Annotated in this window: 47 protein-coding genes and 1 pseudogene (1 of these 48 running past the window's edge); 28 read left to right on the top strand and 20 right to left on the bottom strand. The window is 74.5% G+C overall.

The window, feature by feature from the left end; translation table 11 throughout:
- Positions 1-149: the start of a hypothetical protein gene (locus AB0H28_RS20325; protein ID WP_358042166.1), read on the bottom strand. Its footprint begins 385 nt before the window's first position; 149 of the gene's 534 nt are visible here — the first part of the coding sequence; the start codon lies at positions 147-149; its stop codon lies off the left edge, out of view.
- Positions 150-336: 187 nt separating this feature from the next.
- On the opposite strand from AB0H28_RS20325, the gene AB0H28_RS20330 reads away from it, so the two are divergent.
- Positions 337-978: a class I SAM-dependent methyltransferase gene (locus AB0H28_RS20330; RefSeq protein WP_358042169.1), complete on the top strand. Its 642-nt coding sequence runs from the start codon at positions 337-339 to the stop codon at positions 976-978.
- Between the two features lie 9 nt (positions 979-987).
- Here AB0H28_RS20330 and AB0H28_RS20335 read toward each other — a convergent pair whose 3' ends face one another.
- Positions 988-1,935: a hypothetical protein gene (locus AB0H28_RS20335; protein WP_358042172.1), complete on the bottom strand. Its 948-nt coding sequence runs from the start codon at positions 1,933-1,935 to the stop codon at positions 988-990.
- Positions 1,932-2,528 (bottom strand): RNA polymerase sigma factor, encoded by a 597-nt coding sequence (locus AB0H28_RS20340; protein WP_358042296.1) that lies wholly within the window; start codon positions 2,526-2,528, stop codon positions 1,932-1,934. The genes AB0H28_RS20335 and AB0H28_RS20340 overlap by 4 nt, the downstream gene beginning before the upstream one ends.
- A 106-nt stretch (positions 2,529-2,634) precedes the next feature.
- Here AB0H28_RS20340 and AB0H28_RS20345 point away from each other — a divergent pair, with 106 nt between their 5' ends.
- From AB0H28_RS20345 to AB0H28_RS20355, 3 genes are all read left to right on the top strand, one after another.
- Positions 2,635-3,612, top strand: a complete 978-nt coding sequence (locus AB0H28_RS20345; protein ID WP_358042175.1) for an asparaginase — start codon at positions 2,635-2,637, stop codon at positions 3,610-3,612.
- 67 nt (positions 3,613-3,679) lie between these two features.
- On the top strand, positions 3,680-3,913 hold the full coding sequence (locus AB0H28_RS20350) for a DUF5522 domain-containing protein (RefSeq protein ID WP_358042178.1): 234 nt from the start codon (positions 3,680-3,682) through the stop codon (positions 3,911-3,913).
- 89 nt (positions 3,914-4,002) lie between these two features.
- Entirely contained in the window at positions 4,003-4,551 is a 549-nt protein-coding gene (locus tag AB0H28_RS20355; protein WP_358042181.1) for a hypothetical protein, read from the top strand.
- 6 nt (positions 4,552-4,557) lie between these two features.
- On the opposite strand, the gene AB0H28_RS20360 is transcribed toward AB0H28_RS20355, so the two are convergent.
- Positions 4,558-5,244, bottom strand: coding sequence for a metal-dependent transcriptional regulator (locus AB0H28_RS20360; protein ID WP_358042184.1), 687 nt, complete (start codon positions 5,242-5,244; stop codon positions 4,558-4,560).
- A 99-nt stretch (positions 5,245-5,343) separates the two neighbouring features.
- Between AB0H28_RS20360 and AB0H28_RS20365 the strand changes: the two genes are divergently transcribed.
- From AB0H28_RS20365 to AB0H28_RS20375, 3 genes are read left to right on the top strand one after another with little or no spacing between them, the layout of a single operon-like run.
- A complete protein-coding gene (locus tag AB0H28_RS20365; RefSeq protein WP_358042187.1) occupies positions 5,344-6,201 on the top strand; it encodes a sulfurtransferase in 858 nt (285 codons plus the stop codon).
- Between the two features lie 47 nt (positions 6,202-6,248).
- Complete coding sequence (locus AB0H28_RS20370) at positions 6,249-7,430, top strand: acetoin utilization protein AcuC (RefSeq protein ID WP_358042190.1); 1,182 nt, start codon at positions 6,249-6,251, stop codon at positions 7,428-7,430.
- Between the two features lie 25 nt (positions 7,431-7,455).
- On the top strand, positions 7,456-10,008 hold the full coding sequence (locus AB0H28_RS20375) for a GNAT family N-acetyltransferase (RefSeq protein ID WP_358042193.1): 2,553 nt from the start codon (positions 7,456-7,458) through the stop codon (positions 10,006-10,008).
- 70 nt (positions 10,009-10,078) lie between these two features.
- On the opposite strand, the gene AB0H28_RS20380 is transcribed toward AB0H28_RS20375, so the two are convergent.
- Together AB0H28_RS20380 and sigB are read right to left on the bottom strand one after the other, a co-directional pair.
- The gene (locus AB0H28_RS20380) at positions 10,079-10,486 is read right to left on the bottom strand and encodes a VOC family protein (RefSeq protein WP_358042196.1); all 408 of its coding nucleotides are present in this window, start codon (positions 10,484-10,486) and stop codon (positions 10,079-10,081) included.
- 86 nt (positions 10,487-10,572) lie between these two features.
- Positions 10,573-11,559 (bottom strand): RNA polymerase sigma factor SigB, encoded by a 987-nt coding sequence (gene sigB / locus AB0H28_RS20385; RefSeq protein ID WP_358042199.1) that lies wholly within the window; start codon positions 11,557-11,559, stop codon positions 10,573-10,575.
- 222 nt (positions 11,560-11,781) lie between these two features.
- Between sigB and AB0H28_RS20390 the strand changes: the two genes are divergently transcribed.
- Positions 11,782-12,570, top strand: a complete 789-nt coding sequence (locus AB0H28_RS20390; protein WP_358042202.1) for a sporulation protein — start codon at positions 11,782-11,784, stop codon at positions 12,568-12,570.
- Between the two features lie 12 nt (positions 12,571-12,582).
- Here AB0H28_RS20390 and dtd read toward each other — a convergent pair whose 3' ends face one another.
- Both dtd and AB0H28_RS20400 read right to left on the bottom strand, forming a co-directional pair.
- Complete coding sequence (gene dtd, locus AB0H28_RS20395) at positions 12,583-13,005, bottom strand: D-aminoacyl-tRNA deacylase (protein WP_358042205.1); 423 nt, start codon at positions 13,003-13,005, stop codon at positions 12,583-12,585.
- Positions 13,005-14,489 carry a methyltransferase gene (locus AB0H28_RS20400; protein WP_358042208.1) on the bottom strand — a complete coding sequence of 495 codons (1,485 nt, stop codon included), beginning with the start codon at positions 14,487-14,489 and terminating at the stop codon, positions 13,005-13,007. The genes dtd and AB0H28_RS20400 overlap by 1 nt, the downstream gene beginning before the upstream one ends.
- 117 nt (positions 14,490-14,606) lie before the next feature.
- On the opposite strand from AB0H28_RS20400, the gene AB0H28_RS20405 reads away from it, so the two are divergent.
- Positions 14,607-15,182: an HhH-GPD-type base excision DNA repair protein gene (locus tag AB0H28_RS20405; protein WP_358042211.1), complete on the top strand. Its 576-nt coding sequence runs from the start codon at positions 14,607-14,609 to the stop codon at positions 15,180-15,182.
- Positions 15,183-15,185: 3 nt separating this feature from the next.
- Positions 15,186-16,412: a low temperature requirement protein A gene (locus AB0H28_RS20410; protein ID WP_358042214.1), complete on the top strand. Its 1,227-nt coding sequence runs from the start codon at positions 15,186-15,188 to the stop codon at positions 16,410-16,412.
- 5 nt (positions 16,413-16,417) lie between these two features.
- Here AB0H28_RS20410 and AB0H28_RS20415 read toward each other — a convergent pair whose 3' ends face one another.
- Together AB0H28_RS20415 and AB0H28_RS20420 are read right to left on the bottom strand one after the other, a co-directional pair.
- Entirely contained in the window at positions 16,418-16,729 is a 312-nt protein-coding gene (locus AB0H28_RS20415; protein WP_358042217.1) for a hypothetical protein, read from the bottom strand.
- Positions 16,719-17,030: a hypothetical protein gene (locus AB0H28_RS20420; RefSeq protein WP_091070514.1), complete on the bottom strand. Its 312-nt coding sequence runs from the start codon at positions 17,028-17,030 to the stop codon at positions 16,719-16,721. Before AB0H28_RS20420 ends, AB0H28_RS20415 begins: the two co-directional genes overlap by 11 nt.
- 99 nt (positions 17,031-17,129) lie before the next feature.
- On the opposite strand from AB0H28_RS20420, the gene AB0H28_RS20425 reads away from it, so the two are divergent.
- Positions 17,130-17,486, top strand: coding sequence for a DUF3099 domain-containing protein (locus AB0H28_RS20425; protein WP_358042220.1), 357 nt, complete (start codon positions 17,130-17,132; stop codon positions 17,484-17,486).
- 81 nt (positions 17,487-17,567) lie between these two features.
- On the opposite strand, the gene AB0H28_RS20430 is transcribed toward AB0H28_RS20425, so the two are convergent.
- A complete protein-coding gene (locus tag AB0H28_RS20430; protein WP_358042223.1) occupies positions 17,568-18,464 on the bottom strand; it encodes a PfkB family carbohydrate kinase in 897 nt (298 codons plus the stop codon).
- Positions 18,461-19,387: a pseudouridine-5'-phosphate glycosidase gene (locus AB0H28_RS20435; RefSeq protein ID WP_358042226.1), complete on the bottom strand. Its 927-nt coding sequence runs from the start codon at positions 19,385-19,387 to the stop codon at positions 18,461-18,463. The genes AB0H28_RS20430 and AB0H28_RS20435 overlap by 4 nt, the downstream gene beginning before the upstream one ends.
- 87 nt (positions 19,388-19,474) lie before the next feature.
- Here AB0H28_RS20435 and AB0H28_RS20440 point away from each other — a divergent pair, with 87 nt between their 5' ends.
- The 3 genes from AB0H28_RS20440 (at position 19,475) to AB0H28_RS20450 (ending at position 22,250) form a co-directional block, all read left to right on the top strand.
- The gene (locus AB0H28_RS20440; RefSeq protein WP_091070524.1) at positions 19,475-19,693 is read left to right on the top strand and encodes a DUF3039 domain-containing protein; all 219 of its coding nucleotides are present in this window, start codon (positions 19,475-19,477) and stop codon (positions 19,691-19,693) included.
- A gap of 40 nt (positions 19,694-19,733) precedes the next feature.
- On the top strand, positions 19,734-20,384 hold the full coding sequence (locus tag AB0H28_RS20445; protein ID WP_358042230.1) for a TRIC cation channel family protein: 651 nt from the start codon (positions 19,734-19,736) through the stop codon (positions 20,382-20,384).
- Positions 20,385-20,498: 114 nt separating this feature from the next.
- Positions 20,499-22,250: a DEAD/DEAH box helicase gene (locus tag AB0H28_RS20450; RefSeq protein ID WP_358042233.1), complete on the top strand. Its 1,752-nt coding sequence runs from the start codon at positions 20,499-20,501 to the stop codon at positions 22,248-22,250.
- A gap of 142 nt (positions 22,251-22,392) precedes the next feature.
- Here the strand turns inward: AB0H28_RS20450 and AB0H28_RS20455 are convergent, their stop codons facing one another.
- Positions 22,393-22,626 (bottom strand): hypothetical protein, encoded by a 234-nt coding sequence (locus AB0H28_RS20455; RefSeq protein ID WP_091070720.1) that lies wholly within the window; start codon positions 22,624-22,626, stop codon positions 22,393-22,395.
- A gap of 248 nt (positions 22,627-22,874) precedes the next feature.
- Positions 22,875-24,470, bottom strand: coding sequence for an RNA polymerase sigma factor (locus AB0H28_RS20460; protein WP_358042236.1), 1,596 nt, complete (start codon positions 24,468-24,470; stop codon positions 22,875-22,877).
- A gap of 286 nt (positions 24,471-24,756) precedes the next feature.
- On the opposite strand from AB0H28_RS20460, the gene AB0H28_RS20465 reads away from it, so the two are divergent.
- Positions 24,757-25,578 (top strand): inositol monophosphatase family protein, encoded by an 822-nt coding sequence (locus AB0H28_RS20465; protein WP_358042239.1) that lies wholly within the window; start codon positions 24,757-24,759, stop codon positions 25,576-25,578.
- Between the two features lie 122 nt (positions 25,579-25,700).
- On the opposite strand, the gene AB0H28_RS20470 is transcribed toward AB0H28_RS20465, so the two are convergent.
- A complete protein-coding gene (locus tag AB0H28_RS20470; RefSeq protein WP_358042299.1) occupies positions 25,701-26,216 on the bottom strand; it encodes a LytR C-terminal domain-containing protein in 516 nt (171 codons plus the stop codon).
- Positions 26,217-26,654: 438 nt separating this feature from the next.
- Between AB0H28_RS20470 and AB0H28_RS20475 the strand changes: the two genes are divergently transcribed.
- Both AB0H28_RS20475 and AB0H28_RS20480 read left to right on the top strand, forming a co-directional pair.
- The gene (locus AB0H28_RS20475; RefSeq protein ID WP_013284790.1) at positions 26,655-26,951 is read left to right on the top strand and encodes a DUF4193 domain-containing protein; all 297 of its coding nucleotides are present in this window, start codon (positions 26,655-26,657) and stop codon (positions 26,949-26,951) included.
- A gap of 346 nt (positions 26,952-27,297) precedes the next feature.
- The gene (locus AB0H28_RS20480) at positions 27,298-28,026 is read left to right on the top strand and encodes a hypothetical protein (RefSeq protein ID WP_358042302.1); all 729 of its coding nucleotides are present in this window, start codon (positions 27,298-27,300) and stop codon (positions 28,024-28,026) included.
- Between the two features lie 166 nt (positions 28,027-28,192).
- Here AB0H28_RS20480 and AB0H28_RS20485 read toward each other — a convergent pair whose 3' ends face one another.
- Positions 28,193-28,684, bottom strand: a complete 492-nt coding sequence (locus AB0H28_RS20485; RefSeq protein WP_358042242.1) for a DUF3093 domain-containing protein — start codon at positions 28,682-28,684, stop codon at positions 28,193-28,195.
- A gap of 85 nt (positions 28,685-28,769) precedes the next feature.
- Here AB0H28_RS20485 and dut point away from each other — a divergent pair, with 85 nt between their 5' ends.
- The 4 genes from dut to AB0H28_RS20505 all read left to right on the top strand — a co-directional run bounded on the left by dut (position 28,770) and on the right by AB0H28_RS20505 (position 31,189).
- Positions 28,770-29,267, top strand: coding sequence for a dUTP diphosphatase (dut, locus tag AB0H28_RS20490; RefSeq protein WP_358042245.1), 498 nt, complete (start codon positions 28,770-28,772; stop codon positions 29,265-29,267).
- A gap of 25 nt (positions 29,268-29,292) precedes the next feature.
- Positions 29,293-29,913, top strand: coding sequence for a DUF3710 domain-containing protein (locus tag AB0H28_RS20495; RefSeq protein ID WP_358042248.1), 621 nt, complete (start codon positions 29,293-29,295; stop codon positions 29,911-29,913).
- A gap of 215 nt (positions 29,914-30,128) precedes the next feature.
- On the top strand, positions 30,129-30,509 hold the full coding sequence (locus tag AB0H28_RS20500) for an OB-fold nucleic acid binding domain-containing protein (protein WP_358042251.1): 381 nt from the start codon (positions 30,129-30,131) through the stop codon (positions 30,507-30,509).
- On the top strand, positions 30,506-31,189 hold the full coding sequence (locus AB0H28_RS20505) for a DUF3159 domain-containing protein (protein WP_358042253.1): 684 nt from the start codon (positions 30,506-30,508) through the stop codon (positions 31,187-31,189). Before AB0H28_RS20500 ends, AB0H28_RS20505 begins: the two co-directional genes overlap by 4 nt.
- A 13-nt stretch (positions 31,190-31,202) precedes the next feature.
- Here the strand turns inward: AB0H28_RS20505 and AB0H28_RS20510 are convergent, their stop codons facing one another.
- Together AB0H28_RS20510 and AB0H28_RS20515 are read right to left on the bottom strand one after the other, a co-directional pair.
- Positions 31,203-31,892 (bottom strand): TrkA family potassium uptake protein, encoded by a 690-nt coding sequence (locus tag AB0H28_RS20510; RefSeq protein WP_358042256.1) that lies wholly within the window; start codon positions 31,890-31,892, stop codon positions 31,203-31,205.
- A 2-nt stretch (positions 31,893-31,894) separates the two neighbouring features.
- Positions 31,895-32,560, bottom strand: a complete 666-nt coding sequence (locus tag AB0H28_RS20515; RefSeq protein WP_358042259.1) for a TrkA family potassium uptake protein — start codon at positions 32,558-32,560, stop codon at positions 31,895-31,897.
- 157 nt (positions 32,561-32,717) lie between these two features.
- Here AB0H28_RS20515 and AB0H28_RS20520 point away from each other — a divergent pair, with 157 nt between their 5' ends.
- From AB0H28_RS20520 to AB0H28_RS20540, 5 genes are all read left to right on the top strand, one after another.
- A complete protein-coding gene (locus AB0H28_RS20520) occupies positions 32,718-34,766 on the top strand; it encodes an APC family permease (RefSeq protein ID WP_358042262.1) in 2,049 nt (682 codons plus the stop codon).
- Positions 34,763-35,998, top strand: a complete 1,236-nt coding sequence (locus AB0H28_RS20525; protein ID WP_358042265.1) for a TRAM domain-containing protein — start codon at positions 34,763-34,765, stop codon at positions 35,996-35,998. The genes AB0H28_RS20520 and AB0H28_RS20525 overlap by 4 nt, the downstream gene beginning before the upstream one ends.
- Positions 35,999-36,061: 63 nt before the next feature.
- Complete coding sequence (locus AB0H28_RS20530; RefSeq protein WP_358042268.1) at positions 36,062-37,204, top strand: anhydro-N-acetylmuramic acid kinase; 1,143 nt, start codon at positions 36,062-36,064, stop codon at positions 37,202-37,204.
- A gap of 48 nt (positions 37,205-37,252) precedes the next feature.
- Positions 37,253-39,196, top strand: coding sequence for a 1-deoxy-D-xylulose-5-phosphate synthase (gene dxs, locus AB0H28_RS20535; RefSeq protein WP_358042271.1), 1,944 nt, complete (start codon positions 37,253-37,255; stop codon positions 39,194-39,196).
- A gap of 154 nt (positions 39,197-39,350) precedes the next feature.
- Positions 39,351-39,848 (top strand): GNAT family N-acetyltransferase, encoded by a 498-nt coding sequence (locus AB0H28_RS20540; RefSeq protein WP_358042274.1) that lies wholly within the window; start codon positions 39,351-39,353, stop codon positions 39,846-39,848.
- A gap of 90 nt (positions 39,849-39,938) precedes the next feature.
- On the opposite strand, the pseudogene AB0H28_RS20545 reads toward AB0H28_RS20540, so the two are convergent.
- Together AB0H28_RS20545 and AB0H28_RS20550 are read right to left on the bottom strand one after the other, a co-directional pair.
- Positions 39,939-40,112 (bottom strand): annotated as a pseudogene (locus AB0H28_RS20545) (undecaprenyl diphosphate synthase family protein); the annotation flags it as partial.
- An 86-nt stretch (positions 40,113-40,198) separates the two neighbouring features.
- Positions 40,199-41,389 carry a hypothetical protein gene (locus tag AB0H28_RS20550; RefSeq protein WP_358042277.1) on the bottom strand — a complete coding sequence of 397 codons (1,191 nt, stop codon included), beginning with the start codon at positions 41,387-41,389 and terminating at the stop codon, positions 40,199-40,201.
- Between the two features lie 156 nt (positions 41,390-41,545).
- Between AB0H28_RS20550 and AB0H28_RS20555 the strand changes: the two genes are divergently transcribed.
- Together AB0H28_RS20555 and AB0H28_RS20560 are read left to right on the top strand one after the other, a co-directional pair.
- Positions 41,546-43,465 carry a hypothetical protein gene (locus AB0H28_RS20555; RefSeq protein WP_358042279.1) on the top strand — a complete coding sequence of 640 codons (1,920 nt, stop codon included), beginning with the start codon at positions 41,546-41,548 and terminating at the stop codon, positions 43,463-43,465.
- Positions 43,423-45,216 carry a hypothetical protein gene (locus tag AB0H28_RS20560; protein WP_358042282.1) on the top strand — a complete coding sequence of 598 codons (1,794 nt, stop codon included), beginning with the start codon at positions 43,423-43,425 and terminating at the stop codon, positions 45,214-45,216. The genes AB0H28_RS20555 and AB0H28_RS20560 overlap by 43 nt, the downstream gene beginning before the upstream one ends.
- The last annotated feature ends 152 nt before the right edge of the window (positions 45,217-45,368 follow it).

Genomic DNA, 45,368 nt, shown 5'->3' on the forward strand with positions numbered 1-45,368 from the left:
GCGCCGGGCGCGAGCCGCGCCAGCAGGTCGGCCGGGAGCAGCGCGCAGGGGTCGCGAAGCTCGTCCGGCAGGGCTGTCTCGTCGGCGGCACAGCCGGCGGTGGCCAGGAGCGCACCGGTGACCACGAGCATTGCGGCCGATCTCGTCATCTGTCCTCCTTGGACGGTCGCGGGGGACCGTAGCAGCGCCCCGCCACCGCCCGGCGTCGCGGTCGCCCCCCGTCCACATCCCGCCCACCCGCCGTCGATCATGAAGTCGGCGGTGCGACGCGCCGACTCGGACAGCGCTAACTTCATGATCGACGAGGAGGCGGGGCGGGTGACTAGGGTCGTGGGCGTGACCGAAACGGGCTGGCTGACCGAGATCCGCACTGCCTACGACACCGTCGCCGAGGACTACGCCCGGGTGTTGCCGGGCGTAGTCGAGCCGCCGCTGGATCGGGCGGTGCTGACCGCGTACGCGGAGACCGTCGGGCCGGGCCGGCCGGTGCTGGAGGTCGGGTGCGGCACCGGCCGGGTCACCGCCCACCTGCACCACCTCGGCCTGGACATTGCCGGCGTCGACCTGTCACCCGGCATGGTGGCGGTGGCCCGGCGGACCTACCCGGAGCTGCGCTTCGAGGTCGGCTCGATGACGGAGCTGGCCGCGCCGGACGCGTCGCTGGCCGGGCTGGTCGCCTGGTACTCGCTCATCCACCTGCCACCGGAGCTGCTGCCCGGGGTGTTCGCCGGCTTCCGCCGCGCGCTCGCCCCCGGCGGTCACCTGCTGCTCGCCGTGAAGGCCGGCGACCGGCTCGACCGGCGAGAGCAGGCATACGGCCACCGGGTCGGTCTCGACGTGCACTGGCTGCCGCCGGAGCGGCTGGCCGGGCAGCTCGCCGCCGCCGGGCTGCCCGTGTGGGCCACTCTGATCCGCGAACCGGTCGGCACCGAGCGCCAGCGCCAGGCGTTCCTGCTCGCCCAGCGCCAGGCGGCCTGACCTGGTCCGTCAGCGGCGGCGCGGAGTCACCGATACCTGCTCGGCGATCGCGATCACCTGTGCCACGGTGAGCCGCAGCGGCGCCTGCAGGTTGACCACCGCCCCGCCCGGCACCTCGGTCTGCAGGAACCACATCTCCTCGGCGTGGACCAGTCGGGCGTCTCGCCCACCGACCGTGACCGGGCGCTCCTCCACCGCCCCCATCACGGTGTGCAGCAGGTCCGGGTCGCGGCCGGCCACCACCTGCACGGCGAGCGTGTCGTCGGGGGACGGGCCGCGCAGGGTGAGAATGGTGTCGTCCTTGAACGAGGCGACCCGCCACCCGCGGGGCGCGAGCCGCACCCGCAGGGGCACCGGCTGTGGCTCGTCGACGACGCCCCCGGCCAGCCGGAGCAGCGCCCCGTCCTCGGCGAACCGGCCGTGGCCGGTCAGCGACACCCACTGCCCCGACTTCCGCTTCCACGTCACGGTGAGTTGCCGTGGCCCGCCGGGGTTGTCGTCCTCGGACAGTTCGGCCGGGCGGCCGGCCACGGTCACCTGCCGGGACGTCCGCGTGTGGCGATCCGGGCGGTCGTCCCGGACGGAGAGCCAGACGTCGTCGGCGCCGCCGTCGGACAGGAACACGGCGAGGAACCGGCCCGGCTCGTAGCTGTACCGGGGTGGTTGCAGGGCCGCCGGTCGGGACCGCAGCGTCAGGGGGAACTCGGGCACGGCCACGGCCACCAGCGTGATCGGCTCCGCCGGGCGGTCGGTCGGACGCGCCGCGAGACCGACGCCCGCCGTGACCGCCACTGCCGCCGCGGCGGCTGCTACCAGGAAGGTCCGTCGCCGTGAAGTACGGCGCGCCGGAGCAGCGCCAAACTCGTCGAGGAGGCGCTCCCGCGCGTTGGTCAGCACCTCCACGGGCGCCTCCGGGGCGTCCGGCCCGTGCGTCCGCAGCAGCGTGATCTCGTTCATGTCGGCTCCTCCACGGTGAGCGCGAGTCGGGTCAACCGGCGAGCCCGGTGCAGGCGGGACCGGACCGTGCCGACCGGAACGTCGAGCACGGCCGCGATCTGCTCGTACGACAGCTCCGCCCAGGCGGTGAGCAGCAGCACGTCCCGGTCCCGCCGGTGCAGCGAGGCGAGCGCCGAGGCCAGGTCCCGGCGCAGGGCACGGGCGTCCAGCCGGTCGATCGACTCCTCGACCACCGGCGGCGTCGGCTCGGCGGCGGCGAACCGGGCCAGCGCCCGGTAGCGGCGTTCCTCGGAGCGCACGTGCCGGCGCAGCAGGTTCGTGGCGATCCCGAACAGCCACGGCCGCACCCCCACCTCGGGCCGGTAGGCGGCCCGTTGCCGGAACGCGACCAGGAACGTCTCGGCCAGCAGGTCGTCGGCCGGCTGGCCGATCCGGCGGGCCAGATAGCGGTGTACGGCGACGGCGTGCCGGTCGAACAACGGCGCGAACCGTTCCGGCGTGATGACGGACTCGCGGATCAGGTCGCCGTCCGGCGGCTCGTCGGGGAGCACGACCTCGGGCTGCCCCCGCTCGTGGGCGTCGGCCCGGTGCATCTTGGTCACATCCGTTCATGCCCGGTCGGCGCGGGCCGGTTCACGACGCGACCCGGGCCGGTCGTAGTGTCCCTCCCGCAGAGCCGGCGCGACGGGAGGCACCAGCGTGAGCATCGCCCTGTTCACCCTCGGCGGGACCATCGCGATGGCCGGCGCCGGCGTCGGGGGAGTGGTCGCCCGGCTCACCGGCGCCGACCTCACCGCCGCCGTACCCGGGCTCGCCGACATCCCGCTCGACGTGCGCGACGTGGCGGCGGTGCCCAGCGCCGCGCTCGCGTACCGGCAGATCCTCGACCTGGTGGACGCGGCGGCCGAGGCGGTCGACGGCGGGGCGACCGGCGTGGTGGTCACCCAGGGCACCGACACGCTGGAGGAGACCGCGTGGCTGGCCGACCTGGTCTGGCCGCACGCGGCGCCGCTGATCTTCACCGGCGCGATGCGCAACCCGACGCTGGCGGGCCCGGACGGGCCGGCGAACCTGCTCGCGGCGGCCCGGGTCGCGGCGGCGCCGGCCGCGCGGGACCTCGGCGTCCTCGCCGTGCTCAACGACGAGATCCACGCTGCGCGGTTCGTCCGCAAGACGCACAGCACGAGTACGGCCACGTTCGCCTCGCCCGACGCCGGGCCGCTCGGGCACGTGATCGAGGATCGGGTACGGTTGCTGACCCGGCCGCCCCGGCACGCGCCGCTGCCGACGGTGGACCGCGACCGGCTGGACGGCACCCGGGTGGCGTTGCACACGGTGACCCTCGACGACGACGTGGCGCTGCTCGACGCGCTCGCCGCCGGCCTCGACGGGCTGGTGGTGGCCGGGTTCGGGGTGGGGCACGTGCCGCCCGCGTTCGCCCCGGCGCTGGGCGAGCTGGCCGGGCGGATGCCGGTGGTGCTGACGTCGCGGACCGGGGCCGGGTCGGTGCTGCGGGACACCTACGGCGCCCTCGGCTCGGAGCGGGACCTGCGGAGGCGCGGGCTGGTCGACGGCGGGTTCCTCGGCCCGTACCGGGCGAAGGTGCTGCTGCGCCTGCTGCTCGCCGCCGGCGCCGATCCCGTCACGATCACCGATATGTTCACCCGCCACGGGTGAGCGGTGTGAGACAGGGCCCCCTCTATGCAGCAGGCGTTAAGAAGGGGCCCCTCCTTACACTTCAGCGGTGGGTGATGAGCTGGCGGACCGGGCGTTGACCGAGCCGCACCCGTCGCGGCTGCCGCCGCGGCATCCCGGGCGGGAACGGGTCCTGGCCGCGCACGCCGCCGCGCTCGCCGCCGGGGAAGCCGGTTACCTCGACCCGGAGACCGGGTTGTTCGTGCTCAGCGCCGGGTTCCTGGCCCGGCGCGGGACCTGCTGCGGGCGAGGCTGCCGGCACTGTCCGTACGTGACCGACTAGGGGCCTTCCGTCCCCGCGGCGCGCCCCGTACGGTGTCCGACGGAACTCCGGCGGGGCCCCCGCCCGCCGCCGATCGCGGAGGTTTCCCCGTGCGCGCCCGTACCTGGCTGGCCGTCCCGGCCGTCCTGCTCGTCACCGGCTGCGCCGAGGACACCTCGGAGGTCGAGGTGCCGGCGGTGCCGCCGCCGGTGGCCGAGGTCGCCGCCGCGTCCTCCGGTGGCGCCTGCCGGCTGCTCGACTTCGCGGTGATCGCCGAGCACACCGGCGGCACGTTCGACGTGGCCGCCGCCACCGACCGGGGCGACACCCACACCTGCGTGGTGCGCGCCCAGGCGGCGGCGCTGCCGGAGCTGACGCTGTCGGTGACCGACACGTCGATCGACGCGGCCACGTTCACCGCCGACGTGCAGCCGCGCGGCGCGGCGAAGGTCACCAAGCTAGGGAAGGTCGCCTACCGGCGCACGGTGTCGAAGACCGCGAAGGCGGGCCCGGTCGCCGAGGTGGGCTGGCTGGCCGGCGAGGACCGGCTGGCCAGCCTCCGCTGGACCACCCCGCCCGGCACCGCCGCGGCGGAGGCGGAGAAGGCGACCGCCAAACTTGTCGCCCTGGCCAAGGTGATCGACACCAGAAAGCTCTGACCGAGATCAGTGGGCCGCGACGAAGACGCGGGAGGCGACCTCGCGGGGCAGTCGCACCCGGTCGCCGGAGCGGTCGATGGAGACGCCGTCGCGCTCCTGCGCCACGGTGACGGTCGCGCCCGGGTCGACGCCGGCGGCGTGCAGCTGCCGGAGCACGTCCGCGTCGGTCTGCACGCTCTCGCAGATCCGCCGCACCACCACCGGGCCGGACAGGCCGGGGAAGGCCAGGTTGCGTTCGCCTTCGACGGGCTCGGTCGGGTGCTCGCCCGGGTCGCCCAACTCCTCCAGGCCCGGGATCGGGTTGCCGTAGGGCGAGCGGGACGGGCGGTTGAGCAGGTCGTAGACCCGCTTCTCGACCGCGTCGCTCATCACGTGCTCCCAGCGGCAGGCCTCCTCGTGGGCCTCCTCGTAGGGCATCCCGATCACGTTGACCAGCAACAGCTCGGCCAGCCGGTGCTTGCGCATCACCGAGACGGCGGTGTTGCGGCCCAGCGCGGTGAGGGTGAGGTGCCGGTCGCCCTCGACGGTGAGCAGGCCGTCGCGTTCCATCCGGGCGACGGTCTGGCTGACGGTCGGGCCGCTCTGCCGCAGCCGCTCCGCGATGCGGGCGCGCAGCGGCGGCACACCCTCCTCCTCCAGTTCGAGGATGGTGCGCAGGTACATCTCGGTGGTGTCAACCAGGTCGTGCTTCACGTCAGCGGCCTCCCGGCGTCCGATGCTACCCGTAACCACCGACGCCCGAGCGCAGGTGAACCCGGAGGTCGCCGCCGGCGATGGTGTTGACTGGGCGGCATGTCCGGAACCGCAGAGCTGCTGGTCGAGCCGGACCGGCTCGCCGCCGAGCTCGACCGCGCCGACCCGCCCGTGCTGCTCGACGTCCGGTGGCGGCTCGCCGGCCCGCCCGGCCGCGCCGACCACACCGCCGGCCACCTGCCCGGCGCCGTCTTCGTCGACCTGGACACCGAGCTGTGCGGGCCGCCCGGCGCCGCCGGGCGGCACCCGCTGCCCGACCCCGCCGCGTTGCAGGCCGCGCTGCGGGCCGCCGGCGTCCGCGCCGGTCACCCCGTGGTGGTGTACGACGGTGGCGACGGGATGTCCGCCGCCCGGGCCTGGTGGACGCTGCGCTGGGCCGGTCACCGGGCGGTGCGGGTGCTGCACGGCGGCTGGCCCGCCTGGACGGCCGCCGGGCTGCCGGTGGACACCACCGTGCCCACGCCTGCGCCCGGCGACGTGACGGTCACCCCGGGCGCGCTGCCGGTGCTCGACGCCGCGCGGGCCGCCCGGCTCGCCGCCGCCGACGCCGGGGTGCTGCTCGACGTGCGGGCCGCGCCGCGCTACCGGGGCGAGACCGAGCCGGTCGACCCGGTCGCCGGGCACGTTCCGGGCGCGGTCAACCTGCCCGCCCCGGCGTACGTGACGCAGGGCCGGTTCCCGGCGGTCGAGGCGCTGCGCGCGCGCTTCGCCGAGGCGGGGGTGCGGCCGGACGCGCCGGTCGGGGCGTACTGCGGTTCCGGGGTGACCGCCGCGCAGGCGGTGCTGGCGTTGCACCTGGCCGGCCGACCGGACGCCGCCCTGTACGTCGGGTCGTGGAGCGAGTGGGTGGCCGACCCGGACCGGCCGGTGGCGACCGGCGGCGCCCCGGGCCGGTGAGCGCGCGGCTGGTGGGCGCGTCCCGGCCCACGTGCGACGATGGCCGCATGGCCGACGACACGGTGGTGGTGTGGGATCCCGCCCTCCTCGCCTACGACATGGGGGACCATCCTCTCGACCCGGTCCGGGTCGAGTTGACCATGGCGCTCGCCCGCGAGCTGGGGGTGCTGGACCGGCCCGGGGTGCGCCTGGTCAAGCCCGAGCCGGCCGACGACGCGCTGCTGACCCGGGTGCACGACCCGGCCTACCTGGACGCGGTCCGCGCCGCGCCGCGCGACCCCCTGTTCGCCGGCTTCGGGCTGGGCACCTCGGACAATCCGGTCTTCGACGGGATGCACGAGTCCAGCGCGCTGATCGCCGGCGCCACCGTGGCCGCCGCCGAGGCGGTCTGGCGGGGCGAGGCCCGGCGCGCGGTGAACGTGGCCGGTGGCCTGCACCACGCCATGCCGGCCCGGGCCGCCGGCTTCTGCGTCTACAACGACCCGGCGGTGGCCATCGCCCGCCTGCTCGACCTCGGCGCCGAACGGATCGCGTACGTGGACGTGGACGTGCACCACGGCGACGGGGTGCAGGAGGTCTTCTACCGGGACCCGCGGGTGCTCACGGTCAGCCTGCACGAGACCCCGCTCGCACTCTTCCCGGGCACCGGGTTCCCCGACGAGACCGGCGGGCCGGGCGCGGAGGGCACCGCGGTCAACGTGCCGCTGCCCCCGGGCGTCGGCGACGCGGGCTGGCAGCGGGCGTTCCACGCGGTCGTGCCGTCGGTGCTGCGCGCGTTCCGGCCGCAGGTGCTCCTCACCCAGTGCGGGGCGGACGGGCACCGCGCCGACCCGCTGGCCGACCTGCACCTGTCCGTGGACGGGCAGCGGGCCACCTACCTGGCGCTGCGGGCGCTCGCCGACGAGCTGTGCGACGGCCGCTGGGTGGCCACCGGCGGCGGCGGGTACGCGCTGGTCGAGGTGGTGCCCCGGGCCTGGACGCACCTGCTCGCGGTGGCCACCGGCGAACCGCTCGACCCGGCCCTGCTCACGCCGCCGGCCTGGCGGGCGTTGGCCGCACGCCGACGGCCCGGGCCCGACGTCCCGCTGCGGATGACCGACGACGTCGACCCGTCCTACCAGCCGTGGCAGCCCAGCGGTGAGCCGAACGCGGTGGACCGGGCGGTCGCGGCCACCCGCAAGGCCGTGTTCCCGCTGCTCGGCCTCGACCCGCACGACCCGCGCGACTGAGCCGGCGGTGGGGGAGGACCGACCGGTGACCATCGTCGAGCAACCGGTGGACGTGCTGCTCAGCGACGGCGGCACCGTCCAGTTGCGGCAGATCCGCCCGGACGACGCGGCGGCGATCGTGGCGATGCACGCCCGCTTCTCCGAGCGCACCCGCTACCTGCGCTACTTCTCACCGTACCCGCGCATCCCGGAGCGGGACCTGAAGCGCTTCGTGACCGTCGACCACCGCGACCGGGAGGCGTTCGTGGTGCTGGCCGGCGAGCGGATCGTGGCCGTCGGCCGGTACGAGCGGCTCGGTCCCGCCTCCCCGGAGGCCGAGGTGGCGTTCGTGGTGGAGGACGCCTACCAGGGCCGGGGCATCGGCTCGGTGCTGCTGGAACACCTGGCGGACGCGGCCGGCCGGCACGGCATCGGCCACTTCGTCGCCGAGGTGTTGCCGGCGAACGGGACGATGCTGCGGGTGTTCGCCGACTTCGGCTACCAGGTCCAGCGCCAGTACGCCGACGGCGTGGTGCACCTGAGCTTCCCGATCGCGGCCACCGAGGCGACGCTCGAAGTGCAGCGCGGCCGGGAGCACCGCACCGAGGCGCGGTCGATCGCCCGGCTGCTCGCCCCGCGCGGCATCGCCGTCTACGGCGCCAGCACCACCGGCCAGGGCGTCGGCGCGGCGCTGCTCGGGCACCTGCGCGACGGCGGGTTCCCCGGCGCGATCGTGCCGGTGCATCCGAGCGCGGCGACGGTGGCCGGGCTGCCGGCGTACCCGTCGGCGGTCGACGCCGGCCTCGCCGTGGACCTGGCGGTGGTGGCGGTCGCGCCGGAGGCGGTGACCGCTGTGGTCCAGGACGCGGCGCGGGCCGGCGCGCACGGGCTGGTGGTGGTCTCGGCCGGGTTCGCCGAGTCCGGCCCGGCCGGCGCGGCGGCGCAGCGGGCCCTGGTCCGCGCCGCGCACCTGGCCGGCATGCGGGTGGTCGGCCCGAACTGTCTCGGTGTCGCCAACACCGACCCGGCGGTACGCCTCAACGCCACGCTCGCCCCGGTGCTGCCGGCGGCCGGGCGGGTGGGGGTGTTCAGCCAGTCCGGCGCGTTCGGGGTGGCGTTGCTGGCCGAGGCGTCGCGGCGCGGGCTCGGGCTGTCCAGTTTCGTGTCGGCCGGCAACCGGGCCGACGTGTCCGGCAACGACCTGCTGCAATATTGGCAGGACGACCCGGGCACCGACGTGATCACCCTCTACCTGGAGACGTTCGGCAACCCGCGTAAGTTCGCCCGGTTGGCCCGGCTGATCGGCCGGAGCAAGCCGGTGGTGGCGTTGGCGTCGCTGGCCCGGCCGCCGGGCGCGGGCGAGGCGCCGGCGCTGGACGCCGCCGCGGTCAGCGCGTTGTTCGCCCAGTCCGGGGTGATCCGGGTGGACACCGTGGCCGAGCTGCTCGACGTGGGCGTGCTGCTGGCCCACCAGCCGCTGCCGGCCGGGCGGCGGGTCGCCGTGGTGGGCAACTCGTCGGCGTTGACCGGGCTGGCCGCGACCGCCGGCGCGGGGCAGGGCCTGGTGGTCGCCGAGGGCTACCCGCACGACGTGGGGCCGACCGGCGGCGCCGCCGCGTACGCCGCCGCGCTGGCCGCCGCGGCGGCCGACGATCGGGTGGACGCCGTGGTGGCGGTCTTCGCCCCGCCGCTGCCCGGGCAGCTCACCGACCCGGAGGGCGACTTCGCGGCGGCACTGCCCGACGCGCGGGCCACCGGCAAGCCGGTGGTGGCGACGTTCCTCGCCGCTCGGGTGCCCGCCGGGGTGCCGGCCTATCCGAGCGTGGAGGAGGCGGTGCGGGCGCTGGCCCGGGTCACCCGGTACGCGGACTGGCTGCGCCGGCCGCCGGGCGTGCTGCCCGAGCTGGCCCGGGTCGACCGGTCGGCGGGGCGGGCCGCGCTGGGGCCGGACGGGGCGCCGGCCGCGCTGCTCGGCGCGTACGGGATCGACGTGGTGGAGTCGACGCCGGCCGGCTCGGTCGACGAGGTGGTGGCGGCGGCGGAGCGGCTCGGTTGGCCGGTGGCGCTGAAGGCGGCCGCCCCGGGGCTGCGGCACCGTCTCGACCTGGGTGCGGTCCGGCTCGACCTGGCCGACGCCGGCGCGCTGCGCCGCGCGTACGCCGAGCTGGCCCCGGTGTTCGGCCCGGAGGTGCTGGTCCAACCGATGGTCGCGCCCGGTGTGGCGTGCGTGGTGGAGCTGGTGGAGGATCCGGCGTTCGGGCCGGTGGTCGGGTTCGGCCTGGGCGGCGTGGCGACGGAGCTGCTCGGTGATCGGGCCTGGCGGGCGGTGCCGCTGACCGACCGGGACGCCGCCGAACTGGTCGACGAGCCGCGCGCCGCGCCGCTGCTGCGCGGGCACCGGGGCGCCGCCCCGGTGGACCGGGCGGCCCTGGTCGACCTGCTGCTGCGGGTCGGCCGGCTGGCCGACGAGCAGCCCCGGGTGCGGTCGCTGACGCTCAACCCGGTGCTGGCCCGCCCGGACGGCATCTCCGTGCTGCACGCCACCGTCCGCACCGGCACGGAAACGCCCCGCCCCGACACCGGCCCCCGCAGGTTGTAAGGAGGGGCCCCCTGTTAACGCCTCCGGTAGAGGAATGCGCCCTTCTTGGCAACGCTGCCGGGCGCAACGCTCACCCGCGGGCGGAGATCTGCTGCACGCTCCACTCGTTGCCGTCGGGATCGGCGAAGAACACGAAGCCGACGTTGTCCAGCGGGTGCGGCACCGGGCGCGGGTTGCGCCCGACCACCTGGATCTCGCTGACCTGCACGCCCCGCTGGATCAGCTCCGCGCGCGCCTGCGCCAGGTCGGCCACGACCAGTTGCAGCCCCTTGAGCGAGCCCGGCGGCATCTCCGGCACCACCCCCCGGCCGAGGACGATCGAGCATCCCGAGCCGGGGGGCGTGAGCTGCACGATCCGCCCCACGCCGCCCAGGTCGGTGTCGTGGTCGACGGCGAAGCCGACCCGCTCGGCGTAGAACTCCTTCGCGCGGTCCACGTCGGAGACCGGCACGACCACCACTTCCAGGGTCCAGTTCACCGCCTGAGCGTGGCCGACCCGGCGTGCCGGTTCAAGCGCGACAGGCCCCGGCGGAACCGCCGGGGCCTGTCGGGTGGGGCGTCGGCTCAGCAGGCGTACGCCTCCAGCCGGTTCGCCCGCTCCGGGTCGCGCAGCTTGAGCAGCGTCACCTTCTCGATCTGCCGGATCCGCTCCCGGGACAGCCCGAACTCGCGGCCCACCTCGTCGAGGGTGCGCTGGCGGCCGTCGTCCAGGCCGAAACGCAGCCGGATCACCGCCTGCTCCCGCTGGGAGAGGGTGGCCAGCACGATGCGCACCTCGTTGCGCAGCTCGCCGTTGGCGGCGGCGTCGCCGGGCTCGGTACGCGGGTCGACCGCGGCGACGAAGTCGCCGAGCGCGCTCTCGCCGTCCTCGCCGACCGCCTGGTCCAGGCTCACCGGCTCCCGGTCGTAGGAGATCAGCTCGATCACCTGGTATTCCGGGACCTCCAGCGCGGTCGCCACCTCGCTCACGGTGGGCTCGCGGCCGAGTGTCACCGACAGCTCGCGGCGCACCCGCACCATGCGGTTGACCTGCTCGACCATGTGCACCGGGATGCGGATGGTGCGGGCCGGGTCGGCCATGGCGCGGGTGATGGCCTGGCGGATCCACCAGGTGGCGTACGTGGAGAACTTGTAGCCCTTGGTGTAGTCGAACTTCTCGACCGCGCGGATCAGGCCGAGGTTGCCCTCCTGGATCAGGTCGAGGAAGGCCATGCCCCGCCCGGTGTAGCGCTTGGCGATGCTCACCACGAGCCGCAGGTTCGCCTCCAACAGGTGGTCCTTGGCGGCGCGGCCCTCGGCCGCGACCAGCGCCAGGTCCGCGCGCAGCTCGGCGGAGACCGGGGTGCAGGTGGCCAGCTTCTCGTCGGCGAAGAGGCCGGCCTCGATCCGTCGGCTCAGCTCGACCTCCTGCGCCGCGGTGAGCAGCTTGGTGCGGCCGATGCCGTTCAGGTACGCCCGGACCAGATCGGTGGAGACGCCGCGCTCGTCGGTGGCGTCCAGGTCCGTGAGGGTGACGTCCATGTCCTGGTGCTCGCTCATCTGCTGGGTCATCTCTGTCTCTCCCCGTGTCCTACGAGCCGTGGCGGCCCCGTGCCGCCGGCATGGTGGGCCGGTGACAAACAGCTTGGCGGTCGGGGCGTGAGACGGGAGTGAGGCGATCGGGGACCCGACACGAATCCGTGCCGAATTCCGGCCGCCGCTTGCCGCAGCCGGTTACCGTGCCAGCGAACCCCGGCCGGCCGTGGCCGGGCAGCGCGGGAATCGGGGAACCAGGTGGTCTTCAAGCGGCTCATGCAGGCGATGGGCGTGGGCGGTCCGTCGGTGGAGACGGTTCTGGCCAACCCGAACTGCCGGCCCGGCGGCCTGCTGGAGGGCCGCATCCAGGTGGTCGGCGGCGACCACCCGGCGGATGTGAGCTACGTCTCGCTCGGCCTGGTCACCCGGGTCGAGGTGGAGAGCGGCGACTCGGAGTACGACACCAACCAGGAGTTCGGCCAGGTCCGGGTGACCGGCGCGTTCCGGCTGGACCCGGGGCAGCGCCACGACGTCCCGTTTCGCTTCCAGGTGCCCTGGGAGACCCCGCTCACCGACCTGTACGGCCAGCACCTGCACGGCATGACCATGGGGCTGCGCACCGAGCTGGAGGTGGCCCGGGCGGTCGACTCCACCGACCTGGACGCCGTCGCGGTGCACCCGCTGCCGGCCCAGGAGCGGCTGCTGGAGGCGTTGCTGCGGCTGGGCTTCCGCTTCGCCCGCGCCGACGTCGAGCGCGGCCACCTCTACGGCGTACGCCAGCGGCTGCCGTTCTACCAGGAGATCGAGTTCTATCCGGCGCCGCAGTACGCCCGCGCCATGAACCAGCTCGAAGTCACCTTCGTCACCGACCCGCAGCAGGTGCAGGTGGTGCTGGAGATGGACAAGCGGGGCGGCCTGTTCACCGAGGGCCGGGACGCGTTCGGCCGGTTCGCCGTGGACCACGCCACGGCGGAGCGCACCGACTTCGCCGCCCAGCTCGACGGCTGGCTCCGCCAGTCGCTGTCCCGGCGCGGCCTGTTCTTCTAGCGGTCCGGTCCGCTAGAGGTCCAGCAGGAGGGTGCGGGGGCCGACGTTGACGCTCTCGACCAGCATGTGGGCGCGGAACCGGCCGGTCTCCACCTTCGCGCCCCGGGCCCGCAGCTGATCCACCACGGCCTCCACCAGGGGCTCGGCGACAGGCGCGGGGGCGGCGGCGGTCCAGGTCGGCCGCCGTCCCTTGCGGGCGTCGCCGTAGAGCGTGAACTGGCTGACCACGAGCAGCGGCGCCCCGGTGTCGGCGGCGCTGCGCTCGTCGTCCAGGATGCGCAGCTCGTGCAGCTTGCGGGCCATGGTGTCGGCCACCTGCGGGGTGTCGGTGTGGGTGACGCCGAGCAGCACCAGCAGCCCGTCGGCGATCTCGCCCACCACCGCGCCGTCGACGGTGACCGAGGCCCGGCCGACGGTCTGCACCAGCGCGCGCATCAGCCGGCCACCGGCTCGACCAGGCCACGCTCGACCAGATGCGCCACGATCGGGCCGGCCGCCTCGGCCAGCTCGTCGGGCGTCACGTCGTGCGCGGCGGCGAGCAGGGCGAGCAGGTCGCGCAGCGGCAGCCGCCCGTCCGCGCCGCCGACCAGGGCGAGCACCAGCGGGTCGATCTCCTCGGACCAGCGCAGCCCCCGCGGCATGGCCAGGACCTGCCGGTCCACCGCCCAGCCGTCGTCGCCCATGGTGGCCTCCTGGCGCAGTTGCAGCCCGTCGGCGGCCCGGTAGCGGGCGGCGAGCAGCCCGTCGGTGTCCCGGGCGCGCAGCCAGTCCTGCCGGTCGAACCATTCGCCGATCCGGTCGCCGAGCGGCGGCTCCACCCGCTGGCGCAGATCCTCGACCCGGACGCTCGGCCGGTCGTGCCCGGCGCGGCGCAGCGACACGATGCCGAACCCGACCGCCTCCACCTTGTGCGCGTCGAACCAGTCCAGCCACGCCTCCATCCGTCGCGGGTCGGCGCTCTCCCCGACGTCGGTGAGCCAGAGGTTCACGTACGCCATCGGGTCGGCCACCTCACGCTGGATCACCCAGGCGTCCAGCCCGGTGCCGGCGAACCAGCCGGTGACCCGCTCGGCCCAGTCCTCGCCGGTGACGTGCACCCAGTTCGCCAGGTACTGCATGGTCCCGCCGTCGGTGAGCAGGTGCGGCGCGGCGGCGGCGAGCTCGGAGCCGATCGCGTCGCCGACCCGCCCGGAGTCGCGGTAGACGTGCGTGGTGGTGCCCGGGCCGACCACGAACGGCGGGTTGCTGACGACCAGGTCGAAGCGGCGTCCGGCGACCGGGGCGACCAGATCGCCGCGGAGCAGTTCCCAGTCCTGCCCGTTGAGCGCGGCGGTGGTGGCGGCGAAGCGCAGCGCCCGTGCGGAGACGTCGGTGGCGGTGATCCGGCGGGCGTGGGTGCTCAGGTGCAGCGCCTGCACCCCGGAGCCGGTGCCGAGGTCCAGCGCGGTCTGCACCGGGCGGCGCACGGCGGCGCCGATCAGCGTCTGGGTGGCCCCGCCGATGCCGAGCACGTGCTCGGCGTGCAGCGGCCGGCCGGGCCGGGCGCTGGCCGGCACGTCGGCGAGCACCCACCAGTCGTCTGCGTAGGGCTCCAGGTCGACGCCGGCGCGCAGGCCGTCACCGTGCCGTTCGACGATGCCCCCGGCGAGCGCCTCGTCGACGCCCAGCGGGGCCAGCGCCGCGGCCACCACCGGCTCCGGCTCGGTCTGGTCGCAGATGAACACCCGGATCAGGGTGCCCAGGCGGTCGCGGTCCTCGGTGGCGCGCAGCGCGGCCCGGTGGTCGTTGCGGGCGACCCCGCCGGTGGCCTGCGAGCCGAGCCGGCCGGCGATGCCGTTGGCGGTGAAGTCGGCGAGCGTCAGGGCGGTGCGCAGCGCGTCGACCCCGGCGGGGGAGAGCAGCATGTCGTGACGGTCCACGTGGCCATCCTGCCTCGACCGCCGCCCGGTGCGGCGCGCACCCGCCGGATCCGGGCCGCGTCGTGCTCGTCGGGGAGTCGGCCCCGGGCCCGGCCGCCGGGGCGGCAGGATGGGGGCATGACGCTCTCCCTGCCCATCGACCCGCAGGCCAACGAGATGCTGGCGCGCAGCCCGCTGGCGCTGCTCCTCGGCATGGTGCTGGACCAGCAGGTGCCGATGGAGAAGGCGTTCTCCTCCCCGTACGTGCTGGCGCAGCGACTCGGCCACGAGCCGGACGCCCGGGAACTGGCCGGGTACGACCCGGAGGCGCTGGTGGAGCTGTTCGCCCGGCCGCCGGCGCTGCACCGCTTCCCGAAGGCGATGGCGGCCCGGGTGCAGGAGGTCTGCCGGGCGCTGGTGGACCGCTACGACGGCGACCCGGCCCGGCTCTGGTCGGAGGCGTCGGACGGTGGTGAGCTGCTGCGCCGGGTCGGCGCGCTGCCCGGGTTCGGCCGGCAGAAGGCGCAGATCTTCGTCGCGCTGCTGGGCAAGCGGTTCGGGGTCACCCCGGTGGGCTGGCGCGAGGCGGCCGGCGGCTACGGCGACGCGGACGCGTACCGGTCGGTGGCCGACGTGACCGACCCGGACTCACTGCGCCGGGTGCGTGAGTTCAAGCAGCGGATGAAGGCGGAGGCGAAGGCCGCGAAGGGCTGAGGAGTGGGCGAGCAGCGGGGCGGGGCGCTGCTGCGCACCATGTCCAGCCCCGAGCGGGCCACCTTCCTGGAGCTCTTCTTCGACCTGGTCTTCGTTTTCGCGCTGACCCGGGTCTCGCAGCGGCTGGTGGCCGACGTCGACGGCGGCGGCATGGCGGTCAACGCCGGCCGGACGCTGTTGCTCTTCCTGGTGCTCTGGCACGTCTGGGCCATCACCACCTGGGTGACCAGCCGGTACGAGCCGGAGCGGACGGCCATCCAGGCGGTGGTGGTCGGCGTCATGTTCGGCAGCCTGGTGCTCGGCGTGACGCTGCCCCGGGCGTTGGAGGAACGCGCGCCGGCGTTCGCGCTCGCGTACGTGGTGATGATGGTCGGGCGTCCGTTGGTGCTGATGGCGGCGCTGCGCGGGCATCCCCGGCGGATGGTGCCGGTGCGGCTGTTCGGTTGGGCGGTGGCGACCGCCCCGCTCTGGCTGGTCGGCGCGCTGGTGCCCGAGATGCGCCTGCCGCTGTGGGTGGCCGCGCTGGCGGTGGACTATCTGGGCGTGTTCCTGGGCTGGCCGCTGCCCCGGCTCGGCCGGTCCCGCCCCCGGACCTGGCTGGTCACCGGCGCGCACCTGGCCGAGCGGTACCAGCAGATCTTCCTCATCTCGCTCGGTGAGTCGATCCTGGTGATCGGGGTGTCCTACAGCGGCGAGGAGTTCTCCGGCCGGTCGGCTGCCGCGTTCGGGCTCGCGTTCCTGGTCACCGCGCTGCTCTGGCGGATCTACTTCCACCGGGCCGGGCACCTGCTCGGCGAGGCGCTGCGGCGGGCCGGCACACCGGGGCGGCTCGCCGAGTCGTCCGAGTGGACGCACCTGTTCATGGTGCTCGGCGTGCTCGTCTCGGCGGTCGGCTACGAGTTGGTCATCGCCCACCCGTACGACGCGGCCGATCCCCGCTGGCTGGTCTTCGTGGTGGGTGGCCCGGCGCTGTTCCTGGCCGCCCGGTCCCGCTTCGAGTACGAGATCTTCGGCCGGGTGTCCCGCTCCCGGCTGGTCGGGTTGGCGGCGTTGCTGCTGCTCGCGCCCGCGCTGACGGCCGGGCCGGCCCTGTTGGCGCTCGGCGCGGCGGCCGGCGTGCTGGCGCTGGTCGCGCTCGCCGACGCCCGGCACGCCTGGGGACGGCCGCCGGAGTCCTCCGCCTCGCCGCTCGGGCGGGAGGTCCTCGGCGAGGCCGGCCCCGAGGCGTGAGGGGCTCAGGCGGCGGTCGGCCGGGACAGCGACGCCAGCGCGCGGCGCACGTCGGCCAGCGAGACAGTGGTCGAGTCGTCCAGGTCGGCCAGCCCGGCCTCGATCCACTGCCGCATCAGCGTGGTCACGCCGATGCCGCGCGCGTCGGCGGCGGCGCGGACCCGGTCGTACGTCTCCAGCGGGAGGCGTACCGACCGGCTGACCATCGGCACGTCGGTGTCGGGGGTGGGCAGTTGGGCCGGCGACGTCTCGTCGATCAGGTCGGCGAACGCGTCGCCGCCGGCGTGGAACCGCTTGGTCGCCTCGTCACGGTGCATCGTGACCGCCTCCTCGTCGGCGTGACCTCCGCACCGCCTCGTCGTAGCGCTTGGCCTCGACGTCGCTCAGCTCGCGGGCGGAGAGGATGTCCCAGTCGTTGTCGGTGCCGTCGGCCTCGGCCAGCAGCACGGCGAGCCGCCGGCCGCGGTGGTCGGTGGCGTAGACCACCATGACGTCGTCACCGAGGTGCCGGATGACCCGGCGGTTGCTGTGCAGGGCCTCCCAGACTTCCCCGGGCGTGACGTCGTAGACCCGCAGGTTGGCCAGCGCCTCGTCGGTGAAGCTGAACCGGTTGGCCACACGGCGCAGCGTACCACGCCGGTAACACGTCGCCGGATTGTCGCCGATGGCCGGTGCGAAGTGACAGGATGGTGCGTATCCCCTCGTAGGAGGTCCAAGGTGAAGCATCAGGCCTACCAGCCGATCCTGATCACCGACGCCTCGCGCAGCCAGGACGACCAGCTCAACAGCCGGCAGAAGCGCTACGTGCTGATGATGGGCATCCGGGTCGCCTGCCTGGTCGCGGGCGCGATCCTGGTCGGCGTCCAGGCCCCGCTGCTGTGGCTGTGGCTGTCGCTGTGCGCGCTCGGCATGGTGCTGATCCCGTGGCTCGCGGTGCTGCTGGCGAACGACCGCCCGCCCAAGGAGGAGCACCGCCTGGCCAACCGGTTCCAGCCCCGCGGTCGGGACGTGACGCCGCCGATGGCGCTGTCCGCCGAGGAGCGCCCGCACAAGGTCATCGACGCCGAACCCTGACAGCCGCCACACCTCGCCCTGCCACCGGCAGCCGTGACCGCCGACCGTCGCCGCAGCGCCCCGTCGCCCGCCGCGTCGGGGTCACGCGCCGGGGCGGGCACCCACCGTGGTCACCGCCAGCGCGCCCAGATCGCCGGCCCGGGCCAGCGCCGCACCCGGCGACGCGCCGGCCAGCCAGGCGGTGAGCAGGCCGGCGGCGAACGCGTCCCCGGCCCCGGTGACGTCCACCACGGCCACCCCGGGCGCCGGTGCGGCCTCCACCCGGCCGCCGCGCTCCACCCAGACCGCCCCGGCCGCGCCCCGCTTGACCACCACCCGGTGCGCCACCGAGGTCAGCGCCCGGGCCTGCGCCGCCGGGTCCAGACCGCCGGCCAGCACCGTCGCCTCGTCCGTGTTGACCAGCAGCAGGTCGACGTCGCGTACCCAGGTCAGGAACGCCCCGCCGACGCGCCGCAACGGCGCCGCGGAGGCCGCGTCGACGCTGACGGTCAGCCCGCGCTCGCGGGCGGCGGCCAGCGCGCGCAGGCCCGCGCCGCGCGACCCGACGTCCAACAGGGTGTACGCGGACAGGTGCAGATGCCCGGCGTCGGGCGCGGCGGCCAGCGCGGCGTCAACGTGGCGCGCGGTCAGCCGCAGGTTCGCCCCCCGCTGGCTGACCATGGTGCGCTCCCCGTCGTGGGTGAGCACGATCACCGTGCCGGTCGGGTAGCCCTCGTGCCGCTCCACCGAGCAGTCCACGCCGATCCGGGTCAGCTCGGCGACCCGTTCCCGGCCGGTCTCGTCGTCGCCCACCGCGGCCACCAACGTCACGGCCGCGCCCTGCCCGGCCAGCCAGGCCGCCGTGTTGGCGGCCTGCCCGCCGCCGCTGAACCGGATGCCGGCCGCGGTGTCCGAACCGGTCGCGAGCGGTCCGGACAGCATGGCCACCACATCGGTGATCACGTCGCCGACGACGACCACGCGCGGAGCCCCGCTCATGGGGTACGCCGGGTCGCCGCGGCGACCGCGATCCGTGCCGCCAGCTCGGCGTTGCGCAGGATGATCCGGACGTTCACCGCCAGGCTGGCGCCCTCGGTGGCGGCGTGGAAGTGGGCCAGCAGGAACGGGGTCACCGCCTTGCCGGTGATCCGCTCGCGGGCCAGCGCGGCCAACCCGTCGGCGAGGGTGCGGTCGTGCAGCGCGGGATCGAGCTGCTCGTCGGCCGGCAGCGGGTTGGCCACGATCAGGCCGCCCCGGTGCACGCCCTGCGCGGCCCGGGCGGCCAGCACGTCGGCCACCCGCTGCGGCGAGTCCACCGACCAGTCCAGGTCGAAGCCGGCGTCGGTGAGATAGAAGCCGGGGAACCGGCGGGTGCGGTAGCCCACCACGCTCACCCCCAACGTCTCCAGCCGCTCCAGGGTGGCGCCGACGTCGAGGATCGACTTCACCCCGGCGCAGACCACCGCGATCGGGGTACGCGCCAGCGTGACCAGGTCGGCCGACTCGTCGAACGTCTGCGCCGCCTCCCGGTGCACCCCGCCGAGGCCGCCGGTGGCGAACACCGGAATCCCGGCCGCCGCCGCGACCGCGCTGGTGGCCGCGACCGTCGTGGCCCCGTCCGCGCCGGTGGCCGCGGCCGGGGCCAGATCGCGGACCGAGAGCTTGCTCACGCCGTCGATCGTGGCGAGCCGGGTCAGCTGGGCGTCGTCCAGCCCCACCCGCAGGTCGCCGGCGACCATGCCGACGGTGGCCGGCACCGCACCCGCGTCCCGGACCGCCTGCTCGATCTGCCGGGCCACCCGCAGGTTGTCCGGCCGCGGGAGGCCGTGCGAGACGATCGTGCTCTCCAGCGCCACGACCGGGCGGCCGTCGCGCAGGGCTTCGGCCACCTCACCACCGAGACTGATGCGAAAGTTGGTCACTTCCGTTACGTTACGGGCCGCCCGCCCGGAGGGCTGTGGTGGACCCGACCCGGCCGGCCTGCGAAACTGGAAAGCCGGAGGTGAGACGTGAGCACTGAGATTCTCGAACGCCCGGAGCAGAAGGACGCCGACACCGGCCCCGAGATGTTCCACTACGTACGCAAGGACAAGATCGCCGAGAGCGCGGTCATGGGCACGTACGTCATCGCGTTGTGCGGGGAGACCTTCCCGGTGACCAAGGCCGCCAAGCCCGGTTCCCCGGTCTGCCCCAAGTGCAAGGAGATCTACGAGTCCTGGGGCGAGTGATCGCGGGCGGCTCCGCCGCCCGCGCACGTAACCTGCGGCGGTGACCACCTCCACCGCCCTGCTCCTCGCCGACCTGACCGGCGTGGCGGTCTTCGCCGCCTCCGGCGCCTCCGCGGCGGTCGCCAAACGGCTCGACCTGTTCGGGGTGGTCCTCGTCGGCGTGGTCGCCGCACTCGGTGGCGGCATCCTCCGCGACCTGGTCATCGACGAGGTGCCCCCGCTGGCGTTCGCCGACTGGCGGTACGCGGTCACCGCCGCCGTCACCGCCGCCGCGGTCTTCCGGCTGCACCCCCAGCTCGCCCGGCTGCGCACCACGGTGTTGGTGCTCGACGCGGCCGGGCTGGCGCTGTTCACCGTGACCGGCACGCTCAAGGCGCTCGACGCCCACGTGCCGGCGGTCGGCGCCTGCATGATCGGCATGCTCACCGCGATCGGCGGCGGACTCGGCCGGGACCTGCTCACCGGCGAGATCCCGGTGGTGCTGCGCCGGGAGATCTACGCCGTGGCCGCGCTCGCCGGCTCCGTCATGGTCACGTTGCTGTCGGCGTACGGGCGGGCCACCACCGTGCCGCTGACCGGCGCCGCGCTCTTCGTCTTCGGGCTGCGTCTGATCTCGCTGCGTCGGCGCTGGTCGGCCCCGGTTCCGACGATGCGTCCGCCCCGCAGCGGCACCCGGGGAACGCTGCCCTGAGCCGTTCCGCACCGGGGTGGGCGGATGTGACCAGCGTGGCGTCGGGTGGGGCGGAACGCCCCCGCTGGTTATGCTGAGTCGGCCTTCGCGGCACGGATGCGCGAGGGCGTTTTCATGGGGAGAGGAGCACGCGTGCCACCGCGGTTGCCGGCGCTCGACACGTTCCCGCCCCTGCGTTCCTGGCAACGCAAGGCGATGGTGGAATACCTGCGTCGCCGGGCCGAGGACTTCACGGCGGTCGCCACACCCGGCGCCGGAAAGACCACGTTCGCCCTGCGGATCGCCGCCGAGCTGCTCGCCGACGGCACGGTCGAGGCGGTCACCGTGGTCGCGCCGACGGAGCACCTGAAGACCCAGTGGGCGCAGGCCGCGGCCCGGGTCGGCATCCAGCTCGACGCCGCGTTCCGCAACGCCGACCTGCACTCCGCCGCCGACTTCCACGGCGCGGTGGTCACCTACGCCCAGGTCGGCGTGGCGCCCCAGGTGCACCGGCGGCGCACCATGACCCGGCGGACGCTTGTCATCCTCGACGAGATCCACCACGCCGGCGACGCCCGGACCTGGGGCGACGGCGTGAAGGCGGCCTTCGAGCCCGCGGTACGCCGGCTGATGCTCACCGGCACGCCGTTCCGCTCCGACGACAACCCGATCCCGTTCGTCAGCTATGAGCGGGGCTCCGACGGCCTGCTGCGCTCCCGCGCCGACTCCGTCTACGGCTACGCCGACGCGCTGCGTGACGGCGTGGTCCGGCCGGTGCTGTTCCTGGCCTACTCCGGGGAGACCCGGTGGCGCACCAACGCCGGCGACGAGTTGGCCGCCCGGCTGGGCGAGCCGATGACGCAGGACCTGATCGCGCAGGCGTGGCGGACCGCGCTGGACCCGGCCGGTGACTGGATGCCGCAGGTGCTGCGCGCCGCCGACGCCCGGCTGACCGTGCTGCGGGCCAACGGCATGCCCGACGCGGGCGGCCTGGTCATCGCCAGCGACCAGCAGGTGGCCCGCGCGTACGCGAAGCTGCTGGAGCAGGTGACCGGCGAGAAGGCGGCCGTGGTGCTCTCCGACGACCAGGGGGCGTCCGCGCGGATCGCGACGTTCGCGGCGTCCGAGCGGCGCTGGCTGGTCGCGGTGCGGATGGTGTCCGAGGGCGTGGACATCCCCCGGCTGGCCGTCGGGGTCTACGCGACGAGCGCGAGCACCGCGCTCTACTTCGCGCAGGCGATCGGCCGGTTCGTCCGCGCCCGCCGCCCGGGCGAGACCGCCTCGGTGTTCCTGCCCAGCGTGCCGCACCTGCTCGGGCTGGCCAGCGAGATGGAGATCGAGCGGGATCACGTGCTCGGCAAGCCCAAGGACCGCGAGGGCTTCGACGACGACCTGCTGGAGCGCGCGCAACGCGACGACGGCGCCAGCGGCGAGCTGGAGAAGCGGTTCGCCGCGCTCTCCGCCACCGCCGAGCTGGATCAGGTGATCTTCGACGGCGCGTCGTTCGGCACCGCCGCCCAGGCCGGCACGCCGGAGGAGGAGGAATACCTCGGGCTGCCCGGTCTGCTCACCGCCGACCAGGTCTCCCTGCTGCTGACCAAGCGGCAGGCCGATCAGCTCGCCGCGCAGAAGCGCCGGGCCGCCCAGCGGGCCGCTGAGCCGGCCGCTGCCGCCACGGTGGCGGCACCCCCACCGCTGAGCGCGGCCCAGCGTCGGGTGGCGCTACGGCGCCAGCTGAACGCCCTGGTGGCCGCCCGGCATCACCGCACCGGTCAGCCGCACGGCAAGATCCACGCCGAGCTGCGCCGGATCTGCGGCGGCCCGCCCAGCGCCCAGGCGACGATCGAGCAGTTGGAAGAGCGCATCGCCACCGTGCAGACCCTGTAAGGAAGGGCCCCTTCTTAACGCCTCCGGTAGAGGCGGGGGCCCCGCTTAACATCGCCGGTGCGACAGGTACGAAAAACCGACCGGAGGCGCCCGTCTGGGCGTCTCCGGTCGGTTATGTCGCGTCGCGGATTGTTTGTCGGGCTCAGTTCGCCATCAGATCGGTGCCCCGCCAGCTGAACTCCGGGTCCGTCGCGTAGCGCACGGTGATCTTCACGAGATCCTCCGCGTACTTGTTCGCGTGGTGCCCACAGAACACCAGCTCACTCCCACCCGACAGGGTGATCCGGAGCTTTCCGGCAGCATTACAGCGGTCGCACCGTTCATCGGCGGCCGGGGGGCTCACCGTCTCGGGCGGCGGCGTGAGGGTCGGGGTCATCGCCTTCCTCCTCTGGTCGTCACCGATGAACACACTCGTCGGTCGTTGCTCACCTATCGTGCAACACCCATCTCGGGCCCTGCCTTCCCTGTGTGCCCGCGGGGGACCGAGGTCACACCTGGCGTGGAAGACAGTGTGCCGTGCACCAAGGGTGCCACGTCAACGATCACAAACGTGCAACCGACCGATCACCGATCTGTGTTCTACGGCTGGTGATCAAACCGACACGACTGGTTGACGTGCCCGGGTCAGTCCAGGTAGTCGCGGAGCACCTGGGAGCGCGAGGGGTGCCGCAACTTGGACATGGTCTTGGACTCGATCTGTCGGATGCGCTCCCGGGTCACGCCGTAAACCTGGCCGATCTCGTCCAGGGTGCGCGGCTGGCCGTCGGTGAGACCGAAGCGCAGGCGCACCACCCCCGCCTCACGCTCGGACAACGTCTGAAGAACCTGCTGGAGCTGGTCCTGGAGCAGCGAGAACGACACCGCGTCGACCGCCACGACGGCCTCGGAGTCCTCGATGAAGTCGCCGAGCTGACTGTCGCCCTCGTCGCCGATGGTCTGGTCGAGTGAGATGGGCTCCCGAGCGTACTGCTGGATCTCCAGCACCTTCTCGGGTGTGATGTCCATCTCCTTCGCCAGCTCCTCCGGAGTGGGCTCCCGGCCCAGATCCTGGAGCAGCTCGCGCTGGATCCGGCCGAGCTTGTTGATCACCTCGACCATGTGCACCGGGATGCGGATGGTGCGGGCCTGGTCGGCCATGGCGCGGGTGATGGCCTGGCGGATCCACCAGGTGGCGTACGTGGAGAACTTGTAGCCCTTGGTGTAGTCGAACTTCTCGACCGCGCGGATCAGGCCGAGGTTGCCCTCCTGGATCAGGTCGAGGAAGGCCATGCCCCGCCCGGTGTAGCGCTTGGCCAGCGAGACCACCAGCCGCAGGTTCGCCTCCAGCAGGTGGTTCTTGGCCCGCTCGCCGTCCCGGGAGATCCACAGCAGGTCGCGCTGCATGTCGCGGACCAGCTTCTCCTCGCCCTCGTCGGCGGCGCGCAGCCGCTCGGCGGCGTAGAGGCCGGCCTCGATCCGCTTGGCCAGCTCGACCTCCTGCTCGGCGTTGAGCAGCGGGACCTTGCCGATCTGCTTGAGGTAGGCCCGCACCGAGTCGGCGGACGCGGTCAGCTCGGCGTCCCGGCGCGCCTGCTTGAGCGCCTCGGACTCCTCGTCGTCCCACTCGAAGTCGCCGTCGGTGGCGGAGCTCGCCGCGTCGGCGGCGGCGGCCTGGGCCAGCTCGGCCGGTTCCTCGACCACCACGTCCTCGATCTCGGCGGCCAGCTCCTCCGGGTCGACCTCACCCTCGGCGCCGGCCTTCGCCGGCTTGGCGGCGGCCGTCTTGGCGGCCACGGTGGCCTTGGTGGCCCGAGTCGCCTTGGTGGCCTTCGCCGGGGCGGCGGCCTTGGCGGCCACCTCGGCGGTGGTGCCGGCGGCCTTGCGGGCCGTCGCCTTCCGCGGGGCCGGGGCGGGTGACTCCTCGGCGGCGGGCGCCTGCTTCGGGGCGGGCGCGGCGGCCTTCTTGGTGGTCTTGGCAGTGGTGGCTCGGGAGGCCGGGGTGGCGGACCGGGCCGCGGCGACCCGGCGGCGGGTGCTCGCGGAGCCGTCCACCACCACCGTCACGCCCGCCTCGGAGAGCGCGCGGAGGATCTTCTTGGCCTGGGCCGGGGTCACCTCAGCGGACTCGACGGTGCGCGCGAGCTGGGCCGACGTGAGCTGACCGCCGGCGCTCTGCGCGTGGGCGATCAGGGTGTCGGTGAGCGAGCGAACGTCGGCGCCGGTCTGGCGGGGTTCTGTCACGAATGACCTTCCGGAGGCGAAGAGCGAGCACGGCCGGGTCGTCCGGCGCAGCACGAACGGCCGTGCCGGGCGAGTCTTTGAGGAACCCCCGTGTCCCGGTCCGTCCGGTCGCTGGCGGTCCGTGGCGCGTGGGCAGGGTGAATTGTAACGCCGTCTGCCGCGATCATCCTGCGCCGCACGGCGTAACCGCGGCCGGGGACCGCGGATTCGGCGCAGATGTGGACTTTGTAAGGATGATACCCACGCGCGAACCGGGCGGTCCCGTTCGTGCCGGAAGGGGACGAACATGACCACCTCGGCACCCTCGCCGCGGGAACTGCTCACCATCGCCGTCGAGGTGGCGCGGGACGCCGCCGCCACCGCCCTCCGGATGCGGGCCGAGGGCGTGTCGGTGGCCGCGACCAAGAGCACGGTGACCGACGTGGTCACCGCCGCCGACCGGGCGGTGGAGCGGCAGGTGCTGGCCGCGCTGCGGGACCGGCGGCCCGGTGACGCGGTGCTGGGGGAGGAGTACGGCGCCGGGGAGACCGGCCCGGTCGCGGCGGACGGGGTGCGCTGGGTCGTCGACCCGATCGACGGCACCGTCAACTACCTCTACGGGCTGCCGTACTGCGCGGTCTCGCTCGCCGCCGAGGTGGCCGGCGAGGTCGTCGCCGGGGTGGTGCGCAACGTGTTCACCGGCGAGGAGTGGACCGCGACCGCGGGGGGCGGGGCCTGGCGCGACGGCCGGCGGCTGCGCGGCTCGACCGAGACCGACCTCGGGCAGGCACTGGTCGCCACCGGTTTCGGCTACGACGCCGGCCGCCGGTCCCACCAGGCCCGGGTGGTCACCGAGCTGATCCCGCACGTACGCGACATCCGCCGGATGGGCGCGGCCGCGCTCGACCTCTGCCTGGCCGCCGAGGGGCGGGTGGACGCCTACTTCGAGAAGGGGCTGGCCGCCTGGGACCTCGCCGCCGGCGGGCTGGTGGCCCGGGAGGCCGGGCTGCTGGTGACCGGGGTGGCCGGCCGGCCGGCCGGGCCGGATCTGGTGCTCGCCGCGCCACCGGCGCTGCACGGGCCGCTGCACACCCGCCTCACCGATCTGGACGCCTCCGGCGGGCCCTGACCCGCAGCCGCGCACGGCGGGGGTGGCGGGCCGCGGCGGCACCCGGACACGCGGCAGGGCGGCCACCCGGATCCCGGGCGACCGCCCTGTGCCGTCATCGGGCCGCCGGTCCGGCCCGCCGGTCACTTCTCGATCGGCATCGGGCAGGTCTGGGCCGGCGCCTCGGGCGCGCCCAGGTCGCCCAGCGACTGGTTGACCTCGGTGGTGGTGGCCAACTGCTGATAGGCGTTGCCGAGGACCACGTCGACCGTGTCGTCCTTGCGGGTGGGCTGGAACACCTGCTCGGCGTCGTTCAGGAAATAGGCCCGCAGCAGGTGGGCGGAGCCCACGCCCTTCGGCCCGAAGCGCAGCACCGCCACGCCGTCGACCGCCTTCGACTCGTTGCCCACCTTCTTGACCTGGAACTTCCGGTTGCGGAAGTCGTCCGCGACGCTCCCGGCCCGGCCGGCCTCGTCGGTGGCGTTGTAGACGTTGATCTTCACGTCCTTCTGCTCGCGTAGCCGCAGGTCGACCAGCGGCCAGCCGTCCGGACAGCCGGCCGCGGTGCCGGCCTTGCTCTGGCTGTCACGGACCACGGCCACGACCACGAAGACCAGGGCGATGACCGCCAGCAGTCCGACGACAACGAGTGCCCGCACTCGCGCAAAACTCATCCTGGGCGCTCCCCGGACAGTGATTGGGTGGCGGCGGCCGCCGCGGTCGGGCCGCGTCTGTCGACCGTCGGAGTACGCCGCTGAGGTTAACCCTTGTCCGGCTCCCGCGTGGAAACAGTCCGACATGCCGGCGCGCCACTGAGGGAACGGGTAGGACTACCCCTATCTTCGTGTCGCCTGAGTCACATTGGGAACAACTTCGGGCGCCGGGGCGTACATCTCTCCCGCGAGGGCGGTATACATGCCTCGCCCACAGGGGGGGTAAGGTTCCGCGCTCGCCGGGGGGTTCCGCTCCGGCGAAACCGGCCCAACGGTCGTCGGGTCGGGTGCCCGACACAGATGGTGGCCGGCCAGGGGAACCGAAACGGCGTCGTCCGGCGTTACAACCGGCAGCGACCATATCGATATTGGAGAGTGAAACCGATGGCCACCGACTACGACGCCCCGCGTCGCGACGAGGTCGACCTCGGCGAGGACAGCCTCGAGGAGCTCAAGGCCCGGCGGGTCGACTCACAGTCGGGCGCCGTGGACGTGGACGAGGCCGAAGTGGCCGAGAGCTTCGAGCTGCCCGGCGCCGATCTGGCCGACGAGGAGCTCACGGTCAAGGTGCTCCCGATGCAGCAGGACGAGTTCCGGTGCGCCCGCTGCTTCCTGGTCCACCACCGCAGCCAGCTGGCGGTCGAGCGCAACGGCGACCTGATCTGCCGAGAGTGCGTCTGATCCTTCAGCCGGGACACCGGCGGCGGCCTCCTCGACGAGGCCGCCGCTGTTCGAGCCGCCGTGCGCCGGCGGCGGGAAGCTGCTTGACTCGTACGGGCGGCTGACACGCCGCGCGGAGCAGGAGGGCGGACGGGTGAGCGAGCGCAGCGAGCGGGCCGGCGAGACCGGTCGGGCACCGGTCCCGGTAACGGGACGGACGCCGTCCACCCCGGACCCGGCCATCGACCCGAGCCGCGCCGACGCGGCCATCGACCCGAGCCGCGCCGACGCGGCCAACGACCCGAGCGACGCCGACGCTCCCCCGGCCCGGTCCGGCGGCGACGGGACCGGCGACGCCGGCGCGGAGCTGGGCGCCACGGTGGCCGCGCTGACCGCCGACGACATCGCGCCCGCCCGCCGCCGGCAACTACTGGTCCGGCTGGTCGGCCAGGCCCGGGCCCGCGGCGTCAGTGACCTGTTCAAGCCTCGGGCGGCGCTGCGCTGGATGACCGACACCGTCGCCGAGGTCGCACCGCACGTGCCGATCCGTGATCTGGCCACGCTACGCCGGCACTTCCCCGGCCTGGACGACGACGCGCTCGCCGACCGGCTGGTCCGCAACGCGTCCCGCGCCACCGTTGGCGTGGGCGCGGCCGGCGGCGGCGTTGCCGCGGTCGAGTGGGCGGTCACGCCGACCCTGCTCTCCGCCCCCGTCCTGCTGGCCGCCGAGACGGTCGCCGTGGTGGCGATCGAACTGAAGCTGATCGGGGAGCTGCACGAGCTGCACCGGATGCCGCTGCCCACCGGGGGCACCGCGCGTGCGGTGGCGCTGGTGCAGTCCTGGGCCGGTCAGCGGGGGATCAACCCGATGATGCCCGGTGTCGGGGTGAGCGCCGTGCTGGGCACCGCCGCCCGCCGGGAACTGCGGGACAGCCTGCTGCGCCGCTTCGGCCGCAACCTCACCACGCTCGGGCCGTTCCTGACCGGCGCGGCCGTCGCCGGCTACCTCAACCGGCGGGCCACCCGAACGCTGGGCGAGCAGCTTCGCAAGGACCTCCGGCACACCGCCCGGGGCCTCCCCGGCAAGCCGACCTGAGGTGGGCGCCGGCAGCCTGGGATCCGTGCCGGCCTGGGATCCGTGCCGGCCCGAGATCCGTGCCGGCCGCCAGCTCGGCGAGGTGGCGGTATCCGTCGGCATCGAACCCGCCACCTCGGCGTGATGGCGGGCACCGTGGGCGGTGGCCGTTGGGCCGTTGGGCGGGTCAGGCGGTGTCGCGGGCGGCCAGGAGCGCGGCTGCCAACTCCACCGGGCGTCGGGTGCTGACCACCCAGAACGGGGTCGGGTCCGCCGGGTCGTCCAGCACCACCTGGACGGCGCCGCCGATCCACGGGCGCTGCACCACGAAGGCCAACGGGTCGGCGCCGACCCCGAGCACCTCGCGTCGGCCGGCCGCGTCCAGCGGCACCGCGTCCGCGACGTGACGCACCGGCAGGCGGGCGTCGTCGACCAGCAGCTCGCCGTCGCGTACGGCCAGGCGGATCCGGCCCAGCCACACCAGGGCGGCGACCGTGGCGGGGATCAGCAGCAGGAACGGCAACCAGGCCCGGAACCCGGTCGCGCCCAGCCACAGTTCGGCGGCGAGCAGCCCGGCCACGGCCAGCCCCGCGGGCCAGGCCCACCAGGGCAGCCCCAGACGCTCCGCGTAGGGCGCGGGGACGGCCGTCGGGGCGGCCGGGGATGACGACTGACGCACACTGCGAGGGTACGGCGCGCGACCGGTCGGCCAACCGGCAGGATGGCAGGGTCACCCCGCAAGGACCGGACGGAAGAGGATGACCGTGACAGATGTCGTGCCCGTGCCCGTACGGCAGCTCGACCCGGAGCTGCCGCTGCCGGCGTACGCCCATCCCGGCGACGCCGGCGCGGACCTGGTGGCCGCCGCGGACGTGGAGCTGCCGCCCGGCGGGCGGGCCCTGGTGCCCACCGGCGTCGCGGTGGCCCTCCCGGCGGGGTACGTCGGGCTGGTCCACCCCCGGTCGGGGCTTGCCGCCAGGCTCGGCGTGACGGTGCTGAACGCGCCCGGTACGGTCGACGCCGGCTACCGGGGTGAGATCCTGGTCAACCTGATCAACCATGATCGGGACACGCCGGCGACGATCAGCCGGGGCGACCGGATCGCGCAGCTCGTCGTCCAGCGGGTGGCCCAGGCCGAGTTCCGGCCGGTGGCCGAGCTGCCCGCCTCGCGGCGCGGCGCCGCCGGCCACGGGTCCTCCGGCGGTCACGCCGGGCTGGTTCCGGCTCCGGCCGGCGGGCAGAACGAAGAGGTGGCAGGGTGAGTGCGAACAGCGGAGGGTGGACGCAGTGATCTTCTCCCGGAAGCGGGCCGACGAGGCGCGTGACAACGGCGCCGGCGCCGCCGAGCAGACCTCGGCGGCGCCGGCCCGCGGCCCGTACGACGTCAGCGAGGCGCCCGACGAGCCCCGGCTCGACCTGGGCAGCCTCCAGATCCCGGCGGTGCCGGACGTGGAGGTGCGGGTGCAGGCCGACCCGCAGGGCGTGATCCAGCAGGTGGTGCTGGTGCACGGGCAGAACGCGCTCCAGCTCGGGGTGTTCGCCGCGCCCCGCTCGGACGGCATCTGGGACGAGGTGCGGGCGGAGATCCGCACGTCGCTGGCGAACGACGGCGCCACCGCCGAGGAGGTCGACGGCGAGCGCGGCCCGGAGTTGCGGGCCCGGGTGCGTACCCCGGACGGCGTGACCGACCTGCGCTTCGTCGGCATCGACGGGCCGCGCTGGATGGTGCGCGGTGTCTTCCAGGGCCTGGCGGCCACCGACCCGGCCGCCGCCGGCCCGCTCTCGGCCTGCCTGGACGGCCTGGTGGTGGACCGTGGCCAGGAGGCCAAGCCGGTCCGGGAGCCGCTGCCGCTGCGGCTGCCCCGCGAGGTCGCCGAGCAGCAGGCCGCCGGTCCGCAGGAGATCTGAGCGACAGCGCCGGGCCCGGTCCCGTCGGTATGTGAACCGACGGGACCGGGCCCGCGGCGTGTCCGCCCCCGGCGCCGCCGGTCCGGGCGCGGGCCGGCGGGTCGGGCCCGTGCCGGTGGCCCGGCGCTCCCGCCTCCGGGGCCGATCGGCGTACGCTGGCCTGACGGTTCCGCCCCCCGCGGAGCCCCACCGGTGGAGAGGGTGACGCGGAGGTCATGACGACCGACCAGGGCCGGGTGTCGCTGCGGCGACTCCTGCGACGGCTCACCGCGAGCGAGGCCGAGATCGAGGCGCAGGAGCTGCGCCGGGAGAGCGCGGAGTCCGGTGGCACCCCGACCCACCAGTGCAACCGGGGTCAGGTGGTCTCGGTGGCCGGGCGGCTGCGCACGGTGGTCTACACGCCGCGCACCAACCTGCCCACGCTGGAGGCCGACCTCTACGACGGCAACGACGTGGTCACCCTGGTCTGGTTGGGCCGCCGGCACATCGCCGGGATCGAGCCGGGCCGGCACCTCACCGCACACGGCCGGGTGGCGGTGCGCGACGACCGCAAAGTGATCTACAACCCGTACTACGAGCTGGAGCCGCCGAAGTGACGACCGGACAGCAGCACACCCCGTCGGGGCTCGACCCGCAGGACGAGGAGCGGCTGCCCAGCATCGCCGAGCAGATGGCCGACCAGCTCGGCGGGTGGCGGGGCCTGGTCGAGTCGAGCATCCCGGTGGTGGTCTTCGTGATCGCCAACATGGTCGGCGAGCTGCGCCCCGCGCTGATCGCCGCCATCGCGGTGACGCTGCTGATCGCCGCGGTGCGGCTGGTCCAGCGCCGGCCGGTGCGGCACGCCGTCAACGGGTTGATCGGCATCGCCATCGGCGCGGGCATCGCCCTGAAGACCGGTAACGCCCGCGACTTCTACCTGCCGGGCATCATCCAGGGCATCGGCTTGGGGCTGGCGCTGCTGCTCTCGGCCGCGATCCGGCAGCCGCTGGTCGGCTGGCTCTGGTCGGTGCTGGTCGCCAAGGGCCGCTCCGAGTGGCGCGACGACCCGAAGCTGGTGCGCACGTTCACCCAGCTCACCGTGCTCTGGGGCGTGGTGTGGCTGGCCAAGGTCGGCGTGCAGGCCGGGCTCTACCTGGCCCACCAGGACACCGCGCTCGGCGTCGCCCGGCTGGCCCTGGGCTACCCGCCGTACGCGCTGCTGCTGCTGATCACGGTCTGGGTGGTGCGCCGGGTCACCCGGGAGGGTGCCGCCGCCACCCCGCTGCCCGGGGCCTGAGCCCCGCCGGCCGTCAGGTGCGCCCGCGCTGCCGTTCCGTGCTCTCCGGGCCGAGGATCACCGCGCGCACCTCGTCCTCCACCTCGGCGGTGCACACGAAGACCAGCTCGTCGCCGGCCTCGATCGGGTCGTCCGGGGTGGGCACCAGCACCCGCTTGCCGCGCAGGATCGCCACCAGCGCCGCGTCCCGGGGGATCGGCACCGCGTGGATCGGCTGCCCGACATAGGGCGCGGTCGGGGGCAGGGTGATCTCGACCAGGTTGGCCTCGCCCTGGCGGAACGTCATCAGCCGGACCAGGTCGCCGACGGTGACCGCCTCCTCGACCAGGGCCGCCATCACGCGCGGCTTGCTGACCGCGACGTCGACGCCCCACTGCTCGGTGAACAGCCACTCGTTCTCCGCCCGGTTGACCCGGGCGACCACCCGGGGCACCGCGAACTCGGTCTTGGCCAGCAGCGAGACCACCAGGTTGACCTTGTCGTCGCCGGTGGCCGCCACCACCACGTCGCAGCCGGCCACGTTCGCCTCCTCCAGGCTGGCCAGCTCGCAGGCGTCGGCCAGCACCCAGTCGGCGGTCGGCACCCGGTCGGGACGCAGCATCTTGGGCTGACGCTCGATCAGCATCACCTGGTGGCCGTTGTCGATCAGCTCCTGGGCGATCGAGCGGCCCACGTTGCCGGCGCCGGCGATGGCGATCCGCATGGCTACTGCCCCCCTTCCGGCGGTGCCGCCGCCACCGAGGTGACCGAGGCGGCGATGTCGTCGGTCACCAGCATGAAGACCTGGTCGCCCTCCTGCACCACGGTGGAGACGGTGGGCAGGGTGCCGATGCCGAACCGGGTCAGGTAGGCCACCCGCGCACCGGCGGACTCCTCGAGCTGGCGCAGCGGCCGGCCGATCCAGTCCTTGTGCACCGGCACCTCGACGATCGACACGGTGCTGGTCAGGTCGCGGAAGATCTCCACGTTCCCCTCGGGGACCAGGTGGCGCAGCATCCGGTCGGCGGTCCACCGGACCGTGGCCACGGTCGGGATGCCGAGGCGTTCGTAGACCTGGGCCCGGCGCTGGTCGTAGATCCGGGCGGCGACCCGGGACACGCCGAACGTCTCCCGCGCCAGCCGGGCCGAGATGATGTTGGAGTTGTCGCCGCTGGAGACCGCGGCGAACGCGTCGGCCCGCTCGATGCCGGCCTCGCGCAGCACCTCGCCGTCGAAGCCCGCGCCGGTGACCGTGATGCCCGCGAAGTCGGGCCCGAGACGGCGGAACGCGTCCGCGTCCTGGTCGATCACCGCCACCGAGTGCCCCCGGGACTCCAGGCTGTGCGCCAGGGTCGACCCGACCCGGCCGCAGCCCATGATCACGACATGCACGGTGTCCGCTCCTCCCACGGTGCCGCCCGCCGACCCGTCCTCTGCGAGCCTGCCACGTCCCCGCTCCCGACGGGGCACCGACCGTACCGTGCGGGCGCGCGGGACAGTGATCAGCCACCGCAGCGTCCCGCACCGGGTGGCCGTACGCTTGTCGGTTGTGGCCAGCCCCACCTCGCTGCTGAAGCGACTCCTCCTCGGTCGACCGTTCCGGTCCGACCGCCTCCAGCACACCCTGCTGCCGAAACGCATCGCCCTGCCGGTCTTCGCCTCCGACGCGCTCTCCAGCGTGGCGTACGCGCCGGACGAGATCCTGCTGACGCTCTCCATCGCGGGCGCCTCGGCGTTCTTCTTCTCGCCGTGGATCGCCCTGGCCGTCGTCGTGGTGATGCTCACCGTGGTGGCCAGCTACCGGCAGAACGTGCACGCCTACCCCTCCGGCGGCGGCGACTACGAGGTGGCCACCGTCAACCTCGGGCCCCGGGCCGGGCTCGCGGTGGCCAGCGCGCTGCTCGTCGACTACGTGCTCACGGTCGCCGTGTCGGTCTCCTCCGGGGTGGCCAACCTCGGCTCGGTGGTGCCGTTCGTGGCCACCCACAAGGTGCTCATCGCGGTCAGCGCGGTGGTGCTGCTCACCGCGATGAACCTGCGCGGCCTGCGCGAGTCGGGCACCGCGTTCGCCATCCCCACCTACGGCTTCGTCATCGTCATCGGCGGCATGCTGCTCACCGGGGTGGTGCGGATCTTCGTGCTCGGCCACGACCTGCGCGCGCCCAGCGCCGGCCTGGAGATCCACGCCGAGCATAGCGTGACCGGGTTCGCGCTGATCTTCCTGCTGTTGCGTACGTTCTCCTCCGGCTGCGCCGCGCTCACCGGCGTCGAGGCGATCTCCAACGGCGTACCGGCCTTCAAGTCGCCCAAGTCGAAGAACGCGGCGACCACGCTGCTGCTGCTCGGCACCATCGCGGTCGCCATGCTGGTCGGCATCATCCTGCTGGCCCGCCGCACCGGCCTGCAGTTCGTCGAGGACCCGAGGACGCAGATCGTCGGCGGCCCGGCCGGGTACGTGCAGAAGACGGTCACCGCGCAGCTCGGCGAGACCGTGTTCGGCGGCGGGTCGGTGCTGCTCTACGTGGTCGCCGGGATGACCGCGCTGATCCTGTTCCTGGCCGCGAACACCGCGTTCAACGGCTTCCCGGTGCTCGGCTCGATCCTGGCGCAGGACCGCTACCTGCCGCGCCAGCTGCACACCCGCGGCGACCGGCTGGCGTTCTCCAACGGCATCGTCTTCCTCGCCGTCTCCGCGGTGGTGCTGATCGTCGGCTTCCAGGCCGAGGTGACCCGGCTGATCCAGCTCTACATCGTCGGCGTCTTCGTCTCGTTCACGCTCTCCCAGGCCGGCATGATCCGGCACTGGAACCGCCACCTACGCACCGAGCGGGACCCCCAGGCCCGGCGCCGGATGGTCCGCTCCCGAGGGATCAACACGTTCGGCATGGCGATGACCGGCGTCGTGCTGATCATCGTGCTGGTCACCAAGTTCCTGCTCGGCGCCTGGATCGCGATCGTCGCCATGGCGGTGATGTACGTGGTCATGCTCGGCATCCGCCGGCACTACGACCGGGTCGCCGCCGAGCTGGAGCCGACCGAGCAGCGGGCCGTGCTGCCCGCCCGCAACCACGCCATCGTGCTGGTCAGCAAGCTGCACCAGCCCACCCTGCGGGCGGTCGCGTACGCCCGGGCCACCCGGCCGGACACGCTCACCGCGGTGACCGTCAACGTGGACGAGCAGGACACCCGGGACCTGCAGGCCGACTGGGAGCGGCGCGAGCTGCCGGTGCCGCTGACCGTGATCGACTCCCCGTACCGGGAGATCACCCGGCCGATCCTCAACTTCGTCGCGTCGGTCCGCCGCGAGTCACCCCGCGACGTGGTCACCGTCTTCATCCCGGAGTACGTGGTGGGCCGCTGGTGGGAGAACCTGCTGCACAACCAGAGCGCCTTGCGGCTCAAGGGCCGGCTGCTGTTCGAGCCGGGCGTGATGGTGACCAGCGTGCCCTGGCAGCTCGCGTCCACCGCCAGCAAGAACCTGGACCGCCTCGACGCCACGCTGACCCGCGGTCCGGCCCGCGGCCCCCGGGTCGCGCCGCAGAGCACCCTGCCGCCGCCGGTCGGCGCCACGGCTCCCGAGCAAGAGGGCGGGTCATGAGCGGGGTGCGTCCCGGATTGGAGGAGGCGGAGCGGGTCGAGTTGACCGTCGACGCGGTCGCCCCGGGCGGGCACTGCGTGGCCCGGGTCGGCGGGCAGGTGGTCTTCGTCCGGCACGCGTTGCCCGGCGAGCGGGTGGTGGCGGAGGTGACCGAGCTGCACCGGGGCTTCGCCCGCGCCGACGCGGTGGAGATCCTCGACGCCGCGCCGGACCGGGTCACCGCGCCCTGCCCGTACGCCCGGCCGGGCGCGTGCGGTGGTTGCGACCTCCAGCACGTGGCGCCGGCCGCCCAGCTCGACTGGAAGGCCGCGGTGGTGCGCGAGCAGCTCACCCGCCTCGGCGGGTTCACCGAGGAACGGGTGGACGCGCTCGGGGTCCGGGTCGAGGCGCTGCCCGGCGGGCCGCTGGGCTGGCGCTCCCGGGTCCGCTACGCGGTCGACGCCGCCGGCCGGGCCGGGCTGCTCAAGCACCGCTCGCACGAGGTGGTGCCGATCGACCGCTGCCTGATCGCCCACCCGGCGATCCAGGAGCTGCCGGTGCTCCCCACCACCGGGGCCCGCTGGCCGGACGCCGACGCGGTGGAGACGGTGGCCAGCACCGGCGGGGACGTCGCCGTCGTCGCGTACGCCGAGGGGGTCGCCACCGGCGTGCGCGGGCCGGAGCGGGTCCGGGAGACGGCGGCCGGGCGGTCCTTCACGCTGCCCGCGTCCGGGTTCTGGCAGGTGCACCCGGCGGCGGCCGACGCCCTGGTCGGCGCCGTGCTCGACCTGCTCGACCCGCGTCCGGGCGAGACCGCCTGGGACTTGTACGGCGGGGCCGGGCTGTTCGCCGCCGCGCTCGCCGGCCGGGTCGACGGGGCCCGGGTGACGGTGGTCGAGTCGGCCCCCGACGGGGTGGCCGCGGCCCGGACGAACCTGGCCGACCTGTCCGCCGTCGAGGTGGTCGCGGCCCGGGTGGAGACCGCGTTGGCCCGGCGTCGGATCACCGGCCCGGTCGACCTGGTGGTGCTCGATCCGCCGCGTTCCGGTGCGGGTGCGGCGGTGGTGCGCGGCGTGGTCGCCGCCGGTCCGCGCGCGGTGGCGTACGTGGCCTGCGACCCGGCCGCGTTCGCCCGGGACGTGCGCACGTTCGCCGAGTCGGGTTGGCGGCTGACCGCGCTGCGCGGGTTCGACCTGTTCCCGATGACCCAGCACGTCGAGCTGGTCGGCCTCTTCCTGCCCCCGGCGGGGTGAGAAGGGGCCCTTTCTCTACCGGATCCGTTAAAAGGGGGCCCTTCCTTGCGCATCGTCGGGTTGATGTCGGGGACGTCGTACGACGGGGTGGACGTGGCGGCCGGCGAGTTCACCCTCGACGGGGACACGCTGCGGCTGCGTCCGCTCGGGCACCGCGAGCTGGCCTACCCGGACGACCTGCGGGCGCAGATCGGCGCGCTGCTGCCGCCGGCGGCCACCACGATCGAGGCGGTCTGCCGGCTGGACAACCGGCTCGGTGAGGTGTTCGCCGAGGCGGCGGCCGTCGGCGTCGAGCTGGCCGGGGGGACGGCCGACGCGGTCGTGTCGCACGGGCAGACCGTCTTCCACTGGGTCGACGGTGGCCGGGTGCGCGGCACGCTCCAGCTCGGCGCGCCGGCCCGGGTGGCCGCGCGGGTCGGCGTACCGGTGCTGCACGACCTGCGCTCGGCGGACGTGGCGGCCGGCGGGCAGGGCGCGCCGCTGGTCCCGGCGTTCGACGCGCTGCTGCTCGACGCCGCCGCGCACCCCCGCGCGGCGCTCAACCTCGGCGGGATCGCGAACCTCACCGTGGTCGCGCCCGGGGCGCCGGTCCTCGGGTACGACGTGGGCCCGGCCAACGCGCTGCTGGACGCCGCCGCCCGCCGCCTCCTTGACCGCCCGTGCGACGTCGACGGGGCGCGGGCCGCGGCCGGCCGGGTGCACGAGGCGCTGCTGGCCCGGCTGCTCGCCGAGCCCTACTACGCCGCGCCGCCGCCCAAGTCGACAGGCAAGGAGCTGTTCCACGGCGGCTACCTGGACGCCGCGCTGGCCGCCCTGGGCGAGCCGGTGGCCGCCGACGACGTGCTCGCCACGCTCACCGAGCTGACCGCCCGCACGGTCGCCGACGCCTGCGACCGGCACCGGGTGACCGAGGTGGTGGCCGCCGGCGGGGGAGTGCGCAATCCCACACTGCGGGCTCGGCTGGCCGCGCTGGGGACCGGCCGGTGGCGACTGCGCACCACCGACGAGTTGGGCGTGCCCGCCCAGGCCAAGGAGGCGTACGCGTTCGCGCTGCTGGGCTGGCTGAGCTGGCACGGGCTGCCCGGTGCGGTGCCGTCGGTGACCGGCGCGTCCCGGGCCGCCGTGCTCGGCTCCTGGACCCCGTCCGGCCCGGCGGTCGGGGCGACCCGGACGGCGCCGCCGCGCCGGCTGGTAGTCGGCGGCTGATCCACGGCTCGGCTGCGGACTGTGGCGCGGCCGATAGACTCTCCGGTCATGAGTGTTGAAGAGGGCACGGCCAACCACGGTCGGCTGCTGGGCGCCGTCCGCGGCCCGCAGGACGTGAAGCGGATGACCGGCGAGCAGCTGGACATCCTCGCCGCCGAGATCCGGGACTTCCTGATCGCCAAGGTCTCCCGCACCGGCGGGCACGTCGGCCCCAACCTGGGCGTCGTCGAGCTGACGCTGGCCATGCACCGGGTCTTCGACTCCCCGCGCGACCGGCTCCTCTTCGACACCGGCCACCAGGCGTACGTGCACAAGATCCTCACCGGCCGGCAGGAGGGCTTCGACAAGCTCCGCCAGCGTGGCGGCCTCTCCGGCTATCCCAGCCAGGCGGAGAGCGAGCACGACCTGATCGAGAACTCGCACGCCTCCACCGCGCTGTCCTACGCCGACGGCCTGGCCAAGGCGTACGCGCTGCGCGGCGAGAAGCGGTCCGTGGTGGCCGTGGTCGGCGACGGCGCGCTCACCGGCGGCATGTGCTGGGAGGCGCTGAACAACATCGCCACCGCCGGCAACCCGCTGGTCATCGTGGTCAACGACAACGGCCGCTCCTACTCGCCGACCATCGGCGGCCTCGCCGACCACCTGTCGTCGCTGCGGCTCAACCCCGGCTACGAGAAGGTGCTCGACACCGTCAAGGACGCGCTCGGCAACACCCCGTTCGTCGGCAAGCCGATGTACGAGGTGCTGCACGCGGTCAAGAAGGGCATCAAGGACGCGGTCGCCCCGCAGGCCATGTTCGAGGACCTCGGCATCAAGTACGTGGGCCCGGTCGACGGCCACGACGTGCCGGCGGTCGAGGCGGCGCTGCGCGCGGCGAAGAACTTCGGCGGCCCGGTGATCGTGCACGCGGTGACCCGCAAGGGCTACGGCTACCGCCCGGCGGAGGACGACGAGGCGGACTGCCTGCACGGCCCCGGCGCGTTCGACGCGGAGACCGGCAAGCTGCTCGCCGTCCCGTCGGTGAAGTGGACGAACGTCTTCGCCGACGAGCTGGTGGCGATCGCCGACGAGCGCCCCGACGTGGTCGGCATCACCGCCGCCATGGCCGAGCCCACCGGCATCGCCACGCTGGCCCGCAAGTATCCGCACCGGGTCTACGACGTGGGCATCGCCGAGCAGCACGCGGCCACCTCCGCCGCCGGCCTGGCCATGGGTGGCCTGCACCCGGTGGTCGCGGTCTACGCCACGTTCCTCAACCGGGCCTTCGACCAGGTCCTGCTGGACGTGGCGATGCACCGGCTGCCGGTCACGTTCGTGCTGGACCGGGCCGGCATCACCGGCCCGGACGGGCCCAGCCACTACGGCATCTGGGACATGTCCGTCTTCGGGGTGGTGCCCGGCCTGCGGATCGCCGCGCCCCGCGACTCGGCCACGCTGCGCGAGGAACTGCGCGAGGCGGTCGCCGTCGACGACGGCCCGACCATCCTGCGCTTCCCGACCGGCACCGTCGCCGCCGACCTGCCGGCCGTGCGCCGCGTCGGCGCGGTCGACGTGCTGGCCGAGTCGGCGCGTACCGACGTGCTGCTGGTCGCGGTCGGCTCGTTCGCCGCTCTCGGCGTGGAGGTCGCCACCCGGGTCGCCGAGCAGGGCTACGGCGTCACGGTGGTCGACCCGCGCTGGGTCCGCCCGGTGCCGGCCGAACTGGTCGAGCTGGCCGCCGCGCACCGCCTGGTGGTCACCGTCGAGGACGGCGTGCGCATCGGCGGGGTGGGCTCCGCGGTCGCCCAGGCGATGCGGGACGCCGACGTCCGGGTGCCGGTGCGGGATCTCGGCGTACCGGCCGACTGGCACCCGCACGGCACCCGCGCGCAGATCCTGTCCGACCTGGGGTTGACCGCGCAGGACGTGGCCCGCGACGTCACCGGTTGGATCTCCGGCCTGGACGCCGCCCCGGTGGACCCGGCCACCGACGGGGCCCGCGCGCAGAACTGATCCGCCGGGCGGTCCCGCTCCTTGGCGGGGCCGCCCGAGCGCTTTTTCGGGGCAGCGGCTGCGGGGTGCCGCCAGATCGCCGGAGTGGCGGCATCGAGGTGGCCGGGATGCCGCCACCTCGGCGAGGTGGAGTGGATCATGTGAGGGGTGCGCCGTGGACGTGCGTGAGGCCACGCCGGCCGACCTGGATGACATCGTTGACCTGCACACCCGGGCCCGGATCGCCTACTACGGCGCGGGCGGGCTGCCGGTCGAGGAGATCGTGAATCCGGAGCTGGCCCGGGAGCAGCGCGACGGCTGGACGGCGGCGATGGACGCGCCGCACAAGCACGTCCGGTGCGCCATCGTGGACGGGCGGATGGTCGGCCTGCTGGCCATGGGCCCGCCGCACATTCCCGAGGCGAACGCCGCCCAGCTCTACCAGATCCACGTTGATCCGGACCGCTGGGGCCGGGGCGTCGGCAGCACGCTGCACGGCCTGTTCCTGCGCCACCTGGAGACCGAGGGCCTGGCGGTGGGCGTTCTGGAGGTGTGGGAGCGCAACACCCGAGCCCGCGCCTTCTACACCCGCCACGGCTGGCACCCCGACGGCACCACCCGACCGGGCCCCGCCGCCACCCCCTACCTGGGCATGCGCCGCTCCCACCCCTGACCGCCCCGGGTGCTCCAGTCGCCGTCGATCATGAAGCTGGCGGGGCCTGCCGTCCGATTTGTCGCGGCTAACTTCATGATCGACGCCTGCGGCGCGCTTGCGCACGTTGTCGACGGACGCGACGAACAGCGTTATCTGGCGGATGCCCAGCTCGGCGCACCAGCCGGCCACCTCGTGCAGGTGCGCCGCGCCGTACCGGTGGCCCACCGACGGGTCGTCGAAGCCCATCTGCCGGGCCCACCGGCGATTGCCGTCCATCACCATCGCCACGTGCCGGGGCAGCGCCGCGCCGACGAGTCGCGCCCGCAGGCGGCGGGCGTGCAGCCGGCGAATCAGTCCGGTCAGCACGGTCAGCGGGCGGGGGAGAGGGAGCGGTACCAGGTCTGCTCGGTGCCGGCCAGGCTGAACGTCTGCTTGTCGGTCTGCTCGACCACCACCAGGCCCGGGCGGTCGACCAGGCGGGCGGTGCCGGGTGGGGCGGCGAAGGAGGCGTCCCGGGTCCGCCAGGTCAACACCGCCAGCGGCTGCCCGGGCAACGGCAGGTGGTAGGCCTGCAACGTGGTGGACCGGTCGGCGGGGGAGACCACCGGCGCGCCGCCGTCGGCCGGGCGGTAGAGCACCGCTGTCATCGTCCCGCCCGGCGTCTCCCAGGTGAGCTGTTCCAGGTCGCCCGGCTCCCCGCCGCCGAGCGCCACCTCGCCGAGCGACCGGGTGGCGATCTTCGCCATCGGCCAGGACTCGGGCACCGAGCGCGGCATGTCGCGGTCGCCGACGCGGCGCGGCGCGCTGCCGAACGGACCGCGCTCACCGGCCAGCACGCAGGTGTCCAAACCGGACAGGGCGCGCTTGCCGGCGCCCGTCTCGTCGCGGACCAGCGGATAGCGGGGCGCCTCGGTGGCCGTACCCAGGTCGAGGACGCGGTCCGCGGCCCGGCCGCGCGGCAGCGACGGCGTGGGGCGCAGCGTCGCGGTCAGCTCGACGGCCCGGCAGGCCGGCACGTCGACCGGCACGGTGACGCCGGCGGTGCCGGCGACCGTCCGGCCGTCCGGGCCGACCAGGCGTTCCACCCGGGCGGAGGTCAGGTAGCGGCGGCCGGTGGGCGCCCGGACCGGCAGGACGTCGGAGTAGACCAGGTAGCCCGGGTCCGTGTACTCGGTGGCGTGGGCCACCCGCCACCGCTGCCCGTCCCGGTCGAGTTGCAGCAGCCAGGAGGCGGACTCCCCGGGCACGTCGGCGGCGACCAGCGCCAGCGGGGCCCCGGCCACCCGGCCGGAGAAGAGGATGCCGGAGGAGGGCAGGTGCGCGCGGTCGTCCATCGGCGAGCGCCAGCCCCGCACCGTGGCGGTGATCGCCGCGGTCGTGGCGGTGTCGCCGGCCAGGCTGCCGCGCGGCGGCCAGACCGCGAGCGTGCCGTCCAGGCTGTCGTAGCCCACCCGCAGAGCCGCCGACTGCCGTTCGGCGACCGGCCCACAACCGGCCGCGGCCAGGAGCAGCGCGGCCAGCGCGGCGCCCGTCACAGCCCCTCGGCGGGCTGAAACCACAGTTATCCCCTCGCCGGTCGTCGGTCGGAAGCCCACATGGTACGAGACGGCCGGGCGCGCGGGCGCGCCCGGCTCATCCCTCGGCCGGCCACCGCGTCGCGGAACGTGACGTGCGATTCGGGCATCAATATCCCGCTCCGGTAGACTCCGCCTACTGTGACGCCTGCCGAGACCCGTGGCGCCTCGACGCCGGCCGCCGACGCCCCGACGGGCTCCCGATCCGTCACGCTCGATCCGCCACCGGTCACCCGGCGTGAACCTCCGGCCGCGCCGCGTGATCCGGCGGGCCCCACCACCGAACCGGTCGCGCCGGCCGCCCGACGCCGGTGGCGCTGGCGGTGGACCCGCCGTCGCATCGACCTCGTCGTCTACGCCGGCTACCTGCTCGCCGCCGTCTGGGTGACCAGCGGCATCTGGGTCGACCCGGCCGGCCGGGTCGCCGCGCTCTACAGCAGCGACCCGGCGCAGGTGCAGTTCTTCCTGGCCCACTCGGTGCGGGTGGTGCTGCACGGCGAGTTCCCGTTCTTCACCGAGCAGTTCAACTACCCCGACGGGGTCAACCTGATGGCGAACACCGCCATCCTGGCCCTGGGCATCCCGATGGTGCCGGTGACCGTCCTGTTCGGACCGGCGGTCTCCTTCGTCGCGCTGGTCACCATCGGCCTCGCCGGCACCGCGGCGGCCTGGTACCGGGTGCTCTCCCGGCACCTGGTCCGGCACCGGCCGGCCGCCGCGGTCGGCGCCTGGTTCTGCGGCTTCTCCCCGGCCATGCTGTCGCACGCCAACTGGCACCCGAACATCATCAGCCAGTTCCTGCTGCCGTTCATCGTCTGGCGGGCGCTGGCGCTGACCCGGTCGGCCCGGCCGGTCCGCGACGGCGCGCTGCTCGCCCTGCTGGTCGTCGTGCAGGCGTTCATCAACGAGGAGATCCTGCTCTTCACCGCGTTGGCGCTGGGCGTGTTCCTGCTCGCCGTGCTGGTGCAGCAGCCCGGGCGGTGGTCCGCCGCCTGGCGACCGCTCGGCGCCGGGCTGGCGGCCTGCGCGGTGCTGGCCGGCGCGCTGCTGGCGTACCCGCTGTGGGTGCAGTTCGCCGGGCCGATGGCCTACCACGGGCTCAGCGACGCGGTGCGCGACTACGGCAACGACGTCGCCGCGTTCGTCGCCCCCGGCTCGCCCACGTTCGGCGGCAACGAACGGGCCAACGTCAACCTCGCCCCGAACTACTCCGAGGAGAACGCCTTCTTCGGCTGGAGCCTGTCCCTGCTGGCCGTGGGCATCGTCATCTGGCTGCGCCGCGACGCCATGGTCCGGGCGCTCGCCGCGACCGGGCTGTTCTTCGCGGTGCTGTCCCTCGGGGAGCGGATCTCCTGGTGGGACCGGGAACTGGCGGCCGGCCCGTGGAAGCTGCTGGTGCGGCTGCCGCTGCTGGACGCCGTGGTGCCGACCCGGTTCGGCCTGATCACCAGCGTGACCGTCGCGGTGCTGCTGGCGTACGCGGTGCGCAGCGCCTGGGTGTTGCGCGGCGTGGATCGGCGCACCGCCCGGACGCTGACCGCCGCCGGCCTGGTCTTCGCGCTGCTGCCGATCGCGCCCATGCCACTGCGGGTCACCACCCGCCCGCCGGTGCCCGAGTTCATCACCGCGGACCGGTGGCGGCAGTACGTCGGCCCGGACCAGACGCTGGTCTCGGTGCCGGTGCCGGCCATGGGCAACACCGACCCGATGCGCTGGGCGGCCAGCACCGACCTGGCCTTCAAGATCCCCGGCGGCTACTTCCTCGCGCCGCGCAACGGCGTCACCGGCGACCCGGGTCGCTTCGGCGGCCGGCGCAGCGGCATCGGCGAACTGCTCGCCGACGTGGCGTCCACCGGGCGTACTCCGAAGCTCGACGACCGGCAGCGCCGCCGCTTCCTCGACGAACTGCGGCACTGGAGGGCGGCAGTGGTGGTGCTGCCGTTGGACGAGCAGAACGCCGAGCCGCTGCGCCGCACCGTGGAGCAGTTGGTCGGGCCGGCCCGGCAGGAGTTGGACGTGTGGGTGTGGGACGTCCGGACACTTACCGACCGGTCCGCCTGACCGCGACCGACCGCCCGGACCGCCCCGCGCCCCGGCGCCGGTGGTGGCCCCGGCCGGTCGACGGGTTCGTGGTGACCGGTTACCTGGCGCTGGCCGTGCTGCTCACCACCGACCAGTGGCGCCGCCCGGAACGGCTGTTCCACCAGGCCGGCGACCAGATGCTGTTCGAGTGGATGCTGGCCCGGGCCGCCCGCGCGGTCACCGGCGGTGAGAACCCGCTGCACAGCACCGCGCTGAACGCGCCGCACGGGGTGAACCTGATGGCCAACACCTCGGTGCTCGGGCTGGGCGTCCCGCTCACCCCGGTCACGGTGACGCTCGGCTCCCAGGTGGCCTTCCTGGTCGCCGTGGCGCTCAGCCTCGCCGGCACCGCCACCGCCTGGTACGCGCTGCTCGCCCGCCGGCTGGTCCGCTCCCGGGTCGCCGCCGCGGTGGGCGGGCTCTGCTGCGGCTTCGCCCCCGGGATGGTGGCGCAGGCCGGGGCGCACCTGCACATGGCCGCCCAGTTCCTGGTCCCGGTGATCCTCGCGCTGGTGTTCCGGCCGGCCACCGACCGGGTACGCCGCGACGGCGTGCTGCTCGGGCTGGCGGTCACGTACCAGGTGTTCCTCGGCGAGGAGGTGCTGGTCTTCCTGGCCCTGGCCGCCGGCGTGCTGGCCGGGGCGTACGCGCTGGCCGACCGGGCCGCCGCGCGCCGGCTGGCGCCCGTGGTGGCTCGCCGGCTGGGCGTCGGCGCGGCGGTGGCCGGCGTGCTGCTGGCGTACCCGTTGTGGTTCCAGTTCTTCGGGCCGGGCCACTACACCGGGATGCCGTTCCACACCCGCGGCTACCGGCTCGACCTGGCCTCGTTCACCGCCGCCGCCCGGCAGAGCGTGGCCGGGGACGGCCATCGCGCCGGCCTGCTCTCGCCGAACCCCACCGAGCAGAACTCGTTCTTCGGGCCGGTGCTGCCGCTGCTGGCGCTGCTCGTGGTGGTGCGGCTGTGGCGGCGTCCGCTGGTGCGCGCGCTGGCCGGGTGCGGGCTGCTGTTCGCGGCGCTCTCGCTCGGCGTCACGGTGGTGGTGAACCGGCACGACACCGGGCTGCCCGGCCCGTACCGGCTGCTCGCCGCCCTGCCGCTGCTCGACCTCGTGGTGCCGGCGCGGTTCGCGTTGGTCTGCGTACCGGTGGCGGGGGTGCTGCTGGCGCTGGCCCTGGACCGGGTCCGGGGCGCCGCCGTCCGTGCCTGGGCGCCGTGGGCCGGCGCGGTCGCCGCCGCGCTGCTGCCGCTCGCGCCGACCCCGATCCGCACCGTGCCGGTGCCGCCGGTGCCGACCGTGGTGGCCGGCGGCGGCTGGCGGGTGTACGTCCCGCCGGGCCGGACGCTGGTGCCGGTGCCACCGGTCACCGGCGCGGCGAAGAGCCCGGCGATGTTCTGGTCGGCGCGCACCGGGTTGGCGTTCGACGCGCCGGGCGGCTACTTCATCGGCCCGCGCTCGGCCACCGACCCGGCCGCCCGCTGGGGCGCGCCGGACCGGCCCACCTCGCTGCTGCTGCGCCGGGCCGCCGAGACCGGCCAGGTGCCGCCGGTCGGCGAGGCGGAGCGCCGGCAGGCGCTGGCGGACCTGCGGCACTGGCGGGCGGCGGCGCTGGTGCAGGCCGACTCGTCGCCGGCGGACCCGGTGCGGGCCACCGTGGACGCGCTGGTCGGCCCCGGTCGGGACGTCGCCGGCGGGCACCTGTGGGACGTCCGTCCCCTGCTCCGGGAGTAAGGAGGGGCCCCCTGTTAACGCCTCCGGTAGAGAAGGGGCCCCCTCTCACCACGACGAGTTATTGACGAGTTGCCCAAATGTGCCGTGATCGTTGGGTGTGTATGGGTGTGGTGGTGCGTGATGCGCGGTCGCTTTCCCCGGCGGCGCAGGAG

The sequence above is a fragment of the Micromonospora sp. NPDC050980 genome, from assembly GCF_040653835.1.
Classification (GTDB): Bacteria; Actinomycetota; Actinomycetes; order Mycobacteriales; family Micromonosporaceae; genus Micromonospora.

What these genes read in the sequence shown, in the direction of transcription:
- AB0H28_RS20465 (WP_358042239.1), top strand. Translation starts at nt 24,757, where the DNA reads ATGACCACCTCGGCACCCTCGCCGCGGGAACTGCTCACCATCGCCGTC.
- dtd (WP_358042205.1), bottom strand. Translation starts at nt 13,005, where the DNA reads ATGCGCGCGCTGGTGCAGACCGTCGGCCGGGCCTCGGTCACCGTCGAC.
- AB0H28_RS20415 (WP_358042217.1), bottom strand. Translation starts at nt 16,729, where the DNA reads ATGCACCGTGACGAGGCGACCAAGCGGTTCCACGCCGGCGGCGACGCG.
- AB0H28_RS20530 (WP_358042268.1), top strand. Translation starts at nt 36,062, where the DNA reads ATGTCGGGGACGTCGTACGACGGGGTGGACGTGGCGGCCGGCGAGTTC.
- AB0H28_RS20370 (WP_358042190.1), top strand. Translation starts at nt 6,249, where the DNA reads ATGGCCGACGACACGGTGGTGGTGTGGGATCCCGCCCTCCTCGCCTAC.
- AB0H28_RS20430 (WP_358042223.1), bottom strand. Translation starts at nt 18,464, where the DNA reads ATGAGCGGGGCTCCGCGCGTGGTCGTCGTCGGCGACGTGATCACCGAT.
- AB0H28_RS20450 (WP_358042233.1), top strand. Translation starts at nt 20,499, where the DNA reads ATGGGGAGAGGAGCACGCGTGCCACCGCGGTTGCCGGCGCTCGACACG.
- AB0H28_RS20500 (WP_358042251.1), top strand. Translation starts at nt 30,129, where the DNA reads ATGACGACCGACCAGGGCCGGGTGTCGCTGCGGCGACTCCTGCGACGG.
- AB0H28_RS20525 (WP_358042265.1), top strand. Translation starts at nt 34,763, where the DNA reads ATGAGCGGGGTGCGTCCCGGATTGGAGGAGGCGGAGCGGGTCGAGTTG.
- AB0H28_RS20335 (WP_358042172.1), bottom strand. Translation starts at nt 1,935, where the DNA reads ATGAACGAGATCACGCTGCTGCGGACGCACGGGCCGGACGCCCCGGAG.
- AB0H28_RS20455 (WP_091070720.1), bottom strand. Translation starts at nt 22,626, where the DNA reads ATGACCCCGACCCTCACGCCGCCGCCCGAGACGGTGAGCCCCCCGGCC.
- AB0H28_RS20365 (WP_358042187.1), top strand. Translation starts at nt 5,344, where the DNA reads ATGTCCGGAACCGCAGAGCTGCTGGTCGAGCCGGACCGGCTCGCCGCC.
- sigB (WP_358042199.1), bottom strand. Translation starts at nt 11,559, where the DNA reads ATGACCCAGCAGATGAGCGAGCACCAGGACATGGACGTCACCCTCACG.
- dxs (WP_358042271.1), top strand. Translation starts at nt 37,253, where the DNA reads ATGAGTGTTGAAGAGGGCACGGCCAACCACGGTCGGCTGCTGGGCGCC.
- AB0H28_RS20475 (WP_013284790.1), top strand. Translation starts at nt 26,655, where the DNA reads ATGGCCACCGACTACGACGCCCCGCGTCGCGACGAGGTCGACCTCGGC.
- AB0H28_RS20340 (WP_358042296.1), bottom strand. Translation starts at nt 2,528, where the DNA reads ATGCACCGGGCCGACGCCCACGAGCGGGGGCAGCCCGAGGTCGTGCTC.
- AB0H28_RS20510 (WP_358042256.1), bottom strand. Translation starts at nt 31,892, where the DNA reads ATGCGGATCGCCATCGCCGGCGCCGGCAACGTGGGCCGCTCGATCGCC.
- AB0H28_RS20405 (WP_358042211.1), top strand. Translation starts at nt 14,607, where the DNA reads ATGACGCTCTCCCTGCCCATCGACCCGCAGGCCAACGAGATGCTGGCG.